This window comes from Lentzea indica (assembly GCF_012184385.1).
Lineage (GTDB): Bacteria > Actinomycetota > Actinomycetes > Mycobacteriales > Pseudonocardiaceae > Lentzea > Lentzea indica.
This window is the reverse complement of record NZ_VSRL01000008.1, coordinates 1-55,564: the sequence shown is the minus strand read 5'-3', so window position 1 is coordinate 55,564 and position 55,564 is coordinate 1. Positions and strand designations below refer to the sequence as shown.

52 protein-coding genes and 7 pseudogenes (1 of these 59 cut by a window edge) are annotated in these 55,564 nt (G+C 68.8%); 33 read left to right on the top strand and 26 right to left on the bottom strand.

The window, feature by feature from the left end; genetic code table 11:
• Window positions 1-61 carry the 5' end (the start) of a BNR-4 repeat-containing protein gene (locus tag FXN61_RS04080; RefSeq protein ID WP_167970356.1) on the bottom strand. The gene continues 1,202 nt to the left of window position 1, outside the view, so the window shows 61 of its 1,263 coding nt (coding positions 1-61); the start codon lies at window positions 59-61; its stop codon lies off the left edge, out of view.
• Between the two features lie 51 nt (window positions 62-112).
• Here FXN61_RS04080 and FXN61_RS04075 point away from each other — a divergent pair, with 51 nt between their 5' ends.
• Both FXN61_RS04075 and FXN61_RS04070 read left to right on the top strand, forming a co-directional pair.
• Window positions 113-3,307 carry a GH92 family glycosyl hydrolase gene (locus FXN61_RS04075; RefSeq protein ID WP_167970354.1) on the top strand — a complete coding sequence of 1,065 codons (3,195 nt, stop codon included), beginning with the start codon at window positions 113-115 and terminating at the stop codon, window positions 3,305-3,307.
• On the top strand, window positions 3,307-4,200 hold the full coding sequence (locus tag FXN61_RS04070; RefSeq protein WP_167970352.1) for a phosphotransferase family protein: 894 nt from the start codon (window positions 3,307-3,309) through the stop codon (window positions 4,198-4,200). Before FXN61_RS04075 ends, FXN61_RS04070 begins: the two co-directional genes overlap by 1 nt.
• Here the strand turns inward: FXN61_RS04070 and FXN61_RS04065 are convergent.
• Entirely contained in the window at window positions 4,195-5,103 is a 909-nt protein-coding gene (locus tag FXN61_RS04065; protein WP_167970349.1) for an RluA family pseudouridine synthase, read from the bottom strand. The genes FXN61_RS04070 and FXN61_RS04065 overlap by 6 nt on opposite strands.
• Window positions 5,104-5,196: 93 nt before the next feature.
• Here FXN61_RS04065 and FXN61_RS04060 point away from each other — a divergent pair, with 93 nt between their 5' ends.
• Window positions 5,197-6,060, top strand: a complete 864-nt coding sequence (locus FXN61_RS04060; RefSeq protein ID WP_167970347.1) for an EamA family transporter — start codon at window positions 5,197-5,199, stop codon at window positions 6,058-6,060.
• Here FXN61_RS04060 and FXN61_RS04055 read toward each other — a convergent pair.
• Window positions 5,963-6,850, bottom strand: a complete 888-nt coding sequence (locus FXN61_RS04055; protein ID WP_167970345.1) for a LysR family transcriptional regulator — start codon at window positions 6,848-6,850, stop codon at window positions 5,963-5,965. The genes FXN61_RS04060 and FXN61_RS04055 overlap by 98 nt on opposite strands.
• Before the next feature lie 81 nt (window positions 6,851-6,931).
• Here FXN61_RS04055 and FXN61_RS04050 point away from each other — a divergent pair, with 81 nt between their 5' ends.
• A complete protein-coding gene (locus FXN61_RS04050; protein ID WP_167970343.1) occupies window positions 6,932-7,534 on the top strand; it encodes a polysaccharide lyase family 7 protein in 603 nt (200 codons plus the stop codon).
• A 10-nt stretch (window positions 7,535-7,544) separates the two neighbouring features.
• Window positions 7,545-8,216 carry a fibronectin type III domain-containing protein gene (locus FXN61_RS04045; protein ID WP_223165303.1) on the top strand — a complete coding sequence of 224 codons (672 nt, stop codon included), beginning with the start codon at window positions 7,545-7,547 and terminating at the stop codon, window positions 8,214-8,216.
• A 178-nt stretch (window positions 8,217-8,394) separates the two neighbouring features.
• Here the strand turns inward: FXN61_RS04045 and FXN61_RS04040 are convergent, their stop codons facing one another.
• Window positions 8,395-9,051 (bottom strand): methyl-accepting chemotaxis protein, encoded by a 657-nt coding sequence (locus FXN61_RS04040; protein ID WP_167970341.1) that lies wholly within the window; start codon window positions 9,049-9,051, stop codon window positions 8,395-8,397.
• 185 nt (window positions 9,052-9,236) lie between these two features.
• Between FXN61_RS04040 and FXN61_RS51495 the strand changes: the two genes are divergently transcribed.
• From FXN61_RS51495 to FXN61_RS04010, 6 genes and pseudogenes are all read left to right on the top strand, one after another.
• A complete protein-coding gene (locus FXN61_RS51495; RefSeq protein ID WP_167970269.1) occupies window positions 9,237-11,393 on the top strand; it encodes an NHL repeat-containing protein in 2,157 nt (718 codons plus the stop codon).
• Window positions 11,390-12,355, top strand: coding sequence for an AAA family ATPase (locus FXN61_RS04030; protein WP_167970339.1), 966 nt, complete (start codon window positions 11,390-11,392; stop codon window positions 12,353-12,355). Before FXN61_RS51495 ends, FXN61_RS04030 begins: the two co-directional genes overlap by 4 nt.
• Window positions 12,356-12,366: 11 nt before the next feature.
• Complete coding sequence (locus tag FXN61_RS04025) at window positions 12,367-12,711, top strand: hypothetical protein (RefSeq protein ID WP_167970337.1); 345 nt, start codon at window positions 12,367-12,369, stop codon at window positions 12,709-12,711.
• On the top strand, window positions 12,708-13,472 hold the full coding sequence (locus tag FXN61_RS04020) for a DUF58 domain-containing protein (protein WP_167970335.1): 765 nt from the start codon (window positions 12,708-12,710) through the stop codon (window positions 13,470-13,472). Before FXN61_RS04025 ends, FXN61_RS04020 begins: the two co-directional genes overlap by 4 nt.
• Window positions 13,469-14,868, top strand: a pseudogene (locus FXN61_RS04015) (transglutaminase TgpA family protein); the annotation flags it as partial. The gene FXN61_RS04020 and the pseudogene FXN61_RS04015, both read left to right, overlap by 4 nt.
• Window positions 14,869-14,928: 60 nt before the next feature.
• The gene (locus tag FXN61_RS04010) at window positions 14,929-15,510 is read left to right on the top strand and encodes a hypothetical protein (protein WP_167970267.1); all 582 of its coding nucleotides are present in this window, start codon (window positions 14,929-14,931) and stop codon (window positions 15,508-15,510) included.
• Window positions 15,511-15,512: 2 nt separating this feature from the next.
• On the opposite strand, the gene FXN61_RS04005 is transcribed toward FXN61_RS04010, so the two are convergent.
• Window positions 15,513-17,129, bottom strand: coding sequence for a serine/threonine-protein kinase (locus tag FXN61_RS04005; protein ID WP_167970332.1), 1,617 nt, complete (start codon window positions 17,127-17,129; stop codon window positions 15,513-15,515).
• A 71-nt stretch (window positions 17,130-17,200) separates the two neighbouring features.
• The gene (locus FXN61_RS04000; protein WP_312877538.1) at window positions 17,201-17,797 is read right to left on the bottom strand and encodes a DUF4230 domain-containing protein; all 597 of its coding nucleotides are present in this window, start codon (window positions 17,795-17,797) and stop codon (window positions 17,201-17,203) included.
• Window positions 17,798-17,941: 144 nt separating this feature from the next.
• On the opposite strand from FXN61_RS04000, the gene FXN61_RS03995 reads away from it, so the two are divergent.
• The 3 genes from FXN61_RS03995 to FXN61_RS03985 are packed head-to-tail and all read left to right on the top strand — an operon-like array spanning window position 17,942 to window position 19,733.
• Window positions 17,942-18,829 carry a proteasome assembly chaperone family protein gene (locus FXN61_RS03995; protein WP_312877537.1) on the top strand — a complete coding sequence of 296 codons (888 nt, stop codon included), beginning with the start codon at window positions 17,942-17,944 and terminating at the stop codon, window positions 18,827-18,829.
• Window positions 18,830-18,838: 9 nt separating this feature from the next.
• Entirely contained in the window at window positions 18,839-19,198 is a 360-nt protein-coding gene (locus tag FXN61_RS03990) for an MmcQ/YjbR family DNA-binding protein (RefSeq protein ID WP_167970331.1), read from the top strand.
• Between the two features lie 13 nt (window positions 19,199-19,211).
• Complete coding sequence (locus FXN61_RS03985; RefSeq protein WP_167970329.1) at window positions 19,212-19,733, top strand: YciI family protein; 522 nt, start codon at window positions 19,212-19,214, stop codon at window positions 19,731-19,733.
• Here FXN61_RS03985 and FXN61_RS03980 read toward each other — a convergent pair.
• The 4 genes from FXN61_RS03980 to FXN61_RS03965 all read right to left on the bottom strand — a co-directional run bounded on the left by FXN61_RS03980 (window position 19,730) and on the right by FXN61_RS03965 (window position 22,708).
• Window positions 19,730-20,185: a dihydrofolate reductase gene (locus FXN61_RS03980; protein WP_167970327.1), complete on the bottom strand. Its 456-nt coding sequence runs from the start codon at window positions 20,183-20,185 to the stop codon at window positions 19,730-19,732. The genes FXN61_RS03985 and FXN61_RS03980 overlap by 4 nt on opposite strands.
• On the bottom strand, window positions 20,182-20,979 hold the full coding sequence (locus FXN61_RS03975) for a thymidylate synthase (RefSeq protein WP_167970325.1): 798 nt from the start codon (window positions 20,977-20,979) through the stop codon (window positions 20,182-20,184). The genes FXN61_RS03980 and FXN61_RS03975 overlap by 4 nt, the downstream gene beginning before the upstream one ends.
• A 177-nt stretch (window positions 20,980-21,156) precedes the next feature.
• The gene (locus tag FXN61_RS03970) at window positions 21,157-22,248 is read right to left on the bottom strand and encodes an acyl-CoA dehydrogenase family protein (protein WP_167970323.1); all 1,092 of its coding nucleotides are present in this window, start codon (window positions 22,246-22,248) and stop codon (window positions 21,157-21,159) included.
• A gap of 22 nt (window positions 22,249-22,270) precedes the next feature.
• Complete coding sequence (locus tag FXN61_RS03965; protein ID WP_167970321.1) at window positions 22,271-22,708, bottom strand: MarR family winged helix-turn-helix transcriptional regulator; 438 nt, start codon at window positions 22,706-22,708, stop codon at window positions 22,271-22,273.
• 83 nt (window positions 22,709-22,791) lie between these two features.
• On the opposite strand from FXN61_RS03965, the gene FXN61_RS03960 reads away from it, so the two are divergent.
• Window positions 22,792-23,550, top strand: a complete 759-nt coding sequence (locus FXN61_RS03960) for an SDR family NAD(P)-dependent oxidoreductase (RefSeq protein WP_167970319.1) — start codon at window positions 22,792-22,794, stop codon at window positions 23,548-23,550.
• Window positions 23,551-23,603: 53 nt separating this feature from the next.
• Complete coding sequence (locus FXN61_RS03955) at window positions 23,604-24,389, top strand: aldo/keto reductase (protein ID WP_167970412.1); 786 nt, start codon at window positions 23,604-23,606, stop codon at window positions 24,387-24,389.
• 76 nt (window positions 24,390-24,465) lie between these two features.
• Here FXN61_RS03955 and FXN61_RS03950 read toward each other — a convergent pair whose 3' ends face one another.
• The 3 genes from FXN61_RS03950 to FXN61_RS03940 are packed head-to-tail and all read right to left on the bottom strand — an operon-like array spanning window position 24,466 to window position 27,487.
• Entirely contained in the window at window positions 24,466-25,794 is a 1,329-nt protein-coding gene (locus tag FXN61_RS03950; protein ID WP_167970318.1) for an ABC transporter permease, read from the bottom strand.
• Entirely contained in the window at window positions 25,794-26,492 is a 699-nt protein-coding gene (locus FXN61_RS03945; protein WP_167970316.1) for an ABC transporter ATP-binding protein, read from the bottom strand. The genes FXN61_RS03950 and FXN61_RS03945 overlap by 1 nt, the downstream gene beginning before the upstream one ends.
• Window positions 26,492-27,487 carry an efflux RND transporter periplasmic adaptor subunit gene (locus FXN61_RS03940; protein ID WP_167970314.1) on the bottom strand — a complete coding sequence of 332 codons (996 nt, stop codon included), beginning with the start codon at window positions 27,485-27,487 and terminating at the stop codon, window positions 26,492-26,494. The genes FXN61_RS03945 and FXN61_RS03940 overlap by 1 nt, the downstream gene beginning before the upstream one ends.
• Before the next feature lie 140 nt (window positions 27,488-27,627).
• Between FXN61_RS03940 and FXN61_RS03935 the strand changes: the two genes are divergently transcribed.
• The 5 genes and pseudogenes from FXN61_RS03935 to FXN61_RS03915 all read left to right on the top strand — a co-directional run bounded on the left by FXN61_RS03935 (window position 27,628) and on the right by FXN61_RS03915 (window position 30,058).
• Complete coding sequence (locus tag FXN61_RS03935; RefSeq protein ID WP_312877536.1) at window positions 27,628-28,422, top strand: SDR family NAD(P)-dependent oxidoreductase; 795 nt, start codon at window positions 27,628-27,630, stop codon at window positions 28,420-28,422.
• Window positions 28,423-28,438: 16 nt separating this feature from the next.
• Window positions 28,439-28,630 carry a DUF2795 domain-containing protein gene (locus FXN61_RS03930; protein ID WP_167970310.1) on the top strand — a complete coding sequence of 64 codons (192 nt, stop codon included), beginning with the start codon at window positions 28,439-28,441 and terminating at the stop codon, window positions 28,628-28,630.
• Entirely contained in the window at window positions 28,627-29,103 is a 477-nt protein-coding gene (locus FXN61_RS03925) for a DUF1360 domain-containing protein (protein ID WP_167970308.1), read from the top strand. The genes FXN61_RS03930 and FXN61_RS03925 overlap by 4 nt, the downstream gene beginning before the upstream one ends.
• A 91-nt stretch (window positions 29,104-29,194) precedes the next feature.
• Window positions 29,195-29,889, top strand: a pseudogene (locus tag FXN61_RS03920) (HemK2/MTQ2 family protein methyltransferase).
• Entirely contained in the window at window positions 29,828-30,058 is a 231-nt protein-coding gene (locus FXN61_RS03915) for a CDGSH iron-sulfur domain-containing protein (RefSeq protein ID WP_167970306.1), read from the top strand. The pseudogene FXN61_RS03920 and the gene FXN61_RS03915 overlap by 62 nt, the downstream one beginning before the upstream one ends.
• Here the strand turns inward: FXN61_RS03915 and FXN61_RS50495 are convergent.
• Window positions 29,980-30,381: pseudogene (locus FXN61_RS50495) on the bottom strand (iron-containing redox enzyme family protein); the annotation flags it as partial. The gene FXN61_RS03915 and the pseudogene FXN61_RS50495 overlap by 79 nt on opposite strands.
• Window positions 30,382-30,399: 18 nt before the next feature.
• Between FXN61_RS50495 and FXN61_RS03905 the strand changes: the two are divergent.
• Window positions 30,400-31,320 (top strand): aldo/keto reductase, encoded by a 921-nt coding sequence (locus FXN61_RS03905; protein ID WP_223165302.1) that lies wholly within the window; start codon window positions 30,400-30,402, stop codon window positions 31,318-31,320.
• 70 nt (window positions 31,321-31,390) lie between these two features.
• Here FXN61_RS03905 and FXN61_RS03900 read toward each other — a convergent pair whose 3' ends face one another.
• Together FXN61_RS03900 and FXN61_RS03895 are read right to left on the bottom strand one after the other, a co-directional pair.
• A complete protein-coding gene (locus FXN61_RS03900; RefSeq protein WP_167970300.1) occupies window positions 31,391-31,843 on the bottom strand; it encodes a flavodoxin family protein in 453 nt (150 codons plus the stop codon).
• A complete protein-coding gene (locus FXN61_RS03895) occupies window positions 31,843-32,313 on the bottom strand; it encodes a hypothetical protein (protein WP_167970298.1) in 471 nt (156 codons plus the stop codon). Before FXN61_RS03895 ends, FXN61_RS03900 begins: the two co-directional genes overlap by 1 nt.
• Window positions 32,314-32,333: 20 nt before the next feature.
• Between FXN61_RS03895 and FXN61_RS03890 the strand changes: the two genes are divergently transcribed.
• On the top strand, window positions 32,334-32,960 hold the full coding sequence (locus tag FXN61_RS03890; protein ID WP_167970296.1) for a class I SAM-dependent methyltransferase: 627 nt from the start codon (window positions 32,334-32,336) through the stop codon (window positions 32,958-32,960).
• A gap of 21 nt (window positions 32,961-32,981) precedes the next feature.
• On the top strand, window positions 32,982-33,317 hold the full coding sequence (locus FXN61_RS03885; protein ID WP_246290639.1) for a hypothetical protein: 336 nt from the start codon (window positions 32,982-32,984) through the stop codon (window positions 33,315-33,317).
• Here FXN61_RS03885 and FXN61_RS03880 read toward each other — a convergent pair.
• From FXN61_RS03880 to FXN61_RS03870, 3 genes and pseudogenes are all read right to left on the bottom strand, one after another.
• A complete protein-coding gene (locus FXN61_RS03880) occupies window positions 33,298-34,911 on the bottom strand; it encodes a phospho-sugar mutase (RefSeq protein WP_167970295.1) in 1,614 nt (537 codons plus the stop codon). The genes FXN61_RS03885 and FXN61_RS03880 overlap by 20 nt on opposite strands.
• Complete coding sequence (locus FXN61_RS03875; protein ID WP_167970293.1) at window positions 34,908-35,699, bottom strand: purine-nucleoside phosphorylase; 792 nt, start codon at window positions 35,697-35,699, stop codon at window positions 34,908-34,910. Before FXN61_RS03875 ends, FXN61_RS03880 begins: the two co-directional genes overlap by 4 nt.
• Before the next feature lie 9 nt (window positions 35,700-35,708).
• Window positions 35,709-37,273: pseudogene (locus FXN61_RS03870) on the bottom strand (serine/threonine-protein kinase).
• A gap of 162 nt (window positions 37,274-37,435) precedes the next feature.
• On the opposite strand from FXN61_RS03870, the gene FXN61_RS03865 reads away from it, so the two are divergent.
• From FXN61_RS03865 to FXN61_RS03840, 6 genes are all read left to right on the top strand, one after another.
• Window positions 37,436-39,205 (top strand): methylmalonyl-CoA mutase family protein, encoded by a 1,770-nt coding sequence (locus tag FXN61_RS03865; protein ID WP_167970291.1) that lies wholly within the window; start codon window positions 37,436-37,438, stop codon window positions 39,203-39,205.
• The gene (gene scpA / locus FXN61_RS03860; protein ID WP_167970289.1) at window positions 39,202-41,337 is read left to right on the top strand and encodes a methylmalonyl-CoA mutase; all 2,136 of its coding nucleotides are present in this window, start codon (window positions 39,202-39,204) and stop codon (window positions 41,335-41,337) included. The genes FXN61_RS03865 and scpA overlap by 4 nt, the downstream gene beginning before the upstream one ends.
• On the top strand, window positions 41,330-42,322 hold the full coding sequence (gene meaB, locus FXN61_RS03855; RefSeq protein WP_167970287.1) for a methylmalonyl Co-A mutase-associated GTPase MeaB: 993 nt from the start codon (window positions 41,330-41,332) through the stop codon (window positions 42,320-42,322). Before scpA ends, meaB begins: the two co-directional genes overlap by 8 nt.
• A 56-nt stretch (window positions 42,323-42,378) precedes the next feature.
• Window positions 42,379-42,672 carry a hypothetical protein gene (locus tag FXN61_RS03850; protein ID WP_167970285.1) on the top strand — a complete coding sequence of 98 codons (294 nt, stop codon included), beginning with the start codon at window positions 42,379-42,381 and terminating at the stop codon, window positions 42,670-42,672.
• A 183-nt stretch (window positions 42,673-42,855) separates the two neighbouring features.
• Window positions 42,856-44,028 (top strand): M20 family metallopeptidase, encoded by a 1,173-nt coding sequence (locus FXN61_RS03845; RefSeq protein WP_167970283.1) that lies wholly within the window; start codon window positions 42,856-42,858, stop codon window positions 44,026-44,028.
• The gene (locus FXN61_RS03840) at window positions 44,025-45,302 is read left to right on the top strand and encodes a M20 family metallopeptidase (protein WP_167970281.1); all 1,278 of its coding nucleotides are present in this window, start codon (window positions 44,025-44,027) and stop codon (window positions 45,300-45,302) included. The genes FXN61_RS03845 and FXN61_RS03840 overlap by 4 nt, the downstream gene beginning before the upstream one ends.
• 4 nt (window positions 45,303-45,306) lie before the next feature.
• Here FXN61_RS03840 and FXN61_RS03835 read toward each other — a convergent pair whose 3' ends face one another.
• Entirely contained in the window at window positions 45,307-46,719 is a 1,413-nt protein-coding gene (locus FXN61_RS03835; protein ID WP_167970279.1) for an alkaline phosphatase D family protein, read from the bottom strand.
• A gap of 21 nt (window positions 46,720-46,740) precedes the next feature.
• Complete coding sequence (gene glpD / locus FXN61_RS03830; RefSeq protein ID WP_167970408.1) at window positions 46,741-48,450, bottom strand: glycerol-3-phosphate dehydrogenase; 1,710 nt, start codon at window positions 48,448-48,450, stop codon at window positions 46,741-46,743.
• 284 nt (window positions 48,451-48,734) lie between these two features.
• Here glpD and FXN61_RS03825 point away from each other — a divergent pair, with 284 nt between their 5' ends.
• Together FXN61_RS03825 and glpK are read left to right on the top strand one after the other, a co-directional pair.
• Entirely contained in the window at window positions 48,735-49,478 is a 744-nt protein-coding gene (locus tag FXN61_RS03825; RefSeq protein WP_167970277.1) for an MIP/aquaporin family protein, read from the top strand.
• A gap of 13 nt (window positions 49,479-49,491) precedes the next feature.
• Window positions 49,492-50,999 (top strand): annotated as a pseudogene (gene glpK / locus FXN61_RS03820) (glycerol kinase GlpK).
• A 134-nt stretch (window positions 51,000-51,133) separates the two neighbouring features.
• Here glpK and FXN61_RS55060 read toward each other — a convergent pair.
• The 4 genes and pseudogenes from FXN61_RS55060 to FXN61_RS03800 form a co-directional block, all read right to left on the bottom strand.
• A complete protein-coding gene (locus FXN61_RS55060) occupies window positions 51,134-51,670 on the bottom strand; it encodes a sortase domain-containing protein (RefSeq protein WP_167970275.1) in 537 nt (178 codons plus the stop codon).
• 71 nt (window positions 51,671-51,741) lie between these two features.
• A complete protein-coding gene (locus FXN61_RS03810; protein WP_312877533.1) occupies window positions 51,742-52,341 on the bottom strand; it encodes a class F sortase in 600 nt (199 codons plus the stop codon).
• A complete protein-coding gene (locus tag FXN61_RS03805; protein ID WP_167970273.1) occupies window positions 52,338-53,015 on the bottom strand; it encodes a hypothetical protein in 678 nt (225 codons plus the stop codon). Before FXN61_RS03805 ends, FXN61_RS03810 begins: the two co-directional genes overlap by 4 nt.
• 64 nt (window positions 53,016-53,079) lie before the next feature.
• Window positions 53,080-54,484 (bottom strand): annotated as a pseudogene (locus FXN61_RS03800) (NAD(P)H-quinone dehydrogenase).
• A 109-nt stretch (window positions 54,485-54,593) separates the two neighbouring features.
• Between FXN61_RS03800 and FXN61_RS03795 the strand changes: the two are divergent.
• Window positions 54,594-55,043: a gamma-glutamylcyclotransferase family protein gene (locus FXN61_RS03795; protein WP_045317832.1), complete on the top strand. Its 450-nt coding sequence runs from the start codon at window positions 54,594-54,596 to the stop codon at window positions 55,041-55,043.
• Between the two features lie 168 nt (window positions 55,044-55,211).
• On the opposite strand, the pseudogene FXN61_RS51485 reads toward FXN61_RS03795, so the two are convergent.
• A pseudogene (locus FXN61_RS51485) lies at window positions 55,212-55,415 on the bottom strand (ESX secretion-associated protein EspG); the annotation flags it as partial.
• Window positions 55,416-55,564 lie beyond the last annotated feature (149 nt).

Genomic DNA, 55,564 nt, shown 5'->3' with positions numbered 1-55,564 from the left:
CGGCGCGTGCCGGTTGACAAAATGCGACAAGAATCAGCAACGCCGCGGCTAATGCGCGCATCGCCGACCTCCATGGGTGTCGGGGCGGCGACGATCCGACAATACTGCCCCCATGCGGACACTGGTTGTAGTCGGGCTGTTACTGGGTCTAACAGTTCCCGCTCATGCCGCTCAGGCGGACGAAGACCCCTCGTCGCTGGTGAACCCCTTCGTGGGTACGCAGAACTTCGGCAACACCTTCCCCGGCGCCTCGGTGCCGTTCGGAATGGTGCAGGTCAGCCCTGACACAGGAGGACAGGGCGGGTACGACTACAAAGCCGACTCCATCTACGGCTTCTCGCAGACACATCTGTCGGGCGTGGGCTGCGGCGTCATGGGCGAGCTGCCGGTGATGCCGACAGTCGGGTCCGTTGACAACGTTGACATCAACGCCTACAAGTCGGCTTTCAGCCATTCGGACGAGGCCGCCCAGCCCGGCTACTACCGGGTCGGACTGTCGCGCTACGGGGTGAACGCCGAGCTCACGGCCACTCCGCGGACCGGGTGGCAGCGCTACACGTTCCCTTCCAGCGCGGCTGCCAACGTCCTGTTCAACACCGGGCGCTCCAACCAGACGGTGCTGGACTCCGAGATCCACGTCGTCGGTGACCGGACCATCGAGGGACGGGTGCGCAACGGCCGGTTCTGCGCGGGCAAGGACGAGCACACCGTGTACTTCACGGCTTCGTTCGACCGTCCGTTCGCGGCCTTCGGTTCGTGGCGGGGGAGCGTTCCCACGCCGGGCAGCCGTGACGCGGCCGGTACGGGTGGGAACGGCGCCTGGGTCACGTTCGACGCTTCCGCCGATCGTGACGTGGTGCTGAAGATCGGCCTGTCGTACACCGGGCTGGAGGGCGCACGGAAGAACCTCGCGGCGGAGGCTCCTTCCCACGACTTCGACGGTGTCGTCGCCGGTGCCAGGGACGTGTGGAAGAAGCAGCTGGACGCCGTGCGGGTGTCCGGTGGGCCGCGGGACCGTCAGGTCGCCTTCTACACCGCGCTGTACCACTCGGTGCTGCACCCGAACCTCGCCGGTGACGTCGACGGCAAGTACATGGGCTTCGACGGAAAGGTGCGGACCGCTTCGGGCTACACGCCGTACCAGAACTTCTCGTTGTGGGACACGTACAGACCGCAGAACCAGCTGTTGCAGATTCTGGAACCACGCGTCGCCCGTGACGTCGCACTGTCCGTTGTGGCCAGTGGCCGGGACGGAGGGTGGTTGCCACGCTGGGCTTTGGCGTCCTCCGAGACCAACATCATGACCGGTGACCCCGTCACGCCGTTCCTCGTCGAGGCCTGGTCCAAGGGGTTGCTGCATGGATACGAAGAGGAGACGTACAAGCTGTTGCGCGCCAACGCCTTGTCGCTACCTCCCGCAGATTCGCCTTACAACGGACGTTCGGGCGTGGAGTACTACTCGGATCGCGGGTACGTCCCGTCGGGCCTGAAGCTCGGAACCGACTGCGCCCACAAGGGCGGCGACAACGACTGCGTGCACCCGGCCTCGGCCACGCTGGAGTACTCGGCGGCCGACGCGTCGCTGGCGTTGATGGCTCGCGGTCTGGGCCACCGGTCGGACGCACGGCTCTTCGCGGATCGCGGCCAGTGGTACCGCAATCTCTGGGACGCTTCCAGCGGTCACTTCCGGCCGCGCACGGTCGCCGGCACGTGGCTGACGCCGTACAACCCTGTGGACGCCTCGCACCAGTTCCACGAGGGCGGCGCCTACCAGTACCAGTGGCTCGTGCCGCAGGATCCGGCAGGCCTGGTGTCGCTGATGGGTGGCCGTCGTGAGGCCGAGAAGCGTTTGGACGCCTTCTTCGCGTACGAGAAGCTGCTCGTCGATCCCGCCGGCACCGCACGGCACGACTGGATCACCGAACCGTACGACTACTACGGCAAACCGACCTACAACCCGAACAACGAGCCCGACTTGCTCGCGCCGTACATGTACCTGTGGACGGGCACGCCGTCGAAGGCCGCAACGGTCGTGCGGGCGGCCATGACGTTGTTCACGACCGGTCCCGACGGCATGACCGGCAACGATGACCTGGGCACGATGTCGGCCTGGTACGTCTTCTCGTCGCTGGGCATGTACCCGACGTTCAACGGGTCCGGCTTCCTCGCCCTGTCGTCGCCGCAGTTCCCGTCCGCGACCGTCCGAATCGGACAGCACGGTTCGCAGGGCGGCACCCTGGTCGTGTCCGCGCCCAACGTCTCCGACTCGGTGCGGTACGTCAAGAGCGCGTCGTTGAACGGGCGCGACGTCCGCAAGACCTGGCTGAACTGGTCTTCGCTGGAGCGCGGCGGCAAGCTGTCGTACGAGGTGTCCTCGAAGCCTTCGTCGTGGGGCACCGGGCGTTCGGACGAGCCGCCGTCGTTGAACGACGGCAACGTCGACTCGCGGCGTGCCCTGTCCGCTTCGTTGCGCAACTCCGAGATCGTGCTGCCGACCTCGGACTCCGCGCAGTCGCTGACCTTGCAGCTCGACGTGCTGGCGCAGTCGCCTTCCGGGATGACCGTCCGGCCTTCTGTTGGTGCGCCTCCTGGCTGGAAGGTGAGTGGCGCCAAGCCGTTCGTGATCGTGTCGCGGCATCTGCCGACGCAGAAGACGGTGCCGTTGACGGTGTCGGTGCCTGCCGGTGTGGCTCCGGGCTCGTACGAGGTCTCCGTGAAGGTCGAGTCCGTGACCGTGAAGGCCGTGGTGGAGGTGAAACCGGCCGCGGTGTGCGCGTTCTCGACGTGTTCGGTGGACATCGCTCCTGAACGCAACCACGACGGCACGGCGACGGTCGCCGACTCCACCTCCGGCAACTTCGACGGCGGTGGCTGGAGCTACGACGCGGCACTGCTGCCTCCGGCGGGACCCGTGACGTGGGGCGGCATCACCTACCAGGCACCTGATCCTTCCGGCACCGCGCCCAACTTCGTGGAGGCTCGGGGTCAGGGACTGCTGCTGCCCGCCGGTCAGTTCTCCTGGCTGCACGTGGTGGGCGCGTCGCACAACGGTCCGGTGTCCACGGCCTTCACCGTCTGGTACACCGACGGCACCTCGGCCGAGGTGGCCGCCACGGTGCCGGACTGGGCGGCGGGTGGCCCGGTGGTGCTGGAGATGCCGCACCGGATCAAGGCGGGCCAGGGCGTCGACGGGCCACCGGTCCGGCTGTTCGGGCAGTCGCTGCGGCTGCACGCGACCAAGACGGTCCGTTCGGTCACGTTGCCGAACGACCCGCGAGTGGAGCTGTACGCGCTCACACTTGCCTGATGGAACGACTGAAAAGCGGAGTGCGGTCCCGCGTGTGGGCCGACGGCGACCGCATCGTCAAGCAGGTCATCGGCGATGCGGCCGCCTTCACCCGCGAGATCACCGCCCTTCGGCTGGCAGAGCACACCGGCGTGGTGCCGCGCGTCCTCGACGTCGACTTCGACGCGCGGACCGTGGTGCTGGAACGGCTCCGCTCCGAGCCCCCGCGCGAGGACTGGGTGATCGACTACGCCCGCGGCCTGGCCAGGTTGCATTCGGCCACGGGCCCGGAACACGCAGGTGCGCTGCCACGTCAGGAGATCCCGGACCCGGCGCCGTTCCTGAGGTTCGTGCGGGCGCTGGACGTGGAGATCGGGGACGCCGAAGACGAGCTGGCGTTCGAGGACACCGGGAAGTTCGACCTGCTGCACGGAGACCCGTGTCCTGGCAACGACCTGTACACGGAGCGGGGCGCGCGGTTCGTCGACCTGGAGGGTGCGGCGCTCGGCGACGGGCTGACCGAGCTGGTGTACCTGAGGATCGCGTTTCCGACCTGTGCGCTCGTCAACGAGACGCCTCAGGAGCTGCGGAAAGCCGCCGAGCAGGCCTACTTCGAGGAACGCGGCTTCGTCTCACCCCTGGAGGACGCGTGTGTTCGGTGGCTGGTGCAAGGGGATGCGCTGGTCGAGCGGGCCAACCGAGACGAGACGGACCGTCTCGCTCAGGTCGTGGGCCAGGATTGGAGGTGGGGCAACGCGACGGCACGCGGCAGGTTGATGTACCGGACGCGCGTGGTGGCGGAGTTCACCGAGACGCATCCTCGGGTGAGCCGGCTGGCGCGGCGGCTGCACGACAGGATGGCGAAGCTCTGGGGCGGGTACGCGATTCCGGCCTGGCGCACACACCGGTCATGACCAGGCGGACAGCTTCAGCCGCGACGTGAACGAGTGCTCGACGCCGGAAACCGGGTCCACAAAGGACAACGTGCGAGCCAGTAGCTGCAGCGGAGAAGAGAAGTCGTCCAACGGGCGGTCTCGCAGCACCGGATAGAAGTCGTCGTTCACGATCGGCACCCCGAGCCCGGACATGTGCAGGCGCAGCTGGTGGGTGCGGCCGGTCAACGGCTTGAGGTGGTAGCGGCCCAAGCCGTTGCGATGCTCCACAAGGGACACGTGGGTCTCGGCGTTCGGCTCGCCGTCGACCTCGAACGCGGTGATGATGCCGCGCTCCTTGATGATCCGCGAGCGCACCACACGGGGCAGTTCCAGTGCGGGGTCGTGGCCGGCGATCGCTTCGTATTCCTTCTGCACCAACCGGTCGCGGAACATCGTCTGGTACTTGCCGCGCACCTCGCGGCGCACCACGAACAGAACGAGCCCGGCGGTCACGCGGTCCAGGCGATGGGCGGGGGAGAGGTCGGGCAGCCCCAGCGAGTTGCGCAGCTTCACCAGAGCGGTCTGCATGATGTGCTGGCCGCGCGGGATCGTGGCCAGGAAGTGCGGTTTGTCGGCGACCACGATGTCGTCGTCCTGGTACACGACGCCCACCTCGAACGGCACCGGGACCTCGACGGGCAGGTCGCGGTGGAACCAGATGTAGCTGTCCGGGACGAACGGCGCGTCGATGCCCAACGGCCCGGAAACGTCCCAGATCCGTTCCTCGCGCAGCATCTCCTCGATGCGTTCCGAGGCCACCCGTGGCAGTCGTTCCACGAGATGGTCGCGCAAGGACAGCCACGTGCCGAACGGGGGCAGCTTCAGCCGAGCCGCGTCCAGGCCGTTGCGCTGGGGGAGAGGGGAGGAAGGTTTGCGTCTCATCGCAGGAGTCAGTCTAAAGGTTCGGAAAAACCGAACGATATCGCTCGCAAACATTCGCTGTACCGATGAGAGCTGGTCAACAAGGCTGTCGGCATGGCGGTCTTCCTGGTCCTCGGTTCGGTCATCTCCCTGCAGTTCGGCGCGGCGTTCGCGAGCCAGCTCTTCGGCCAGATCGGCGCACCCGGTGCGACGGCGCTCAGGCTCGGCATCGCGGCGCTGATGCTGGTCGTCGTCGCCAGGCCGAAGTTCCGCCAGGAGACGCTCGTGCTCGGGATGACCATGGCGGGCATGAACGGCACGTTCTACCTGGCGCTCGACCGGATCCCGCTCGGGGTGGCGGTGACGATCGAGTTCCTGGGGCCGCTGGGGCTCGCGGCGGTTCTGAGCAGGAGAGCCAGGGACTTCGTGTGGGTCGGGCTGGCGCTCGTGGGCGTCGTCGTCCTGGGCGTGCGGGAGTACACCGGCGCGAAGCTCGACCTGATCGGTGTGGCGCTCGCGTTGTTCGCGGCCGTGTTCTGGGCCTGCTACGTCCTGGCAGGCCGCAAGCTCGCGACGGCGGGGCTCGGCACCGGCGGTCTCGCGGGCGCCAGCCTGATCGCGGCGGCGCTCACGCTGCCGTACGGGCTCTCGACGGCCGGTGCCGGGTTGTTCGAGCCCAAGATCCTCCTGCTCGGCACGCTGGTGGCGCTGCTGGCGTCCGCGATTCCGTACACGCTGGAGATCAAGGCGCTCAAGACCTTGCAGGCCAGCACGTTCGGGGTCGTGCTGGCACTGGAGCCCGCCGCGGCCGCGCTGGCAGGCGCGGTGCTGCTGAGCCAGCACCTGAGCGTGGTCTCGTTGTGCGGCATGGCGTTGGTGATCACGGCCGGGGTTGGAGCGGCGCTACGGAAAGCGCCAGCGCCTCGCGAAACGCCCGCACAGCGGGATGCTGACCTCGTCCTGCCCGTGCCGCAGTGAACAGCAGCCGGGACTGGGGGACCGGCAGCTCGTGCAGGTCGACGGTGATCTCGCGGTCGTACCAGACCAGGTCCGGCAGCAGCGCGACCGCGAGTCCCCGCTCGACGAACCGCAGCTTCACCAGCACGTCGGTCGAGGAGAAGCGCACGTCCGGCTCGAAGCCGTTGTGCCGGCACCAGTTCACGTTGAAGGTCCGCTGCGGCATGCCGGTCGGCTCCATGATCCACGGATAGGTGCCGGCCTGGGTGGTCGACAGTCCACGTGGGACGGCCAGCCGGATCGGGTCCCGGCACACTTCCCGGTACTCCAGGCCGGCGAACCGGGCCTCCGGCTGGTCGGGCCACTCCTCCAGGAAGACGAGGTCGAAGTCCCGTGCGTTCAAGGCGGAAAGCGCTTCCGCCGGGTCGAGGACCTGGAACTCGATCCGCAGTGACGGATGCTCGTCCCGCATGCGCGCCAGCGTCGCCGGGATCAACGCCAGTGCCGCGGTCTGGAACGTCGCGACCCGCAGCGTCCCGGTGATCTCGTGCAGCGACGCGGCGACCTCCGACTCGGCCTGCTCCAGCCTGGCCAGCACCTCTTCGGTGTGCCGCACCAGGATCTCGGCCTGCGGGGTGAGCTTCACCCGCCTTCCGACGGGCTCCAGCAGCGGCACGCCGACCTCCGTCTCGAGCAACGACAGCTGCTGCGACACCGACGAGGGGCTGTAGTTCAGCGCCTGGGCGACGGCGGCGAGCGTGCCCCGCTGGGAAAGTTCGCGCAGCAGTCGCAGACGATGGAGGTCGAACATCGGATCATTATCGGCTACGCTGCCGTTACCGCCCCCTGAGAAAAACGCGCTGTCTTCAGCGCGTCTTGAGGAGGTTTCGGTATGTCCAAACGACTCCGCATCGCCGCGGGGTTCGCGCTGGCAACCGGTCTGCTCGTGTCGGGCTCGCCCGCACAGGCTCAGGTCGAATCCGGTCCGTGGACCAGCTACTCGCCGTCGTTCAAAGTCCAGGAACGCGGCTGTGGCGACGTCAGCGACCTCACGTTCAAGCTCACCTGCTCGACCGGTTCCGGTGACCAGCGTGCCGAGCGCCGGTACGCCACTTACACGGGCGGCACGCGACAGTTCGAGGGCAGCTTCCGGATCACGAGTCTCGGTGGCACCCGCATCAGTCTCAAGCAGACGTTCAAGGACGACCCCGGCGCGGGTCCGTACTTCATGCTCGCCGTGGAACGCGGCGGCAGGCTGTACGCGGTGCACGGTGGCAACACCATCGCCACCGGGGCAACCGTCGGCACGACCGTGCGCGTGAACACCGTGCACGTCGTGGGCAGCGCGCATCGGACCTACATCAACGGGTCGCAGAAGCACTCGGTCTCGAGCTCCGGCGGGAACTTCTACGACAAGTTCGGCGCGTACCGAACCGGCAGCGGTCAGGGCCCGGCGACGGTCGTGTGGAGCGGCATCAAGTTCTGGCGCAAGTGAGCTGCCTTCCTTGACCACACGCGCAATCCTGGTGGGACTGCTGTTCTTGGCTGCCTGCGGCCAAGAGCAGCAGGACCCGGTGCTGACGTCCGAGCTGACCTCGCCGACCGACGTGACGCTGCACTGGCGTGCGGAGGCGGGGGCGGCAGGGCAGGTCGTCGAGTACGCGAACGCCGCCGACGGCGACTACACGATCCTGGAGTTCAGCCCACCGGCCAAGAACTCCTACAAGCACCCGGACCTGATCCCGGAAACGCAGTTCTACTACCGGGTCCGTCCGTTCTCCGGGCCAGCGTCCGCCACGGTCGATGTCACGCTGCCGCCGGGTGATGCGGTGCCGGAGGCCGACGGGCACGAGTGGGCGGAACCGCGCAAGGACGGCCGGGGCACGAAGCCCGTTGCCTCACCCGAGGCGACGCCGGGCAACCTGAAGGCGGAGGTGAAGCACGCCAACGGGATCCTGTTGACCTGGGAGGACCACGCCTCCGACGAGGAGGGGTACCTGATCGAGCTCAAGCCAGCGGGCGCGGCCGACTACCGCGTCGCGGCGCAGCTCGATCCGGACGTCACCTCGTTCGGGCTGATCACACTTCCAGACGAGAAAACCGCGACCTGTCGCGTGCGGCCGTTCCGGTTCGGATCACCGTCGAACCTGACACATCAGAAGACGGGGAAGGTCTGAGCGCGTGTCTGCCGCTCCACGTGCTCGCGGCGAGCAGTAACGCCGCGAGCACGTAGGGCCAGGTCGTGCGTTCTGTGAGGGCGAGGCCGATGTTGATCACGGACAGCAGTCCGAAAACGGCGCTGAGCAGCCACCACGTCAGTTGATCTTCGCGTGCGTCGGGGGTCATGCGGGTGGGCTACCCGTTTTCGATCGGCTTCACACCTTCGTCCCCTTCTTTTTTCTCGCCGCGCCGGCGCATGAACGAGAAGCCGGGGATGCCGAGGATGGCCTGGCGCATGTCGCTCGTGACCTCGAGCAGCTGGTGCACCTCGGGGCCCACCCGGTCCAGCGTCGCCAGGATCGGCAGGATGTCGCTGATCAGGTGCTCGGTCAACACCGGCAGCTCGTCCACGAGCTTGATCGCGGCCTCGACCTCGTGCGGCGAGAGCTCGTCCACGAACCGCTTCGCGAGCGGCTGGGCCTGCTTGGCGATCGGCTCGTAGATCCCGATCAGCTCGTTGGCCGTGTGCGCGGTCTGGCCGGCTGTCGTGACGATCTGCGCGGCCCGTTCCGCGACGTCGCCCGCGCTCGCCGTGATCGCGCGGACCTCGTCGACTGCCTTCTCCGCGTCCGCCACCACCTGTCCGGTGCGGTCGACCAGCGCGTCGGCCTTCTTCACGATGCCGTCGACCGCGTCGATCGTGCCGTTGACCTTGCGGACGAGCTGCTCGACCTCGCCGATCAGGTTCAGCACGCGGCCGGGAACGGCGGCCACTGTCGTGGTCGTCTCGACGGCCGTGTTGATCGCGCTGCCGAGCGCCTGCTTGGCAAGTCCCATGCCGGGGATCTCCATACGACCACTTTGCCCTATGTGTTGATCGGTTCGGGGTAGCGCCATTCGGGATCCAAAAGTGTCAGACCCCGTCATTACTGTTCCTGATGTCGGCCAGTCGGCTGACGGGGCGATCCGGGAACCGTCCGCCGTCCGAAGTTGTCATAGCCGAGGGTTAGCATCCCCGGCGGGCGAGGGAGGCGCAGATGGCTTGGTGGCACCGGATCAGACGCATCATCTCCGGTGGAGGGCGGGAGTCGGCGAGTTTCGTCGCGGCACTGCTGGGTGTTCTGGTGCTCGCGGGCGCCGCGCTCGGGCAGGGGATCTCCCGCACGTCGGTCGCGGTGTCGGACGGGCTGACCTGGCTGGGTGACGACCAGCGCGGTGAGGTCGTCCAGGTCAACCCCGTGTCGGGCAGGCCGCAGACGCGGCTGCAGATCAGCGGGCCCGACTCGCAGCTGGAGATCGCGCAGGAGGACGGCAGGCTGATCGTCCTGAACCGGCGGACCGGCGAGATCACCGTCATCGACCTGGCGACCCTGCTCGCGTCCGGACGCCGGCAGGCGCCGCCGGGCGCGTCGAGCAAGGTGCTGGTGGCGAACGGGATGGTGTTCGTCGTCGACCGCGCGGCCGGCACCGTGCACACCGCGGACCCGTTGACGCTGGCCGATGTCGGGCAGAAGTGGGAGGCGGGGCAACCACTCGCGGACGCGGTCGTGGACGAGCGCGGCGTGCTGTGGCTGGTCGATCACGGCGGCACTCTCAGGTCGCTCGACTGGTCGGACGACGAGGAGCGGTTCCAGGAACGCTCGCAGCGCCAGGTAGCCGGTGCAGGGCCTCGCACGGTTCTGGTGCCGCACGACCAGGGCGTCACGCTGATCGGACTGGACGGCGGTGTCGTGGTTCGTGACGGCACGGGTGAGGACGTGTCGCGGTCGACCGACCGCACCGATGCCGAGGTGATCGCCGCGCAGACCTCGCCGACGGACCTGGTGCCCGCGTCGGTGCCGGACTCGTCCGTGGTCGTGCTCGTCGTCGACGGGCAGGTGCTGCGCGTCGACGTCGGCGCGATGGGCTGTCCGAAGCCAGGCAGGCCCGCGGTGTTCCGGGACAAGGTGTACGTGCCGTGCAAGGGATCCGGCAAGGTCATCGTCCTCGACCGCGGCGGTAAGCGCGGTGGCGACGACGTGCGCACGTCCGGTGGTTCCGACCCCGAGCTGGTGTTCGACGACGGCCGGTTGTTCGTGAACGTGCCGGGTTCCTCGACGGGCGTGCTGGTCGACGCCGACGGCGGGACGCGGTCGCTGACGATCCGCAGCCCCGAGCTGCCGGTGAAGGACCCTGACCGCTCGCCGCCGCCCTCGGTGCCGCCGCCTCCGCCGCCGAACCCGAACGAGCCGGTGAAGCCGCCGCGCAACCCCGGCGAACAACGGCAACGAACGGTCAGAACGCGGAGTGCTCCGCCGCCGTCGGTGCCGTCCTCGACGCCGCCCTCCAATTCGGGTGGCTCGGCTCCGGCCGCTCCCGCCGGCGTGACGGTACGGGAGAAGTCGCGCACCGCCTCGGCCGTCGTCGTGACGGTGAGCTGGACCGCGGCCGCGTCGGCCGAGCCGGTCGTCGGCTACACCGTGACGGGTTCCGGCTCGTTCAGCGGTGGTTCGGTGTCGGCTCAGTCGGCCGGTACGTCTGCCGATTTGTCGTTGCCGTGCACGGGTTCCACGTTCTGCACGAGCGGCAGGCTGGACGTGACGGTGCGCGCGTCGACGGCGACGCAGGCCGGTGCCGCGGGCATGGCGGCGTTCACGGTGACGGCGCCAAACCCGCCTCCGAACAACCCGCCGCCCAACAACCCTCCCCCGAATCCGCCGCCTCCACCACCACCGCCGCCACCGACCACGACGACCACGCCTCCACCACCGCCTCCACCGCCTCCACCGTCGTTGCCGACCGCGGGTGCCACGGTGATCACGGGGCTCACCGGTGGTGCTCGGGTGCCGACGAAGCGGCTCACCCTGGCTCCGCCGGCGGACTGGGCGAGCCACAACGGTCGCTGCGAGGTCGTGAACACGACGTGGGACTACGCGGTCGGCATCGCCTGCAACGCGACCTCCGCCCAGATCACGGTGGAGGAGGGGTCGAACCGCATCGTCGTGCGCGCCTACGCGGCGTCCGGTGCCGGTCAGGTCGACTCGGCCTCCAGGTCCGCGAACTTCGTCATGGACGAGTGCAACGGCAAGCCGACGTGTGTGCCGCGGATGGCGCCAGCCGGAGCGGAGACCGCGCCGATGGGCGCGGGTGGCCTGGGTCTGCTGGCGTGCGCGTTCCTGTTGCGCATCGGTGTTCGCAGAGAAGAGGAAAAGTGATCGACACCGGTGAGGTTTCCGCCTTCCGCGACCTGCACACCCGGCTCGGCGACGCGGTGGAAAGCGCCGTGCGCGGCAAGCGCGACGTGGTCGACCTGGTGCTGGTGGCGATGTTCGCGGGCGGCCACGTGCTGCTGGAAGACGTTCCCGGTACGGGAAAGACGACGCTGGCGCGGGCCGTGGCGGGCGCTCTGGGCGGCATCTCCCGGCGTGTGCAGTTCACGCCGGACCTGCTGCCGTCCGACGTCACGGGCACCTCGGTCTACGACCCTCAGACGGGGCAGATCCGGTTCCGGCCGGGTCCGGTGTTCGCGAACATCGTGCTGGCGGACGAGATCAACCGCGCGGCGGCCAAGACGCAGTCCGCGCTGTTGGAGGTCATGGAGGAGCGGACGGTCACGATCGATGGTGTCGGGCACGCGGTTCCCGACCCGTTCCTCGTGGTGGCGACGCAGAACCCGATCGACCTCGACGGCACGTACCGGTTGCCGGAGGCGCAGCTGGACCGGTTCATGCTGCGGATCTCGATCGGCTATCCGTCGGTGGAGGACGAGCTGGACGTGCTGCGGCCCGGCAGTGGCGCGGGCCGGATCGCCGACGTGCGGACGGTGACGTCGCCGCGCGAGGTGAGCGCGTTCAGCGGGCGTTTGTCGTTGCTGCACGTGGCTGATCCGATCCTGCAGTACATCTCCGCCTTGGGAGTGGGCACTCGTTCCGACGAGCGTCTGCGGCTCGGCACCTCGACGCGCGGGTTGCGGACGCTGGTGCGGTGCTCGCAGGTGTACGCGGCGTCGAAGGGGCGGCATTTCGTCGTGCCGCAGGACGTTCAGGACATCGCGGACCCGGTGCTGGCCCACCGCCTGGTGCTGACGCGGGAGAGCGTGCTGGCTGGCGTCACGACGTCCGAGGTGCTGGCCGACGTGCTCTCGCGGGTGCCGGTGCCCAAGCCCGCCTCTCAATGATCTGGGGCGCGATGAGACTCACCGTGCGCGGCACCGGAACCGCGGTGCTGGGCCTGCTGATGCTCGGTGTCGGCCTGTGGTGGCGGTACGCGGGCATGGCGGCGTTCGGTCTTGCCTTGGTCGCGCTGGTCGTCGCTTCGATCGTGTCGGTGCTGATCGCGTCGCCGCTGTCCGTGTCGCGGACCGTCCGGCCTCGCACCGTGCCGCGGCTCGCGCGGTGCAACGGGCGGCTGGAGCTGTCGGCGACAGGCCGGTGGCCGGTGGCGTTGGACGCGGTGGACATGGTGGCGGGCTCGCCCATGTCCGTGGACGTGCCGTTGCTCAAGCCGGGGTCGGTCGAGGCGTCGACTACGTGATCCCGACCGAGCGGCGCGGCGTGTTCGACGTCGGGCCGTTGACGTTGCGGCGCAAAGGACTGGCCGGTCTGGCGCAGGCGCGGACCGTGCTCGGCGAGGTCGTCCAGGTGCGGGTCGTTCCGCGCGTGCTGCCGGTCCGCGGGTTGCCGTCCGGTGCGCGCCGAGGCCAGGTCGGCGCCGACGAACGCGTCGAGCGCGGCGGCACGGACCTGGTGGGACTGCGGGAGTACGTGCCGGGCGACGACCTGAGGCGCCTGCACTGGGCGACGTCCGCGCGCACCGGCACGCTGATGATCCGTGAGGACGCCGACCCGGCACGGCCGCACCTGGCCGTGCTGCTGGACGACAGCTCTTCGTCGTACGCCGAGGAGCAGAGGTTCGAGGAGGCGGTCGAGGTGGCGGCGTCGCTGATCACCTCGGCGCTGGAGCAGGGGCATCCGGTGCGGCTGCTGACGTCGTCCGGAGGCACCGACATCGAGGAGACGCAGGACTCCGCGCCGATCCTGGCCGCGCTGGCGGACCTGGAGCTGCGGGACGTCGACGGCCGGCCGACCGTGCCGGTGCGCGACCTCGACGTGGTGGCCGTGGTCAGCGGCACCACGGTTCCCGCTTTGGTGCTGGAGGCGGGGCGAGCGGCGTTCGGCACCGTGCTCGTGGTGGACGAGCAGCGGCCGGTGGGGGCGGCGGGGTCGGTGCTGGTGATCAGCGGTGCCAGGGCGGAGGACCTGGTCGACTCGTGGAACGCGGTGGTGGCCCGATGAAGTTCGCGTGGGTGGCCGCGGTTCTGCTCGTGGGTTCTCTCCAGCTGGCTCAGGCGTGGGACGGCGCGTTCGTCCACTTCGGACTGGCGGCGTTCGCCGGATTCCTCGCACTGCTGCTGAAACGGCTCGTGCCTGCCGGTCTCGCCGGCCTGGCGATCATGGTGCTCGCGATGGCGGGCGGGTTCTTCGCGGCACGCGGCGCGTCCCCGGACCGGGACCCGGCGTGGGTGCTGCTCGACACCGTGCCCCGGCTGCTGACAGCTGCCCGTCCCGCTCCCGCGACGCCTGAGCTGCTGGTGCCGGGGCTTTTGCTGATCATCGGTGTCTCCACGGCGACGGTGCTGTCGGTGACCAAGCGCGGGACGGCTTTGTTCGTGCCGGCCTTGGGCGCGGCGACCCTCTACGTGTCGGCGGCGCTGCTCACCACGGGCAAAGCGGACCGCTACGGCCTGGTCGCACTGGTGCTGGTCGTCGTGCTGGCGCTGGGGTGGCTGATCATCGACCGGCGCGGGCCGGTGGTGCCTCCCGCGGTGCTCGCCACGGCGCTGGCCGCGCTGACGTTGCTGACGTTCGTGTTGCCCACCAACGGTTTCGAGCCGCGCAAGCTCGTCACGCCGCCGATCACCGACATCGCCATCGCGAACCCGCTGCCGCAGCTCGCCGCCTGGGCCGCGCAGGGGGAGGCGGAGCTGTTCCGGATGCGCGGGCCAGAGGTGCCGGTGCGGCTGGTGACGCTGAGCCGGTATTCGGGCGCGTCGTGGGAGGCGGCCTCTACGTACGGGCCGCTCGGTGTGGTCGACGCGCCGGACCTGCCCACGGGCGGGAAGTTCCAGGACACCAGCGTTGATCTGCGGATCACTGGGCTGCAGGGCGAGTGGCTGCCGGGCGTGGGCAAACCGCAGGCGGTGTCGCTGAGCAACGCCATGGTGGATCCCGACACCGGGTCGCTCGTGGTCGCCGAGGGCCTCAGGACAGGGCTCAGCTACACGGTTCGCGGTGTGCTGGAGACGCCGGCCGACGCCGATCTCGCCGAGGCTTCCGTGCCCGCGGACGCGACCCGGTACACGGCTCTCCCACGGTTGCCTTTCACGTTGGCGGAGTACGCGCGGCAGGCGACGTCGAACGCGCGCACGCCGTACGAGAAGGCCGTGGCACTGGAACAGGTCGTGCGGCTCAACCGCCGGCCTGACGCCGAGGCACCGGTCGGGTCGTCCTACGCGCGGCTGGAGACGTTCCTGTTCGGGGCGGCCGGCGAGGCAGGGGCAGGGGCGGGGACGGCCGAGCAGTTCGCGTCGGCGTACGCGGTGCTCGCGCGGGCGTCGGGTTGCCGACGCGGGTGGTCGTCGGGTTCCAGCCGGTGCCGGAGCAGGACGGCGAGCGGATCGTGCGGGCCGCGGACGCCACGGCCTGGCCGGAGGTGTACTTCAGCGGCTGGGGCTGGGTGGCGTTCGATCCGGTGTCTGGCAACGGAAGCGGACCCAGCGCCGCCTCGAAGCGCGAGGTGCTGAACCGGCTCGCGTCGACCACCGCGAAGCCCACGCCGACCTCGTTGCCGTCCGTGCCGCCGCTGGTGCAGCCGACCGCGGTGCAGCCTGACGCCGTGGCCGCTCCTGAAGCGCCGAAGGGTTTTCCGCTCTGGGCGTTCGCGCCGGTGTTGCTCCTGATCGGGGTGTACTTGGCGCGGACTTCGCGGCGGATGCGGTGGAGGGCGGCCGGTCCGGTGGGAGCGTGGAACGAGGTGCTGGACTCCCTGGTGCTCGCCGGCCTGAAGCCGAAGCCGAGCCGCACCGTGCCGGATGTGGGACGTGAGTGGGGCGAGGCAGGGGCGCGACTGGCGGTGATGGTGGACCAGGCCGCGTTCGGGCCGAGGGCGGGCCGGGCCGGAGAGACGCAGAGGGCCGCGTCAGCCTCGCGGCCGGTGCAGCCCGAGAACAGCTGGCGGCTCGCTCGCCAGGTGCGCAAAGCGGTGCGGCGCAAGGCTTCCTGGTGGCGCAAGGTGGTGTGGGCGATCGACCCGCGGCCGTTGTTCCGGCGCTGAGCTCAGTTCTTGGCGGCGCAGACCTTGGCGGAGCTGCCGCGTTCGCCGTTGTAGCCGAACGCCGCGATCTGGAAGCAACGGCGCTGGCCGCCGCCGTCCTCGATGACGTACTTGGTGCCGCCACCGGTCACCCTGGTCACGGCGAGCGGCTTGGCACCGGTCACGTCGACGACCACGAACTCGGCCCTGCCGTCGCTCGGGTCGCTCCACTCCAGCTCGATCGCCTTGCCCTGGTACTCGGCGCGCTTGAGCACCGGGATGAACTTCGGGTCGGCGTTCGGGGGCGGACCGGCGTCGGTGGACTCCGAGGTCGGCACAGGCAGTGTCGTCTGCGTGGTCGGCCCCGGCTGGGCTTGCCGGTCGTCCGTGCGGTTGAGGAGCATGCCCGCGACGATGCCGCCCGTCACCGCGACCACGGCCAGCAGCGCGAGCACACCGCCGCGCTTGCTCTTGCGGACGGGAGCGGTCATCGGTTCGGCCGGAGGCAGGTCGACGTTCGGCAGCACCGCGACGGGGCGTGGCATCGGTGGCGGCGGCACGAGGTCCTGCTGACGGTAGGTCAGATCCGCGAGCTGGCCCTGCCAGGAGTCGTCCGGTTCCTCCCGCGGTTCTTCCTCCGAAGGCTTCTCCTCCGCCGCGGGCCGCCTCGGGCCGAAGCCGGGCGCCTCGGTCGGGCCGTCCGGGAAGACCGTGGTGCGCTCGCCCAGCATCATCGTCGAGTCGGGGTCCACAATGGACACCGCGGGCGCGGTGGACGCGCCGGCGCTCACCGCCATCAGCGCGTCGCGCAGCTCCAAGGCCGAGGCGAAGCGTTCCGCGCGGTCCTTGCGCAGGCACCGGTTGATCACCGCGACGAGCGAGGCCGGCACGTCGAACCGGGTCAGGGAACGGGGTTCCGCGTTGCTCACGCGGCCGACGTAGGAGAGCAGCGTGTCCTCGTCGGGGTTGTCCGAGGCGAACGGCGGCTTGCCTTCCAGCAACGTGAACAGGGTCGAGCCGAGCGACCAGATGTCGTCGGCGAACGACGGGGTGGCGCCCTCCAGCATCTGCGGGGCCGCGTGCCGGTAGCTGACCATCTGCAGCGACGCGGAGTGGCCGGCGTCGGCGCCGCGGGCGATGCCGAAGTCGGCCAGCACGTAGGAAGTGGGGAGCACGAGGACGTTCTGCGGCTTCACGTCGCGGTGCAGGATGCTCTGGCCGTGCGCGAACGCCAGCGCGTCCGCCACCGCGATGCCCGCCGCCACAACATCAGGCACGGGCAACGGGCCCATGGCGCGCAGACGGTCGTGCAGCGAACCGCGTTCGTAGAACTCCATGACGATGCACGGGCGGCCGTCGGGCAACGTTCCCGTGTCCAGCACCGTGACGATGTGGGGGTGCTGGCGGCCGAGCTCGACGGTGATCGCCAGCTCGCGGCGGAAACGGGTCAGCGTCGCCGGGTCCGTCACCTGCAGCACCTTGACCGCGACGTCGCGGCCCAGACCGTCCTGGCGGGCCCGGTAGATCGTGCCCTCGCCGCCCTGTGCGATCACGCGGAAACCGCTGTAGCCGGGCAACGCGATCTCCGGCGCCCGCGCAGCGCCCTGCGCGGGTGCCCAGGCCATCAGATCGTCTTCCACCAACGGATCCTATCCCGGTGCGGTCGGGTCACCGCTGAACCTTCGTCGCGGACGCCGGTGGTGGTTCGAAATTAGTCCGTGCGCACCTTCACCTGGAATCCCAACGACTGCAGCATTCCCGTCAGCATCACACGGGTGTTGTCCTCGGCGCGCTTGAGCAGCTCCGACTGCTTCGCCGCCTCCGCGAGCTTGGCTTCGGCGGCGACGTAGAACCGTTGCACGTCAGGGGGTCCCGCCAACGCCTGCAGATCGTTGATCAGGCCGCGTTCCTGGCTGAAGACGTACGACCGGTCGTGGTGGAGGTTCGGCTTGTCCAGCTGAGGTTTCGGCAGCCGCAGCTCGACCGTCTTCCCGTCCGGCGACAGGATCAGACCGTCGTCCTTCAAGGTGCCGAGGTCGACGTAGGCGTTGACCGACCCGGCGGCGACGAACAGCGTGCGTTCCCCTGCCAGCGCCGCGGGCACCCACTTCACGTCGTTCTCGATGTCCAGCACGACCTGGAACTCGCCGGCCGCGGCGTGGTACTGGCTCAGATCCCGCACCGACTTGAGCATCGCGGGCTGGCTGCGATCGATCGATTCGTCACCGAACGGCTTGAACTGCCCGAAGACGTACACCGCCGCGCCGAGGAAGATGAAGACGGCCGCGACCACAGCTCCACGCGTCACCCAGCGCCTGTACACCGCGTTGGAATACCCGTGAGGTGATGCGCGTACACGGTCCGTATGGGCTAATCGACCCGTGCGGAATCAGTTCCGTGTCCACATGGTTGGCTTGGACGAGACAGGGACGAGTGCTCAGGAGGCGTTGCGGTGGACCCGGAGAACCTGTACGAGGTGGACTCGGAGGTGCCGGACCTGACAGGTGCGGTGCTGCTGCACCACTTCGAGGGCTTCATGGACGCCGGCGCGGCGGGTCGCCTGCTTTCGGAGCACCTGCTGGAGACCCTCGAGAGCCGCGTCGTCGCGCGCTTCGACGTCGACGGCCTGATCGACTACCGCTCGCGCCGCCCGCTGATGACCTACGCGACCGACCACTGGGAGGACTACGCCGCCCCGGAACTGGTCGTGCACCTGCTGTGGGACAGCGCGGGACACCCGTTCCTCCTGCTCACCGGTCCCGAGCCGGATCGCAGCTGGGAGGCGTTCGTGCAGGCGGTGCGCTCGCTGATCGACCGCTGGGGCGTGCGCCTGACCGTCGGTTTCCACGGCATCCCGATGGGTGTGCCGCACACCCGTCCGTTGAACGTCATCGGCCACGCGACGCGCGCCGAGCTGGTGTCCGACTACCAGCCGTTCTTCAACCGCGTGCAGGTGCCGGGCAACGTGTCAGGGCTGCTCGAGTTCCGCCTCGGCAAGTCGGGTCACGACGCGATGGGCTTCGCCGCGCAGGTGCCGCACTACCTCGCGCAGTCCTCGTACCCGACCGCGGCCGTCACCTTGCTGGACGCCGTCGCCCGCGCGACCGGCCTCGCGTTGCCGATCGGGTCGCTGATCGACGCGGCCCAGGCCGCCGACGCCGAGATCCACCGCCAGGTCGCGGAGTCGGAGGAGGTCGCCCAGGTGGTGGAAGCGCTCGAGCGGCAGTACGACGCTTTCATCCAGACTGTCGGGAACACCGATCTCCCCAGCGCGGACGAACTGGGTGCCGAGTTCGAACGGTTCCTGGCCGAGCAGCAGCGTCCGCCGGACCACCTGTAGGAGCTTGCGATGGCCACCTGGGACGACGTGCGCAGGATCGCCACCTCCATGCCCGACGTGACGGAGCGGGTGCGGGAAGGCGTCGTCGACTGGAGGGTCAAGGAGAAGCTCTTCGTGTGGGAACGGCCGCTGCGCAAGACCGACCTGACGGCCTTGGGGGCGTCCGCGCCTTCCGGGCCCATCCTGGCCGCGCGGGTGCCGGACCTGGGGGCCAAGGAGGCGTTGCTGGCCTCCGACGAGTCGGTCTACTTCACCACGCCGCACTTCACCGGGTATCCCGCGATCCTGGTGCGGCTGGAGCACATCGAGGTGGGGGAGCTGGAAGAGTTGATCGTCGAGGCCTGGCACGCACGTGCCCGTCGTCGTTAGAGATGGGCCGTTAGTGGAGTTCTTCTGCTACCACCGGGACCGGCCCGGTTCGTTGCCGTTGCGCGAGCGGCTGACCGAGGAGCACTGGTCCTACATGGACCGGTTCGAGCTGATCGCCCGCGGACCCACCTTCTCCGGTGACGTGCTCACCGGCAGCGTGCACGTCGTCGACCTGCCGTCTCCTGCGGCCGCTCGCGCGTTCGCGTTCGAAGAGCCGAACTACCAGGCCGGCGCGTATCGGGACGTGCTGGTGCGCAGGTGGCGCAACGTGCTCGGACGAACGATGTGGGACTTCCCGGGAGGCCGTGAAGGCGGCGGCCATCTGGTTCTCGGATTCGGGTCGGGTGCTGCCGTGGACCTCGTTCCCGAACGTCCGGAGGAGTTGATCGCCTACGGGCCGTTGCTGTCCGACGACGGCGCTGCCTGGCTGGGCACGGCGGCGCTGGTCAGGTCCGCTCACCCGGAATCGGTGCTGACCGCCGGCCGGTACGACGCCGTCGAGGTCCACGAGTGGGAGTTCGGTGGCCGCCGCTAGTAGCGGACGAACCGGTAGTGCAGCCCTGAGCTGGACTCCTGCCACTCACCGACGCTGACCGGCTCACGGTCGATCGTGGGCGCGTACGTGTCGCCCTCGAACGCCTCACGGATCTCGGTCACCTCGACGCGGTCCGCGATCGGCAGCGTCGCCGCGTACACCGCCGACCCGCCCATCACCCACAGGTCACCGGTGACGTCCGCGAGCGCCTTCTCCAGGCTGTCGAACGTCTCGGCGCCTTCCTGGGGCGTGCGTGACAGCACCAGGTTGCGGCGGCCCGGCAGGGGACGGAAGCGCGGGGGCAGCGACTCCCAGGTGCGGCGGCCCATCAGGACGGCCGAGCCCGCGGTGACCTCCCGGAAGTGCTTCATGTCCTCGGGGATGCGCCACGGGATGGCGTTGTCGCGGCCGATCACGCCGTTCGAGGCCTGGGCCCAGATCAGGCCGATCACACCGCCACCGGGGCCTTGATGCCGGGGTGCGGGTCGTAGCCCTCGATCGTGAAGTGCTCGTAGGTGTAGTCGAACAGGCTGTCGGCGGGAGCCAGCCGCAGCGTCGGGAACGGCCGGGCCTCGCGGCCCAGCTGCAGCTCGACCTGCTCGACGTGGTTGTCGTAGATGTGGCAGTCGCCGCCCGTCCAGATGAAGTCGCCGACGCCGAGGCCGGTCTGGGCGGCGATCATGTGCGTCAGCAGGGCGTAGGAGGCGATGTTGAACGGCACGCCCAGGAACAGGTCCGCGCTGCGCTGGTAGAGCTGGCAGGAGAGCTTGCCGTCGGCGACGTGGAACTGGAAGAACGCGTGGCACGGCGGCAGGGCCATCTGCGCGATCTCGCCGACGTTCCAGGCGGAGACGATGATGCGGCGCGAGTCCGGGTTCGTCCTCAACGTCGTGAGCACGTCGGCGATCTGGTCGACGTGACCGCCGTCCGGGGTCGGCCACGAGCGCCACTGCACGCCGTAGATCGGACCGAGCTCGCCTTCGGGAGAGGCCCACTCGTCCCAGATTGTCACGCCGTGCTCCTGGAGCCACTTCACGTTGCTGTCGCCGCGGAGGAACCACAGCAGCTCGTAGGCGATCGACTTGAAGTGGACCTTCTTGGTCGTGATCAGCGGGAAGCCCGCGGCGAGCGGGTAGCGCAGTTGGTGGCCGAAGATCGACCGCGTACCGGTGCCGGTGCGGTCTTCCTTGCGCACGCCCTCTTTCAGGACGTGCCGAAGCAGGTCTTCGTACTGCGTGTCGGCCATACGGGTGAGCCTACCTAGTGGCGTGGCTCGACACGTCGGCGGTGAATTCACGCTCAGCAGGACGCCTCGCGGCACCGCCCCCGCGCCCCCATACGGTCCAGTATGAGGACGCGGGGGCGGCACCACGATGCGCCCGTCTGACCGCGAATTCGCTCGGCAACGTTTCGAGCCACGCCACTAGAACCTCGCCGTGTCCGGGCCGAGGCCGAGACGGACCATGGAGTAGGTCTCCAGCAGACGGCGCGACACGATCGTGTGCTGGTTCGCGGCGTGGGCGTCGCGCAGGCAGCGTTGCAGGGCCGAGGCCTCGAACACCGAGGTGCCACCGCCCAGCGCGAACGCCTTCTGCGTCACCTCCGTGGCCTCGGCGGAGGCGAACGTGCACGCGAGGCGCAACCGGCCCTTGACCGCGTCCGGCACGGGGGAACCGGCCTCCGCCAGCTCCCACACCGCCCGCAGCTCGTCGTCCAGGAACGCGCGGGCGGCCGAGAGCCTGGCCTCCATCAGGGCGATCTCGATCTGGGCACCGGTCTGCTCGGCGAGGCGCTTCGTCGTGTGCTGCGGGGTCTTCTCGACGGCCAGGTCCTCGATCTCGTCCACGGAACGACGCGCGGTGCCCAGACCGACCGAGGCGACACCGGCGGCCAGCAAGCAGAAGAACGGGAAACGAACGAGCGGGCCGTTGGTGCCGGGAGGGGTCACTCCCGGCAGGGCAGTGCGGCCGGCGGGGACGAAGGCGTCGGAGACCGAGAACTCGTGCGAGGCGGTGGCGCGCAGACCGGCGACGTGCCAGGTGTCGTGGACGGTGACGTCGGAGCGCGGGTACACGGCGAGACGCGGGCCGTCCGGTGTCACGCACCCGCCGATGACCCACTGGCTGTACGGCACGGCGCTGCCCCAGCCCCAGTGGCCGGACACGCGGTAGCCGCCGTCCGCGGACACACCCGTGCCGATCGCGGCGGCCGTGCCCGCGACCACCGAACGCCGGTCGCCGAAGATCTCGTCGGCGGAGTCTGCGGGCAGGTACCAGGCGAGCGATGACGAGATGGTGGTCGTCATCACGGTCCAGCCCGTCGAGGCGTCCGCGCGCGAAAGCTCCTGCACCTGGGAGCTCCACTCGGGCAAGCCGAGCTCCAGGCCGCCGTGGCGCCGCGGGACGAGCATTCGGTGCAGGCCGTGGTCGGCCAGCGCGGTCAGCACCGGCGAGGTGAGGCCGCGGTCCCGTTCGGCGGCAGGGGCTTCGGTGCGGATCAGCGCATGGAGATCCATGCGTGCGATCCTGCCGACCGCGCTACAGCTTGGCGAGCGCCTCAACGAGTGGCTTGAGCTCCGGGATGCCCTCGGCCTCTTCCAGCGACTCGGACAAGGCCTGGTCGTGCGTGGGGCGGGCGAGGGCAAGCAGTTCGTGGCCCTTCTCGGTGACCTCGGTGTAGATGCCGCGGCGGTCGGTGGGGCAGAGGTAGCGCGCGAGCAGGCCGCGGTCTTCGAGTCGCGTGACCAGGCGTGTCGTGGCCGACTGGCTCAGCACCACGGCGTTGGAGAGCTGGTTCATCCGCAGGTGGAAGCCGTCCTGGCGGTTGAGGACGTCCAGAACGGTGTACTCGCTGACGGAGAGTTCGTGCGCCTTCTGCAGTGCTCTCTCGAGGCGGTCCTCGATGCGCGCGTGCAACGCCGCGAGCGTGCGCCAGCCCTGCGCGCGCGCCTGGACGGCGTCGTCGTCCAGTGACATGGGTCAATCCCTCTCGAATAGACAGCGTGTGCAACTATTGCGTACGCTTGTAATCGTCTTCAACAAGTCTACCGGGGAGAGACATGGATCTGTCGGGACGTACTGCCCTTGTCACCGGCTCGACCTCCGGCATCGGCTTCGCCACCGCGGAGGCGCTGCTCAAGGCGGGTGCGACGGTGGTCATCAGCGGTCGCAGCGAGGAGCGCGTCGCCGAGGCGGCCGGCAAGCTGAACGGTGACGTGCGCGGTATCGCGGCCGACATCGCGACTGCCGAGGGCGTGGCCGAGCTGGTGAACCAGCTGCCCGACGTGGACGTGCTCGTCAACAACATGGGGATCTACGGCGCGCAGCCGGTGTTCGAGATCGAGGACGCCGAGTGGCAGCGGTACTTCGACACCAACGTCATGTCCGGTGTGCGGCTCGCGCGGCACTACACGCCCCGCATGGTCGAGCGCGGCTGGGGCCGGGTGATCTTCGTGAGCAGCGAGTCGTCCGTCTTCACGCCGACCGAGATGGTCCATTACGGCATGACGAAGACCGCGCAGCTCGCCATCTCGCGCGGCATGGCCCAGGCGGTGAAGGGCACCGGCGTCACCGTCAACTCGGTGCTGCCGGGCCCGACGCTCACACCGGGCGTGGAGGAGTTCATCCGCGACCGCGTGGGGGAGGGCGGCGAGGAGGAGTTCGTTCGCACCGAACGTCCCACGTTGTTGCTGGGCCGCCTGATCCGTCCCCACGAGGTCGCGAACCTCATCACCTACGTCGCGTCGGACCTGTCGTCCGCGACGACCGGAGCCGCGTTGCGCGTCGACGGCGGCACCGCTCCGACGCTCATTCCGTAGCAAGAAAAGGAAGATTGTCTGTGAACACCGTGAAGCTCAACAACGGCGTCACCATGCCCCAGCTCGGTTTCGGCGTCTGGCAGGTGCCGGACGAAGAGGCCGCATCCGTCGTCGCGGAGGCGTTGAAGGCCGGTTATCGCAGCATCGACACCGCCGCTGCCTACGGTAACGAGAGCGGCGTTGGTGAGGCCATCGCGAACGTCGACCGTGACGAGCTCTTCGTCACGACGAAGCTGTGGAACACCGACCACGGCTACGACGCGACGCTGCGCGCGTTCGACGAGTCTGCGAAGAAGCTCAAGCTCGACGTGCTCGACCTGTACCTGATCCACTGGCCGATGCCCGCCCGCGACCTCTACGTCGACACCTGGAAGGCGTTCGTGGAGTTGCAGAAGGACGGCCGGATCCGTGCCATCGGCGTCTCGAACTTCCAGCCCGCGCACCTGCGGCGGCTGATCGACGAGACCGGTGTGGTGCCGGCGGTCAACCAGGTCGAGCTGCACCCGTACCTGCAGCAGGCCGACCTGCGCGCCTTCCACGCCGAGCACGGCGTCCAGACCGAGGCGTGGTCGCCGCTGGGTCAGGGCGGCGAGCTGCTCTCCGACCCGGTGGTCACGGAGATCGCGGCGCGCCACAACCGTTCCGCGGCGCAGGTCGTGCTGCGCTGGCACGTGCAGCTCGGCAACGTCGTGATCCCGAAGTCCGTGACGCCGTCGCGGATCCGGGAGAACATCGCGGTGTTCGACTTCGAGCTGTCCGGCGAGGAGATGGCCGCACTGTCCACTCTGGACCGTGGCGACCGCATCGGCCCGAACCCGGACGAGTTCAACGGAGCGTGAGAAATACCCCGAGAAAATACGAAGCCCCGGCCCGCACGATCGCGGTCCGGGGCTTCGCCGGCAACGGGCCTGCCTCCTAGGCCCGCATGACTGTGGCGATCGGGATCCGCGCCGCCCTGATGGCCGGGATGAGACCACCCAGCACACCGGCGACGAGACCCGCGATCACGCCGGCAACGCCCGCCTCCCACGGGAAAGCGGTGCCCTGCAACGACGGGAAGCGGCTGCCGAACATCGCCAGCGCGATCTGCAGGCCCGCCGCGCCCGCGCCGATCGCCAGCGCGGCGGTCAGCAGGCCCGTCAGCAACGTCTCAGCGAGCACGATGCCCGCGAGCAGCATCCGGGACATGCCCACCGCACGGCGCAGCGCGAACTCCTCTACGCGCTCGCCGACCGTGGCGAGGCCGACGTTCAGGATGCCCGCGACGCCGATCAGCAGCACCAGGAACGCCATGCCGAGGAAGATCAGGCGCATGATCTTCAGCTCGGACTGCATGCGCTCCTTGGAGTTCACCACCTGGAACTGCAGCTGCTGCTGGTCGACGCCGGCGCCGATGAGCTTGGCCTTCAGCAGCTGCTGAAGGTCGTCGGAGCCCGGCTGCAGGTAGACCTCGAGGCCGGTGCCTCCGCCGCGGAACTTGTCGAGGTCGTTGGTCGCCGCCGCGGCCGGCATCCACGTGCGCAGCTCGTCGAGACGCAGGTAGATCCGGGGCTGCATGTAGCCGTCTTGCACGACGCCGACGATCTGCGGCGTCACGTGGTGGGTGGCGCCGTCGATCATCATCTCGCCGGGGATGCGGTACTGCCTGAGGCCCTTCGCGGCCTCCTCGTTCAGCACGATTCGCGGGGCGAGCGACGGGCCCGAGATGAAGTCGAGCCAGCTGCCGGAGACCGGCCGGAACGGCTTGAACGGACGGATGTCGCCGGTCAGCGCGACCATGCTGACCTCGATCGCCTGGCCGTCCGGCTTCTTCTCCTGTGGCTTCTGCTCATGGCACACACCGCCGGCGTCGCAATACACCATCGGGCCGCCGTAGTCGCCGCCCCGGTTCGCGTACTCGAACGGCATGCCGCCCTCGTTGATCGGCCGCACGCCCGGCTCGCCGATGATCGCCTTCGAGCTGATCATCGCGACCGCGTCAGGGCGGCCCTTCAGCGTGGACTCCACGATCCCCGGCGCGCCCTTGTCACCGGGGATGTAACCCATGATCGTGCCGTCCTTGCCGGCCTGGAGCTCGACGTCGGTGAGCATCGCGCGTTCGGCGATCTCTGAGCCCGCCTGCACCGCCACGACCGCGAGCACGCCGAGGAACAGCGACACCATCGACAGGAACGTGCGCAGTTTTCGGGCGCGGATGCCCTGTCCGCCGATCACCAGGGCGGACCGGAACTTGCCGGAAAGCATCAGTTGAACCGCCCGTCGCGCAGCTCCATCACGCGGCCCATCTTGCGCGCGTGGTCGTGGTCGTGCGTCACCAGCACGAGGCCGCAGCCCTGCCTGGTGGTGTTGAGCAGCACCTCGATGACGAGGTTGCCCGTCTCGGTGTCGAGCGCGCCCGTGGGCTCGTCGGCGAGGATCACGCGCGGCTGCCTGACGAGCGCGCGGGCGATCGCGACGCGCTGCTGCTCACCGCCGGAAAGCCTGGAGGGCTTGGACTTCGCGAGATGCGCGATGCCGACGGTCTCGAGCGCCTCCATCACCTGCTGCTTGCGCTTGCGGCGCGCCGACCAGCCCTGGCCGTTCACCAGTGCCATCGCCACGTTCTGCGCCGCGGTGAGATGCTTGAGCAGGAAGAAGCGCTGGAACACGAACCCGAACTCCGCGCTGCGCAACGCCGCGGCCTTGCGCTCGGGCAGCTTCGTGATGTCGTTGCCGTGCAGGAAGTACTGGCCTTCGTCGGCGCGGTCGAAGAGCCCGATGAGGCTCAGCAGCGTCGACTTGCCGGAGCCGGAGCGGCCGAGGATCGCGACGCTCTGTCCAGGATGGACGGTGAGGTCCACACCGGACAGGATCGTGCGCGGTTCCTCCTGCCCCTTCAGCACTTTCGTGATGCCGTTCAGCTGCAGCAGCGGCGCGGCGACGGTGACAGGGGGCTGGGTCATCACGGTCCCGTCGGCTTGGTCTGGTCGCCGCCCTGCTGCTGACCCTCTGGCAGGTTCGGGCCTGGCACGGCGAGCTCCTCGTCACCGGTGAGACCCGACTTGACCTCGATGACCTTGCCGTCGGTGAGGCCCAGCGTCACGTCCGTCGTGCGGCGCGAGCCGTCGGGCTGGATCACGTCGACCTTGCCCTTGCCCTGCTGACCGGCGACGGCCTCTACCGGAACCGCCAGTGCCTGAGCGGACTTGCCGGTGGTGACCTCGATCGACGCGCTGGCGCCGTTGATCATCTGCACGTCGCCTGGCGCGGTGCACACGATGCGCAGGCCCGTCGAGGCGCTCGGCTGCTGCGGCTGCTCCGGCGTCTTGGGCTGCTGCGGCGGTTGCGGCTGGCCCGTCGGCTGGTTCTTGGTGTCCGGCGTCTGCGTGGGCTTCTCCGGGATGGTGCCCTGCGGCAGCGCGGCGATCGTGCCGAGCACCGTGCACGGGAACGGGCCGGGCCCGTTCTTGATCTGCACCGTCACGTCGGTGAGCGCACCGCTGATCTTGTAGGCCTGCGCGCCGTCGATGTCGCCGACGATCGCGTACCCGACGTGCTTGGCCGAGGCGATCGGCATACCCGCCGTCACCGTCGCCTTGTCGTCGACCAGCCTGCCGCCGAACACGGCGCCCGCAGGGGCCTCCACGTAGTTCGGCGCGCCGTCCTTCCACACCGTCGCGACCCTGATGGGCTTGGTCGGCGTGCCGTTGGGCGGCTGGACGTCGAAGTACCGCACCTGACCCGCGACCGGCGCGACGAGCCCGAACGTCGGGTTCATCTCGACCTTGCCCGAGATGCTCAGCTTGGTCGTCAGGTCCTGCCTGGTCGGCTTGACCTTCGTCATCGTCGTGCCGCGCGGTGCCAGCTCCGGATTGGTCTGGTCCGGACCTGACGGACTGCACGCCGCCACGGCGACCGTGACCAGCGCGCACAGCGGCGCGAGAACAATTTTGCGCACGAATGTCCCCCATGTCGTTTCGACCAACCTACCGATAAGGACACCGCAGGAGACGGGGAGGTTGCATCGGACTTTCGGCCGATGTCGCATCGACCTGGTGGCCACGGGTATCCGGGATGTTGACCGGAAGGAGAACACCTGTGAATGCGCTTGCCGTGGTGACCGGTGCTTCGAGTGGAATAGGGTACGAACTCGCGAAAGTCCTCGCGGACAACGGGTTCGACGTCGTCATCGCCGCGGAGAACGAGAAGATCGAGGACGCGGCCGCGCAGCTGAGCCTGCGCAGCGGTGGCGTGCGCGTGGAACCCGTGCGCGTCGACCTGAGGAGCTACGACGGGGTGGAGTCGCTCGTCGCCCACGTGCGCGCGACGGGACGCCCGGTGGACGTGCTCGCGGTGAACGCGGGCGTCGGGGTCGGCGGTGACTTCGTGCGCGACACGTCGCTCGGCGACAACCTGGAGATCGTGGACCTCAACGTCCGCTCGGCCGTGCACCTCTCGCACCGCCTGATCAGCGACATGGTGGACCGCAAGGAGGGCAAGGTGCTCTTCACGTCGTCGGTCGCCGCGACCGCGCCGGGGCCGTTCCACTCGGTCTACGCCGCCTCCAAGGCGTTTCTGGCGTCGTTCGGCCAGGGGCTGCGCGAGGAGCTGCGCGACACCGGCGTCAGCGTCACCACGTTGATGCCGGGGCCGACCGACACCGAGTTCTTCGACCGCGCCGGCATGCAGGACACCAAGGTCGCCACGGGGGAGAAGGACGACCCGACACAGGTCGCCCAGCAGGGCTTCGAGGCGTTGATGAAGGGCGACGACCACGTGGTCGCGGGCTCGCTGAAGAACAAGGTCCACGCCGTCGCCGCGAAGGTCGCGCCGGATCCGGTGAAGGCGAAGATGATGCGGACGATGACGGAGCCCGGTTCAGCGGACTCCTGACGGGTACTCGCGCCCCATGAGCCAATCGAATCCCATCCAGGTGCAGAAGTATCTCTCCGGCGTGGACTACCCGGTGACCAAGCGGCAGCTGCTGGACAAGGCCCGTGACAACGGTGCCGGCGAGGACGTCCTGGCAGCACTGGAAAAGCTGCCCGAGCGTGACTACAACGGCCCGAACGCCGTCAGCGCGGAGGTCTCGAACGCGTGAGGCGGATCTGGCAGGCGTACGGCGAGGACAGGCCGCTGCCCGGCTACCTCCTGGCCATCGGCGGCTACGCGGCACTCGCCGGCGCCGTCTCGGCGGCCGGGCGCCTCACCGGCGCCCGGCTGCCAGAAAGGTTCTCGCTCGGCGACACCGCCCTCGTGTCCGTGGCGACGCACAAGGCGAGCCGGTTGCTCACCAAGGAAGCGGTGACGAGCCCGCTGCGGGCTCCGTTCACCCGTTACGAGGAACCGGCTGGGCACGCGGAGCTCAAGGAGTCCGCCCGGTCGGACCACCCGGCACGGCACGCGATCGGCGAGCTGCTCACGTGCCCGTTCTGCGCGGGGGTGTGGATCGCGAGCGGGCTCACCGCGGGCTTGGTGTTCGCGCCCCGCCTCACCCGGCTCGTGTCGACCGCGCTCGCGGCCGTCGCGGCGTCCGACGCGCTGAACGTTGTGTACGACAAGCTGAAGTCATGACTCCTGGCGGCCGCGCCTGCTCCCCGTGTACCCGTGGAAAACGTGGGAAAACGCGGTGTTTCAAGGTCTTCCGGCGGGGGATTCTCCGGTGGTGAGGCTGCTCAGAGCTCCGGGCGTGTACGCGCCTCAAGACGACACGGCACTTCTTGTCGAAGCCATGCACGCGGCGGCGATTCCGGTGGGTGCCCGCGTGCTGGACATCGGCACCGGCACCGGAGCACTGGCCATCGCGGCGATCCGCGCCGGCGCCGCCGAGGTGACCGGCGTGGACGTGTCCCGGCGCGCGGTGTGGACCGCGCGGGTCAACGCGGCCTGCGGCGGATACCTCTGCGAGTCAGGCTCGGCAACGCGCTGGAGGTCGTGGCCGACGAGCGTTTCGACCTCGTGCTCGCCAATCCGCCGTACGTGCCCGCCGTGAGCTCCTGTGCGGCGCGCGGTGCGGCTCGGGCGTGGGACGCTGGGCTGGACGGCCGTCAGCTGCTGGACCCGTTGTGCACCAGGATGTTCGACCTTCTGGTGCCAGGAGGTGTGCTCCTGATGGTCCACTCCGCACTGTGCGGAGTGGACACGACGCTGCGGCAGTTGCGGGACAAGGGCTTGAAAGCGTCGGTCGTGCACCGTCTCCGGGTGCCGTTCGGGCCGGTCATGCACGGCAGGATCGGCTTTCTGGAGCACCACGGCCTGATCGAGCCCGGCCAGCGGCACGAGGAACTGGTGGTGATTCGTGGTGACCGGCCAGAACGCCCGCAGGGTGACGGTGGTTCCGAACGGGCCGGTGCTCGTTGAGGGACCGGTCGAGCTCGTCACCGACGACGGCGTCACGCACACCAGCGACCGGTTCGTGGTCGCGGTGTGCGCGTGCCGCCGCAGCAAGCGCTACCCGTTTTGCGACACCAGCCACCGCAAGCGTGTCCGCAGTGACGATTCACCGGCGGCCCACGACGACAGCAGGTGATCGGCGAGGCGTGCTTCGAGCAGTTCCGTGGCCTGGATGCCGAACACCACGTCTGCCAGAAGATCGGGTTCCTGCTCCAGCAGCGATCCGATGACGTCGCGCCGCATGATCTGCTCGTGCACCGCGTCTGCCTCGATGTGCTCGGTGAAGAACTCGACGCATCGCGGATCGGCGTCCAGACGGACCAACGCCTGGGCCATGCGCTGGGCGCTCGGTGCCGTGGTGATCTCGGCGGCGGCGAAGTGGCCGACCAGCGCGCCGCGCAACGACCGGGACTTGGAGGCGACGGCGTGAGCCGTTTGTTGGGTGAGCTGGAGGTCGGGCCGCAGGGGCTCGGCTGCATGGGAATGTCGGAGTTCTACGGCGTCGGCGACGAGTCGGAGTCGATCGCGGTGATCCACCGGGCACTGGAGCTCGGCGTGACGCTGCTCGACACGGCCGACATGTACGGCCCGTACACGAACGAGGAGCTGGTCGGCCGCGCGATCGCCGGCCGCCGCTCGGACGTCGTGCTGGCCACCAAGTTCGGCATCGTGCGGGAACCGGGCGGGTCTCGTGGCATCCGCGGGGACCGTGAGTACGTGCGGTCGTCCGTCGAGGGTTCGCTGAAGCGGCTCGGGACCGACGTGATCGACCTCTATTACCTGCATCGAGTGCCGGCGGACACGCCCATCGAGGAGACCGTCGGGGCGATGGCCGAGCTGGTGACCGAGGGCAAGGTGCGTTTCCTCGGCCTGTCCGAGGCGGGAGCGTCCACGTTGCGTCGCGCCCACGCCGTGCACCCGATCACGGCTCTGCAGAGCGAGTGGTCGCTGTGGTCGCGGGACATCGAGGCCGAGATCGTGCCCACCGCCCGTGAGCTGGGCATCGGTCTGGTGCCGTACTCGCCTTTGGGCCGTGGCGTGCTGACCGGCCGGTTCACCTCGGCCAAGGACTTCGGTGAGGGCGACTTCCGTGTCGTCGCGCAGCCGCGGTTCTCCGGTTCGAACCTCGACGCGAACCTGAAGATGGTCGAGGACCTGCGGGCGCTGGCGGCCGAACGGGGAGTCACGGCCGGGCAGCTGGCGTTGGCCTGGGTGCAGCACCGTGGCAACGACGTGGTGCCGATTCCGGGCACCAAGCGGATCAAGTACCTGGAGGAGAACGTCGCGGCGGCTTCTTTGGAGCTGTCCGCCGACGATCTCGCCGCGATCGAGGCTGCTGTTCCGGCTTCGGCGGTGGCAGGGGACCGTTATCCGGACATGAGCACCGTGGGTCGCTAGAACATACGTTCGAGTATATCCCCAGGGTTGTCCACAGGTTGGGGACAAGAGGCTGTGGACAACCCTGGATTCATGTGGACAACTGGGCCGCCACGGTGGCGCCGAGTTCCCAGCACGCCTCCAGGTCGGCCTTCGACGGCTCGCCGATGACGAGCACGTGCTGAGCGGCCTTCTCCCAGCCCAACCCCGTGGTGGCCGCCTCCACACCTCGCACCGCGCCCGCCGTGTCGTTGTTCCCGTGCACGTACAGCCCGAACGGCCTGCCACGCGTGGAATCGAGACACGGGTAGTAGACGGTGTCGAAGAAGTGCTTCAACGCGCCGCTCATGTAGCCGAGGTTCGCGGGCGTGCCCAGCAGATAGCCGTCGGCCTCCAGCACGTCCACAGCGGTTGTGGACAACGCGGCTTTCCGCACGACCTCCACACCCTCGATCTCCGGCGTGGTGGCGCCCGCGACGACGGCCTCGAACATCGCCTGCACGGCGGGCGACGGCGTGTGGTGGACGATCAGCAGCCGCGCCATCAGTAGTCCATCTCGTAGTCGTTGACGTTCGGCGGATCGTCGTCGTCCACACCGAGCGCCTTCAGGTCCTCGGAGGTGACCACCTCGGCCGCCGGCAGCATGAGGCCCATCAACTCCTCGACGATGTCCAGGTGGATCTTCTGCGACTCGTCGTTCAGCCTGGCGATCTCCATCATCCGGTCGATGACGCCACTGCCCTCAAGCTTGCGGGCGATAGCGCTGAACTCGCCGAAGCCGCTGCCCGGTGAGGTGATCGCGGAGTTCGAGTCGACGGTGCTCTTCAGCATCATCTTCAGCGCCATGTGCGCGTTGAGGTCGATGCCGAACGCCTTCAGCAGGCCGTCTCTCATCTTGACCTGGTGCTTTTTCATGTCATCGCTGAACGCGCCGTAGAACATGTTGAGGCCGCGGTTGCTGTCCGGGTGCGCGTCCAGCACCGCCTGCGCCAGATCACGCCGCGTGTATTCCATGGGCGGCAACATAGAGGACCATGACCCGTGCCTCCTACGACATTGTTGCCGCCAGCTACGCGAAGCTCATTCCGGACGCGCACGACGGACGCCCGCTCGACGCCGCGATCATGCGTGCGTTCGCCGAGCTCACCGAGGGCCCGGTCGGCGACCTCGGCTGCGGCACCGGTCGCATCACCCAGTACCTGCACGAACTCGGCCTGGACGCGTTCGGTGTCGACCTGTCCGAAGGCATGATCGAACAGGCCGGGCAGCTCTACCCGCACCTCGACTTCGCAACCGGCGACATCACGAACCTGGAGCTCGAGGACGACAGCCTCGGTGGCGCGGTCGTCTGGTACTCGACGGTCCACCTGCCGGCGGAATCCGTGCCGTGGCGGGAGTTCCACCGGGTCGTCAAGCCTGGCGGACATCTGTTGCACGCCTTCAAGCTGGGTAACCAGAAGTGGCACTTGGACCACGCATACGGTCACGACGTGGATCTGGACGTGTACTGGCACGACATTGACGAGACCGTGAGCAACGCGACCAAAGCCGGGTTCAACGAAGTGGCCAGGCTCGTGCGTCAGAAGGACGTGCACGAGAAGGGGCCGCAGGCGTTCTTGTTGCTTCAGAAACGGAACCCCGCGGCCGGAAAGACGTCCTAGAGGGTGTACACAGGAGGGACCATGAAGACCACCGCCCTTATGACCACCAGTCCTCGTCAGCGTCGCATCACCTGGGGTTTCGGCCTTGCGGTCGGCATCGGGATGATCGGGATCGGGCCCCTCTTCGCGTCGGTGTGGCCGGGGTTCGACCACAGCCCGTGGGACGTCAACACGATGTTGCTCGGACTCGGCGTGGGGCTCTGCACGATCTCGTACATCTTCGGGCGGATCGCCGTCGCGGCGGTCACCGAGGGGCGTCGCAACGCGATCGCCCCGCCGACCAGAAGGGCCTACTGGGTGGCCGGCGGGGGCTTCGCTCTTGCCGGGCTCTGCCTGGCTATCGCGCTGTCCAGCTGACCAGCTCGGTCACCCGTTCACGCAGCTCGGCCAATCGAGCCTTACCAGCCGCACGGGCGGACTCCAGTCCGTCCGTGACCGGCTCGACGACTTCCAGGTACGCCTTGAGCTTCGGTTCGGTGCCGGACGGCCGTACGATCACGCGCACGCCGTCAGCCGTCCACCGCAGCACGTCCGCGCCGGGAAGCAGGTCCTCGGACGCGAAATCGGCAGGCGGCGACGAGCGCAACCGGGCCATGGTCGCGCCGATCAGGCTCAAATCGGTGTACCGCAAGGAAACCTGATCGGTCAGGTGCAGGCCGTGGTCCAACGCGAGCTGGTCCAGCGCGTCCAGCAGCGTGCGGCCTGAGGCCTTCAGCCCAGCGGCCAGATCGGCGGCGACGACCGCGGCCGAAATGCCGTCCTTGTCGGCCACGAAAGCAGGGTCGACGCAGTTGCCGAGCGCTTCCTCGTAGGCGAACACCAGGCCTTCGCCCGCGCGGGCCAGCCACTTGAAGCCGGTCAACGTCTCCGCGTAGCGAGCCCCGTGCGCGGCAGCGATCGACTTGAGCAGTGACGAGGACACGATCGTCGTTGCCACCAAAGGATCCGTCGACTCGGTGGTGGACAACACGAGCGAGCCGAGCAGCACGCCCGTCTCGTCACCGCGCAGCATCCGCCAGGACGAGCCGTCCTTCACCCCCAGCGCGCACCGGTCCGCGTCCGGGTCCAGCGCGATGGCCAGATCCGCGTTCACCGACTCCGCAAGGGAAAGCAGCTCGTCCGAGGCGCCGGGCTCCTCCGGGTTCGGGAACGCCACGGTCGGGAAGTCCGGATCCGGCACCGCCTGCGACCGCACGACGTACACGTCCGTGAAACCCGTGCGCCGCAACGCTTCCACGGCGAACGCGCCGCCAACGCCGTGCATGGGCGTCAGCGCGATCTTCAACGAGCGGGAGTTTCCGCTCGGCAGCGAGGAAACCCGTTCCAGGTACGCGTCGATCTCGGCGTCCGTGACGACCGAGTAGGTGGCGGACCGAGGCACCGACACAGCCGCGGGAACGGCCTCGATCGCCTTCTCGATCTCCCCGTCCGACGGCGGCACGATCTGCGAACCACCGGCCAGGTAGAGCTTGTAGCCGTTGTCCGCGGGCGGGTTGTGCGACGCGGTGATCTGGATCCCCGCCACCGCACCGTGTTTGCGCACCAGGAACGCGAGCACCGGCGTCGGCAACGGCCCCGGCAGCATCCGCACGTCGAAGCCCGTCGCCGCCATCACCTCGGCGGCAGCGTTGGCGAACTCCTCCGAGCCGTGCCGGGCGTCGCGCCCGACGAAGACCAGGCCGGAAGTTCCGAGCCACGACGCGAGACCGGCGGTCGTGCGGACGACGGTGGCGACGTTCATGCCGTTCGTGCCCGCACGCACCGGCCCGCGCAGTCCGGCGGTGCCGAACGTCAGCGGCCCGGCCATGCGGTCGGCCAGCTCCTCCACCGCGGCGGCGTCTCCGCCCATCGCCCGCGCCAGCACTCCTTGCAGCTCCTCGCGAGCAGCTGCGGAAGGGTCGTCAGCGATCCACCGGAACGTCGCGTCACGCAGTGCCGGCGTCAGGCTCATGCCCGGTCCACCAGCTCACGCAGGAGCGTGCCCATGCGCTGGGCGGCCGCGGCGCCGGCCTCCAGCACCTCCTCGTGGTTCAGCGGCTCACCGGTGATGCCGGCCGCGAGGTTCGTGACCAGCGACAGACCGAACACCTCGACGCCCTCGGCGCGCGCGGCGATCGCCTCGTGCACGGTCGACATGCCGACCAGGTCAGCGCCCAGCGTGCGCAGCATCCGGATCTCGGCGGGCGTCTCGAAGTGCGGGCCGGGCAGACCGGCGTACACGCCCTCCTCGAGCGACGGGTCGATCTCCTGCGCGACCTTGCGCAGTCGTGGCGAGTACAGGTCCGTGAGGTCCACGAACCGCGCGCCCACCAGCGGGGACAGCGAAGTGAGGTTCAGGTGGTCGGAGATCAGCACCGGCTGTCCGACGGACATGCCCTGCCGCAGGCCGCCGGCTGCGTTGGTCAGCACGATCGTCGACACGCCGGCAGCGGCGGCGGTGCGCACGCCGTGGACGACCTTCTGGGCGCCCTTGCCCTCGTAGCCGTGGGTGCGGCCGAGGACGATGAGCACCTTCTTGCCGCCCACCTCGACGGAACGGATGGTGCCGCCGTGGCCGAGCGCGGTCGGCGCCTCGAAGCCCGTCAGCTCACCAACACCGATCTCGACGACGGCTTCACCGATCACGTCGGCGGCGGGCCGCCAGCCGGAGCCGAGCACGATCGCGATGTCGTGCTTCGCCACGCCGGTGCGGCTCTGGATCTCTTCCGCGGCCTTGCCGGCCAGCTCTTCTGGAGTCACCGCGAGAGCTTAAACCGGGGCGAAGGTGGAGGCGATCGCGTCGAACAGCCTCGCGCGCGCCTCGTCCTCCTGCTCGGTCGGCACCACGACCTCGACCACCCACAGGTCGTTGCCGTAAGGGAGCAGGCGGGAGAAGTGCGACCTCCTCAACGCGTTGGATTCGTCACCCTCGACCGTCTTGTAGACGAACTGGATGCTGTCCTCGCTGTGCGCCCCCGCGAGGTTCGGCGTCGGCACCTTCTCGCCGCCGAAGAACCGGCCCGGCCACCGCGCCTGCACTCCCGACACGTACGTCTTGATGTCGCGCTTCGGGTAGTAGTCGGGGAACCGCTGCACCGTCACCTCGTACGCGCCGCTCCCCGACACGAAGTGCACCACCGCCGAGGCCGGAAACCGCTGGTCAGAGGCACGTTGCTCGGCGTACATCGTCCAGCTCTGCTCGACGCTCAGCGTGAACTCCCCTCCCTGGTCGCCGATCGCCGTCACGGCCGACGCGGTGCGGCGCTCCAGTGCCGCCGACGTGGGCAAGGTCGGCAGCGTCTGCAACGTCTGCTCGGTCGGCGGCAGCAGCGACGCGCCCGCGGCGAGCCGGGTCAGCGCGAACCCGCCACCCGAGCCCGCCACGAACAGCAGGACGGCGGCGACCAGCACGAACGTGGACGCAACCCGTCCACGCGGGCGCTGGGGTGCCATCGGCTTCGTGACCACGAACGGCAACGGGCCCGGGTCGTCTGCCAGCGGCGCGTCCGGCTCGATCTTCGGCTTCGGCCGCACGATCACCGGCGGCGGCACCGACTCGCGGACCTCGAACGCGTCGGTGCCCGGCTCCGGCAGCAGCGGGTAGACCTGCTTGCGCACGTCGACCAGCGACAGCCGCTCGCTCGGCTCCTTCTGCATCAAACCGCTGATCACCGGCGCCAGGCGACCGGCGCCAGCCGGCACCGGCACGTCACCGTTGATCACCGCGTTGATCGTCTGCATGACGTTCTTGCCCACGTACGGCGGCTCGCCGGACATCGCGGCCCACATCGTCGCGCCCAGCGACCACCGGTCCGCGGCTTCCGACACGTCACCGCCCTGAGCCACCTCCGGCGCGATGTAAGCGGGGGTGCCCAGCGTGATGCCGCGTGCGGTCATGGTGGCCTCGGCGACGTTGCGCGCGATGCCGAAGTCCGTGAGCTTCACCCGGCCGTCGTCCGCGATCAGCACGTTGCCCGGTTTCACGTCGCGGTGCGTGATGCCGGCACGGTGCGCGGACGCCAGCGCGGCCGCGATCGCGTCCAGCACCGCGGCGCCCTGCTTCTCGGTGAGGCAGCCCTGCTCCTGCAGCACCTCGCCGAGACTGCGCGACGGCACCAGCTCCATCACCACGTACGGGTCGCCGTCGTGCTGCACGCGTCGTAGAGCGTCACGAGGTTCGGGTGCGAGAGCGCGGCGATGGCACGCGCCTCGCGCATGGTCCGTTCGCGCAGCTGAGCGGCCTCGACATCGGGCATGCCCGGCGTGTGCAGGATGCCCTTCACGGCGACCTGCCTGCCCAGCACCTCGTCGTGCGCGGCCCACACGGTGCCCATCGAGCCCTGACCGAGCACGTGCAGCAGCCGGTACCGATCCGCGATCAGGCGCTTCAGGTCACCTTTGTCCACGACTCGATTCTTCCTGAGACACTGACTGCATCGTTAACGGCGGTGAACCTCACATAGCCGAGTCGGTACTGGTCGGTAACACTGCAACGCATGATGGAGTTGGCCTTGCCCGCCGAATTCCGCACGAACGAGTTTCCCCCGGCGTCGCGGGAACAGTGGCGTGAGCTGGTCGACGCCGTCCTCAGCAAGACCGGCGCGAGCTTCGACTCGCTGGTCACGAAGACGTACGACGGCATCGAGCTCCAGCCGCTCTACACCCTCGACGACGCGCTGCCCGCCTATGCCCTCGTGCCGGCGAAGCAGGGCTGGGACGTGCGCCAGCGCCACGCCGTGCCCGATCCCGTCGCGCTGATGAACGACCTGGAGGGCGGCGTCACCTCGCTGTGGCTCGCCATCCCTCCCGACTCGCTCGAACGCGTCCTGGACGGCGTCTACCTCGACCTCGCGCCGATCGTGCTCGACGGTGACGTCGACGCGGCGCGCACGATGCTGCGGATCTACGACCAGTCGCCGCTGCTGGCCGAGCAGGTGCGGGGCAACCTCGCTCTGGTGCCTCACGGCGAAGCCCTCGACGTCATCAAGCAGGCGAACTCGCTGTTCCCCAACTTGCGCACGGTGGTCGTGGACGCACTGCCGTTCCACGACGCGGGCGGATCGGACGCCGAGGAGCTCGGTGCGTCGATCGCGCTGGCCGTGGCGCATCTGCGGGCGCTGACAGGTGCGGGACTCGGTGTCGAGCAGGCTTTCGCGCAGCTGGAGTTCCGCTACGCCGCGACCGCCGACCAGTTCATGACCATCGCGAAGCTGCGGGCAGCGCGCCGGCTGTGGGCGCGCGTGGCCGAGGTGTCCGGTGTGTCCTGTGTGGATGTGCCGCAGCTGCAGCACGCGGTGACGTCGTCCGCGATGATGACCCGCCGCGACCCGTGGGTGAACATGCTGCGCACCACGGTGGCGACTTTGGCCGCTGGTCTTGGTGGCGCCGACTCCGTGACGGTGCAGCCGTTCGACGCGGCCATCGGGCTGCCGGACGAGTTCGCGCGCCGGGTCGCCCGCAACACGCAGAACCTGCTGCTGGAGGAGTCGCACCTCGGTGAGGTGATCGACCCCGCCGCCGGGTCCTGGTACGTCGAGAAGCTCACCGACGACCTCGCCGTGCAGGCCTGGTCGTGGTTCCAGGAGATCGAACGCGCCGGCGGGTTGCCTCAGGCACGCGACCTGGTTGCCTCGCGGATCGCGGAGACCTGGGCCAAGCGGTCGGCACGGCTCGCGGATCGCAGTGATCCGATCACCGGTGTCAGCGAGTTCCCGAACCTCACTGAGAAGCCCGTCATTCGCGACTCCACCGTCGGAATCGATCCCGATTCGCGGGCCCCCTGGGGGGATCCACCCCCCATCCCAAGTGTCTCAGGCAGGTCTGACAGTTTCGGGCTGCCGAGGGTTCGTTATGCACAGGCCTTCGAAGAGCTGCGGGACCTGGCCGACGCCCAGCCTGAACGTCCGCAGGTCTTCCTGGCCACCCTTGGCCCCGTGGCGGCGCACACCGCGCGCGCCACGTTCGCCGCGAACCTCTTCAACGCGGGCGGTTTCGCGACCCCGAACGCAGGGCCGACGAAGACGGCCGAGGACGTGGCGGAAAGGTTCACGGCGTCCGGTGCCAAGGTCGCGGTGCTGTGCGGCAGCGACTCCAGCTACGCCGACCTGGCTGTCCCGGTCGTCGAGGCGTTGCGTGCGGCCGGCGCGGAACGGGTACTCCTGGCCGGGCGCAAGAGCGACGCCAAGGTCGACGGGTACGTCTACACGGGTTGCCCCGCGCTCGAAATCCTGAACAACACCTTCGAGTTCTTGGGAGTAAGGCGATGATCCCCAACTTCGCGGACATCGACCTCGGCCCGCTCCCGTCGGCGAAGTACGAGACCGACCTGCCGGTGTGGGAGACGCCGGAGGGCATCGCGGTCAAGCCGGTCTACGGGCCGTCCGATGTGGACGGTCTGGACTTCCTGGAGACGTACCCCGGCATCGCGCCGTTCCTGCGCGGGCCGTACCCGACGATGTACGTCAACCAGCCGTGGACCGTGCGCCAGTACGCGGGTTTCTCGACGGCAGAAGAGTCGAACGCCTTCTACCGCCGCAACCTCGCGGCCGGTCAGAAGGGGCTCTCCGTGGCGTTCGACCTCGCCACGCACCGCGGCTACGACTCGGACCACCCGCGCGTGGCCGGTGACGTCGGCATGGCGGGCGTCGCGATCGACTCGATCTACGACATGCGCACGCTGTTCCACGGCATCCCGCTGGACAAGATGTCCGTGTCGATGACGATGAACGGCGCTGTGCTGCCGATCCTGGCCCTGTTCGTGGTCGCGGCGGAGGAGCAGGGGGTGAAGCCGGAGCAGCTCATGGGGACCATCCAGAACGACATCCTCAAGGAGTTCATGGTCCGCAACACCTACATCTATCCGCCGCAGCCGTCGATGCGGATCATCTCCGACATCTTCAGCTACACCAGCTCGCACATGCCGAAGTTCAACTCCATCTCGATCTCCGGCTACCACATGCAGGAGGCCGGAGCGACCGCCGACCTGGAGCTGGCCTACACGCTCGCGGACGGCGTCGAATACCTCCGCGCGGGCCAAGAAGCCGGCCTGGGCGTGGACGCTTTCGCGCCGCGACTGTCGTTCTTCTGGGCGGTCGGCATGAACTTCTTCATGGAGATCGCCAAGATGCGGGCCGCGCGCCTGCTGTGGGCGAAGCTGGTCAAGGGCTTCGACCCGAAGTCGCCCAAGTCGCTGAGTCTGCGCACGCACTGCCAGACGTCCGGCTGGTCGCTGACCGCGCAGGACGTGTTCAACAACGTTGCGCGCACGTGCGTCGAGGCGATGGCCGCGACCCAGGGCCACACGCAGTCGTTGCACACGAACGCGCTCGACGAAGCGCTGGCACTGCCGACGGACTTCTCCGCGCGCATCGCCCGCAACACGCAGCTGCTGCTCCAGCAGGAGTCCGGCACGACGCGCGTGATCGACCCGTGGGGAGGCAGCGCGTACGTCGAGAAACTCACGGCCGAGCTCGCCGCCAAGGCGTGGGAGCACATCAGCGAGGTCGAGAAGGCGGGCGGCATGGCCCGCGCGATCGACGAGGGCATCCCCAAGCTGCGCATCGAGGAGGCCGCCGCCCGCACGCAGGCGCGCATCGACTCCGGCCGGCAGCCCGTCATCGGCGTCAACAAGTACCTGGTGGACAACGACGAGAAGATCGAGGTCCTCAAGGTCGACAACGCCGGCGTGCGCACCCAGCAGCTGGAAAAGCTCCGCAGGCTCAGGGAAGAACGCGACCAGTCCGCAGTGGACAGTGCGCTCGACGCGCTCACGAAAGCCGCGTCCGGCGGCGGCAACCTGTTGGAGCTGGCCATCAACGCGGCCCGCGCCAAGGCCACGGTCGGCGAGATCTCCGAGTCGCTCGGCAAGGTGTGGGGCAGGCACTCGGCGCAGATCCGCACCATTTCCGGCGTCTACCGGCAGGAGGTCGGCCAAGTGTCCAACGTGGACGCCTGCCGCGAGGTCGTCGAGGCGTTCGCGCAGGAAGAGGGCCGCCGGCCGCGCATCCTGGTCGCCAAGATGGGCCAGGACGGCCATGACCGCGGTCAGAAGGTGATCGCGACGGCGTTCGCGGACCTCGGCTTCGACGTCGACGTCGGCCCGCTGTTCCAGACGCCGGAGGAGGTCGCGCGCCAGGCCGTCGAGGCCGACGTGCACATCGTTGGCGTGTCCTCGCTCGCCGCAGGCCACCTCACGCTGGTGCCGGCGCTCAGAGAGGAGCTCGCCAAGCTCGGCCGCGAGGACATCATGATCGTCGTCGGTGGCGTGATCCCGCCACAGGACTTCGACGAGCTGTACGCGGCTGGCGCGGCGGCGATCTTCCCGCCCGGCACGGTGATCGCGGACGCGGCCAAGGATTTGCTGGTGAAACTCGCAGATCAACTCGGCCACCATGGCTAGGGTGATCGACGTCGCCGAGCTCACCAAGGGCGTCCTCGACGGCAATCGAGGTGTGCTGGCCAGGGCCATCACGCTGGTCGAGTCGACGCGAGCCGACCACAGGGCCAAGGCGCAGGAGCTGCTGATCGAGCTGTTGCCCAAGTCGGGCAACGCGATCCGGGTCGGCATCACCGGTGTGCCGGGTGTGGGCAAGTCGACGTTCATCGACGCGCTCGGCACCATGCTGACCGACAAGGGCCACCGGGTGGCGGTGCTCGCCGTCGATCCGTCGTCGACCCGCACCGGCGGCAGCATTCTGGGCGACAAGACGCGCATGGCACGGCTTTCGGTGAACCAGGACGCGTTCATCAGGCCGTCTCCGACGAGCGGCACGCTGGGCGGCGTCGCGCAGGCCACGCGCGAGACGATCGTGCTGGTCGAGGCCGCGGGCTTCGACGTGGTGCTGGTCGAGACCGTCGGTGTCGGGCAGTCGGAGGTGGCCGTCGCGAACATGACGGACTGCTCGCTGTTCCTGACCCTGGCGCGCACTGGCGACCAGCTGCAGGGCATCAAGAAGGGCGTTCTGGAGCTCGCGGACGTCATCGCGGTCAACAAGGCCGACGGTGAGCACGAGCTGGACGCCCGCAAGGCCGCTCGTGAGCTGGCCGGCGCGTTGAAGATGCTGCGTCCGCCGGACGCGTTGTGGCACCCGCCGGTGCTCACGTGTTCGGGCCTCACCGGGACCGGTCTCGAAGAGCTCTGGTCCCGAGTGCTGGAACACCGGACCACCTTGACCGACGCAGGAGAGCTGGACGAACGGCGGCGCCGCCAGCAGGTCGAATGGACCTGGATGATGGTCCACGACGAATTGTGGCGGCAGTTGCGCGAGAGCACCGCAGTGCGCGCGTTGGCGCCCTCTCTCGAGGAGAAAGTCCGCTCCGGAGAGCTCACCGCAACGCTTGCCGCCGAGCAGATTCTGAAGGCGTTCCAATCGGACTCTCGGTAGGCGCTTAACTAGTTTGGGTGACCTTCGATCGTGGTATTCGAGGTAGAGTTCAGGCCATGTCGAGGTTGCTGCTGGCCTGCGTGTTCGCGCTGATGGGTGTCTTCGGGATCGCCGGAACGTCGATGGCGGAAGAGACCGCGAACGCCCCTGTCGTAGTGGCCCAGCAGACGACCGTCAACCCGGGTCCGAGCGTGAACGCACCGCAGGAGCCGTCGCCTGAAGTCAGGCAGGAGACCAAGCGCAAGCTGTGGATCGGTGGCATCGCCGTGCTGCTGTTCGTGCTGGTCTACTACCGCAACAAGAAGCGGTGGGCGAAGTGGCGCAAGGAGCGCGCGGCCAAGAAGGGCTGAGGCGTGCGTCCCACATGATGGGACGTAATAGTCAAAATTAAGCGTGCTTGCCGACCATTTGCGTCATCGTTGATCGGTCAGACCGAAACTCGCTCGCCGCTTGGCGCAGCGCTGCGACCGGCCAGCCGGTTGATCATCATCAGCGCACTGCGGTTTACAGGCGGTGATGCAGGATGGTGGCAAATGAGTACCGACTTGAAGATCAGCACACGCTCGACCGTCGAGCGGTACTCCGACGCGCTGCTGGACCTGTCGCACTCGATCCACGCCGAGCCTGAGCTGGCATTCTCCGAACACCGCAGCGTCGAGAAGATCACCTCCCTGCTGGCCCGCGAGGGTTTCAAGATTGATCGCGGTGTGGCCGGCCTCGACACCGCGTTCGTCGCGACGTTCGGCGACGGCGAGTTGGTGCTGGGGCTTTGTGCCGAATACGACGCTTTGCCCGAGGTCGGGCACGCGTGCGGGCACAACGTCATCGCCGCCGCTTCCGTCGGCGCGGCGCTTGCGCTGCGTGACCTCGCCGACCGGCTGGGTATCACCGTGAAGGTGATCGGGACTCCGGCGGAAGAGGTCGGCGGCGGCAAGGTGCTCATGCCGGAACGGGGCGTGTTCGACGACGTCTCGTTCTCGATGATGGTGCACCCGGCGCCGTACGAGTCGTGCGCCGCGAGGTCGCTGGCCATCACCGACCTCGAGGTGCACTACACGGGCAAGCCGTCACACGCGGCCGCCGCCCCGCACCTGGGCATCAACGCCGCGGACGCGGTGACCGTCGCGCAGATCTCGATCAGCCTGCTGCGGCAGCACCTCGAGCCGGGCCAGATGGTGACGGGCATCGTCACCCACGGCGGCACGGTGCCGAACGTAATACCCGCCCACGCATCGGCGATGTTCGATGTGAGGGCGGAGAACTTGGAATCGTTGCAGCGCCTGGAGAACCGGATCCGGAACTGCTTCAGTGCCGGCGCGCTCGCGACCGGCTGCACCCATGAGGTCGTGCAGGTCTCGCCGATCTACGCAGAGCTGACTCCCGACCCGTGGCTCGCGGACGCCTACCGGCGTGCGGCCACTGACCTGGGACGACGGCCGCTCTCGCCAGAGCAGGAACAGCGAGAGAAGATCGGGAGCACCGACATGGGCAACGTCACCAGAGTGTTGCCCGCCATCCATCCGACCATTGCCATCGACTGCGGAGACGCGGTGAACCACCAACAAGAGTTCGCGACCGCTTGTGCCTCGGCGTCGGCCGACCGTGCGCTGCTCGAAGGAGCACTTGCCATGGCCTGGACGACGATCGCGACAGCCACCGATTCCCAGCAGCGCGCACGGCTGCTGGCCCGCGGAGGAGCGGCATGACGGTCCTGGACTCCCGACCTTCGGGCTCCTCAACTGTGAAGACGTCCACCAAGATGCTCGTCGACCCCACCGGGGTGAGCATGTCTCCTGTGGATGATCTCGGAGAGGGCCGCGGCCCCGCGTGGCTCGACGACTGGCTGAAGGCACACGCCTCAGACATCGTCGCCTGGCGCCGCCACATCCACGCCAACCCCGAGCTGTCCCGCCGCGAGTACAGCACCACCGAACTGGTGGCCAAGCTGCTGCGCGAGGTCGGCCTCAAGCCGCGCGTGCTTCCCGGCGGCACCGGCCTGATCTGCGACGTCGGCAACGGCCCTCGCTGCGTGGCTCTTCGCGCGGACATGGACGCCCTGCCGTTGCCGGAGAACACCGACCTGCCGTTCTCGTCCACTGTGGACGGTGTGTCGCACGCGTGCGGTCACGACGCCCACACGACGGTGCTGATCGGCACCGCGCTGGCTCTCGCTTCGGCGACCGAGCTTCCTGGCCGCGTCCGTCTGGTGTTCCAGCCGGCAGAGGAGGTCATGCCGGGTGGTGCGCTCGACGTGCTGGCCGCGGGTGGTCTCGACGGCGTGGAGCGGATCTTCGGCCTGCACTGCGACCCGCGTCTGCAGGTCGGCCGCATCGGCACGCGCATCGGCGCCATCACGTCGGCCTCCGACCTGCTGGAGCTGCGCCTGTCCTCGCCGGGCGGCCACACCTCGCGCCCGCACCTGACGGCGGACCTGGTCCACGCGCTCGGCACGGTCATCACCGGCCTGCCGACGATGCTGTCCCGCCGCGTCGATCCCCGCTCCGGCACCGTCCTGGTGTGGGGCGCGGTTCACGCGGGTGAGGCGCCCAACGCGGTGCCGCAGGACGGACTGCTGCGCGGCACGCTGCGCACCGGCGACCGCGACATCTGGGCCGAGCTGGAGCCGCTGGTCAAGGACCTGGTCACGGGCCTGCTGGCCCCGACGGGCGTCGGCTTCGACCTGCACCACCGCCGCGGCGTGCCGCCGGTGGTGAACGAGCGCGAGTCCACCCAGATCCTGCGCGCCGGCATCGAGGCCGCACTGGGCGACGACGCACTTGCAGGCACCGAGCAGTCGTCCGGTGGCGAGGACTTCGGCTGGTACCTGGAGCACGTGCCCGGCTCGTTCGCGCGCCTCGGCGTGTGGAACGGCCAGGAAAAGCAGCGCGACCTGCACCAGCCGACGTTCGACCTGGACGAGCGTGCGCTGCTCGTGGGTGTCCGTGTCATGGTGCACACCGCGCTGGCCGCCCTCGCCTAGTCGCTTAGAAGAGAACCCTCTCGGTTCGTGCTGTGTTGTGGCGCGTGCGGAACGAATGCGCACGCGCCACAGCGCTGTCCGGGTTCTTCTTGTCCGCGACGTAGTGCCAGTCCATCCGGACCTCGTCCTTCGTGACCTTGAGCGTCGAGACGCCGTGCGAGTCCAGCTCCACGAACCGCACGTGCGGGTTGAGCACCTGGATCTGTGCTTCGAGCTGCAACGATCCGGTCCGCGGCGGCACCTTCAGCAGCTCGTCGAAGTTGTCCGAGGTCAGCGACGTGACGACGTACTCGGTCGCCGCCGAGTTGTCGTTCAGCGGCACGTCGCACGCCCACGAGCTGTGGATGTCACCGGTGAGGAACACGGTGTTCTTCCTGTCGCCCAACGACCTCAGCACCAGCTCCCGGTCGATGGGAAACCCGTCCCACTGGTCGGGGTTCGACGGCGGGAAGCCCGGCAGCGGCGGGATCTTGAACGGGCTGATCATCACCGAGTTGCCGACGAGCTGCCAGCGCGCACGGTCGGTCGTGAGGGTCTTGATCAGCCAGGCGCGCTGGGCGGCACCGAGGATCGTGGTGTCGGTGCGGTAGGAGCGCAGGTCCAGCATGGTCACGGTGGCGAGGTCGCCGAAGCGGAACGTCCGGTCGAGTTTGCCCTCCCGGACAGGCATCCACTCGTGGTAGGCCTGCGTCGCGGCGGCCATGCGCGCGGCCCACGGGCCTTCGGTGGCGGGATCGTGCTGCGGCGAACCGATGCTCGACGAGTTGTCAGCCGACTCGTGATCGTCCCAGGTCGCGATCATGGGATGGGCCGCGTGCAGTGCTTGGACGTGCCGATCGGTCTTGTACTGCGCGTGCCGGCGCCGATAGTCGTCGAGCGTGACGCACCTGTGCGGCGGGTCGGGCGCTCGGAAGTCGGCGTTGAAGTACTCGTAGATGTAGTCGCCGAGATGGATCACGGCGTCGAGGTCCTGCTGGCGAGCGAGGTGGCCGTAGCCGGCGAAGTGCCCAGCCATCCAGTTCGAACACGACACGACGCCGAAGTTCAGCTCGGACACGCACCCGGCGGTCTTGGTCCGGCCGACCGGCGACAGGACGTCGCCGACGCGGAACCGGTACCAGTACCTGGTGTCCGGCCGCAGGCCGTGGACCTCCACCTTCACCGTGTGGTCCCGCGCAGGAGAAGTTCGGGTGGTGCCGCGCTTCACGACCCGGTGGAAGTCCTCGTCGCGAGCGATCTCCCACCGGATCGGCTCGGACGTGACCACACGAGTCCACAGCAGCACACCGTCCGGTAACGGGTCACCTGACGCGACGCCGTGCTCGAAGGACGTGGTGGCGGCATGGGCGGTACCGGTCGAGATCGCACCGGCCGCGGCCGCGCCGATCAGGAAAGTTCTTCTGTCGACCCCAGTCATGCCTCCAGCATGCCCAAAAGATCAGCTCACCGGTTCCGTCAGTTGCGCACGAGCTTCCGGAGCGGCGGCACGAACGGCGTCGGCTGCCTGGTCGTCCGGTTGGGCCTGCGACGCGCGTTCGGCCTCGACGCGGGCGCAGTAGACCTCGACCTCGCGTTTGATCGCGTCCTCGTCCCAGCCGAGGACCAGCGCGACGAGCCGTGCCACCGCCTCCGCCGAGTCGACGCCGCGGTGGGCGTACTCGATGGAGATGCGGGTGCGCCGCGTCAGCACGTCCTCCAGGTGCATCGCTCCCTCGTGCGAGGCCGCGTACACCGCCTCGACCTGCAGGTAGTCGGGGGAGGCCGGAATCGGCTTGAGCAGCTCGGAGTTGTCGGCGGCCAGCGACAGCACCTCGTGCACCAGGGAGCCGTAGCGGTCCAGCAGGTGCCGCACGCGGTACGGGTGCAGCCCGTGCTTGGCCGCCAGCTGGTCGGCCTGGTTCACCAGCGCGTGGTAGCCGTCGGCACCGACCAGCGGCACCTTGTCCGTGATGGACGGCTGGATGCGTCCCGGCAGGTCCACGTGCGCCGCGTCGACGGCGTCCGCGCCCATCACCCGGTACGTCGTGTACTTGCCGCCCGCGATCGCCACCAGTCCGGGAGCGACCCGTGCCACCGCGTGCTCACGCGAAAGCTTTGACGTCGAATCGGATTCGCCGGCCAGCAGCGGCCGCAGTCCCGCGTAGACGCCCTCGATGTCGTCGTGCGTCAACGGCGTCGCGAGCACCGAGTTGACGTGTTCGAGGATGTAGTCGATGTCGTGCTTGGTCGCCGCGGGGTGCGCCAGGTCGAGGTTCCAGTCGGTGTCCGTGGTGCCGACGATCCAGTGGTTGCGCCACGGGATCACGAACAGCACCGACTTCTCGGTGCGCAGGATCATCCCGGACTCGGCGACGATCCGGTCGCGCGGCACGACGATGTGCACGCCCTTCGACGCCCGCACCCGGAACCGTCCGCGCGAGCCGGAGAGCCGCTGCAGCTCGTCCGTCCACACGCCGGTCGCGTTGATCACCGCGTGCGCCCGCACGTCGACCTCGCGACCGTCTTCGACGTCACGCACGCGCACACCGGAGACGCGGTCGGCCTCGCGCAGGAACCCGACCACCTGGGTCGACGTGCGCACCACGGCGCCGTAGTGGGCGGCGGTGCGGCCGACCATCATCGTGTGCCTGGCGTCGTCGGCCTGGGCGTCGTAGTAACGGATGCCGCCGATCAACGCGTCGCGCTTCAAAGCGGGGACCAGCCGGAGCGCACCTGCTCGGGTGAGATGTTTCTGCCCCGGCACGGACCGGGCGCCGCCCATCGTGTCGTAGAGGAACAGACCGGCCGCTGTGTACGGCCGCTCCCACATGCGGTTGGTGAGCGGGTAGAGGAAGCTGACCGGCTTCACGAGATGCGGTGCGATGCGCGTCAGCATCAGCTCGCGCTCGCGCAGTGCTTCGCGGACCAGGCCGAACTCCAGCTGTTCCAGGTAGCGAAGGCCGCCGTGGAAGAGCTTGGAGGACCGGCTGGACGTGCCGGAGGCGAGGTCACGGGCCTCGACGAGCGCCACCCGCAGGCCGCGCGTGGCCGCGTCCAGTGCCGCACCGACACCGACGACACCACCGCCGATCACGACGACGTCGAACGTCTCCGCCTCCAGCCGTTGCCACGACTCCTCGCGCTCCGCAGGCCCGAGTCTGCCGGTGATCGGAGGTGCTACATGGGTTTGCGGTGGTGCAGCTGCGTTCTTGCGCGTGGCCACGACAGACGCCTCCCTGTGACGGCTTCGCCTCACGCTACCTTCAGCCACCCCTTCCCGCCCATGGGCGGGAAGTCCGCAACCTTATGGCCCAAAAATGGCCTGACCGCACGTACTTGGCGTAGACAACTGATCAGCACGGTAATAGCGTCCGAGCACGTTGTGGGCGGGCGGCGCGGCCTGACCTCCGGGTTTTGCGCTCCCTCCTTGCCGCGAACAAGAGAGGGTCGACGATGAGTGCAGGCTCGATCTTCGTTTGGGAGACGCTGGGGACCGCGGTCCTCATCCTCCTGGGCACCGGTGTCGTCGCGAACCAGGTGCTCAAGAACACGCTCGGCAACAGCACCGGGTTCCTGTTCGTCAACGTCGGCTGGGCCTTCGCCGTCTTCACCGGTGCGAGCATCGCGGACCCCAGCGGTGCGCACCTCAACCCCGCCGTGACCCTCGGTCTCGCCATCGCGGACAAGACGCCGTGGGGCGATGTTCCCGTCTACATCCTCGGACAGATGGTCGGCGCGATCATCGGTGCGATGCTGTGCTGGGCGACGTACAAGCTCCAGTTCGACACCCACGACCAGCCGCAGAACACGCTCGGCATCTTCTCCACCGGCCCGACCGTCCCGAACAAGCCGTGGAACCTCGTCTCCGAGATCATCGGCACGTTCGTGCTCGTCGCATGGATCCTGCTGTCCCCGACCGTGAAGGTCGCCGACGGAGGGGTTCCGACGTTCGGCAACTCGGCGCTCGGCTACGCGGGTGTCGCGTTCGTCGTGCTGGTGATCGGTACGTCGCTCGGTGGCCCGACGGGCTACGCCATCAACCCGGCGCGCGACCTCGGTCCGCGCATCGCCTATGCGTTCCTCATGCCGATCCACAACAAGGGCAACGCGAACTGGGGTTACTCGTGGGTCCCTGTCCTGGGCCCGCTCGTGGGTGGCGCGCTCGCCGCGTTGCTCTACCTGGTTCTCCCGGTCTGAAAGGACTTCTCGCATGACCCAGTACGTGGCCGCGATCGACCAGGGCACCACGTCGACGCGTTGCATGATCTTCGACCACTCTGGTCGGGTGGTGTCGTCGACCAGAAGGAGCACGAGCAGATCTTCCCGAAGGCGGGCTGGGTCGAGCACGACCCGATGGAGGTCTGGCAGAACACCCGCCAGGTCGCCGCGGGCGCGCTCGCGAAGGCCGATCTGTCCACTTCGGACATCGCAGCCGTCGGCATCACCAACCAGCGCGAGACCGCGGTGGTGTGGGACAAGAACACCGGCGCACCCGTCTACAACGCCATCGTGTGGCAGGACACGCGCACCGACAAGATCGTGCAGGAGCTGGGCGCGCTCGGCGGCGGGCAGGAGCGCTACCGGCCCAAGGTCGGCCTGCCGCTCGCGACCTACTTCTCCGGGCCCAAGGTCCGCTGGATCCTCGACAACGTCGAGGGTGCGCGGGAACGCGCTGAGGCCGGTGACCTGCTGTTTGGCAACATGGACACGTGGGTGCTGTGGAACATGACGGGCGGCACCGACGGCGGCGTGCACGTCACCGACCCGACCAACGCGTCGCGCACCATGCTCATGGACCTCGACACGCTGCAGTGGGACTCGTCGATCGCCGCCGACATGGGCATCCCGATGTCGATGCTGCCGGAGATCCGGTCGTCGTCCGAGGTCTACGGCCAGGTGCGCGAGCGCGGGGCGCTGGCGGGCGTGCCGATCGCCGGCATCCTCGGCGACCAGCAGGCGGCGACGTTCGGCCAGGCCTGCCTGTCGCCCGGTGAAGCCAAGAACACCTACGGCACCGGCAACTTCATGCTGCTCAACACCGGCACCGAGAAGGTGATGAGCGAGAACGGGTTGCTCACCACCGTCTGCTACAAGATCGGCGAGGCCGCCCCGGTCTACGCGCTGGAGGGCTCGATCGCGGTCACCGGCTCGCTGGTGCAGTGGCTGCGCGACAACCTCGGCATGATCAGCAGCGCGGCCGAGATCGAGGAGCACGCGCGTTCCGTCGAGGACAACGGCGGCGCGTACTTCGTGCCCGCGTTCTCCGGCCTGTTCGCGCCGTACTGGCGTTCCGACGCCCGTGGCGCGATCGTCGGCCTGACCCGGTTCGTCAACAAGGGCCACCTCGCACGGGCCGTCCTGGAGGCGACGGCCTTCCAGACCCGTGAGGTGCTCGACGCGATGAACGCCGACTCGGGCGTCGACCTGACGGCGCTGAAGGTCGACGGCGGCATGGTCGTGAACGAGCTGCTGATGCAGTTCCAGGCGGACATCCTCGGCGTGCCGGTGATCAGGCCGGTGGTGGCCGAGACGACCGCGCTCGGTGCGGCCTACGCGGCCGGTCTCGCGGTCGGGTTCTGGAAGACCGAGGACGACATCCGCGAGAACTGGGCGATGGACAAGCAGTGGGAGCCGCAGATGGACGACGCCCGCCGCACGTCCGAGTACGCGAACTGGAAGAAGGCAGTCACAAAGACCTTCGACTGGGTCGAGGACTGAGTTTGATGGCCGCTGCTCCGCAGACGGCGGCGAGTTCGCCTTTGAGTCGGTCTCCGGCCGACTCGCTCGCACCGAAATGGGCTCCGCCGATTTCGGTGCGAGCGGGTGACCGGACGACCGACGCGAACTCGCGGTTATTGGGCAGGGGTTGCGTGCACGATCACGTTGTCGCGAGTGCCGCACGTGATCAGGCGCAGCCCCTGCTCGTCCGCGTCTCTGGCGACCGCCTCCGCGAAGAAGTCGTCGCGGATGATCCTCTCCGTGCGCGCCACGGTGAAACGGGCGACCGAACCGTCCTTCTTGGACACTTCGAGGACGTCACCCTGCTGCAGGTCGTTCAGCCGGTAGAAGACGCCTCTGGCCTTGTTGCTCTCGATCCGCCCGACGATGATCCACTGCTGGGGATGCGTTTGGTGCCAACCGGCCTGCATGCCTTCGTTGACCGGCGGCATCTGGACCACGCCCTGCGGGTCGAGGCCGAGCGCGACCAACGACGACCGCACGCCGATGCGGTCGATCCGCAGTTCCATCGGATCGGAGTTGCCCAGCGGTGAGACCACCGGCGGCGGTGCGCTGTCGCTCGTCACCGCCGACGGCTTCGGCGCCGGCCCCTGCGAACAGGCTGTGGCCAGCGCCACGCTCAGCACCGCGATCAAGACACGAGTCCCCACGGGTTCATTGACGCACATCCGGTGGGTTAGTTGCTCGTCCAATCAAGACGGGGCCGAACCGTGATCATCGGTCAGGTCAGCCGTGCGTAGACGATGATGTTGTCCCGGTAGCTGCGGGCGGCCTCGTCGAAGCTTCCGCCGCAGGTGATGAGGCGGAGCTCCGGCTCGGCGGTGTCGCCGTAGACGGCTTCGGTGGGGAAGCTGTCCTTGGCGATCTGCTCGGTCCTGGTCACGCGGAACCGGGCCGTGGTGCCGTCCTTCCTGGACACCTCGACCTCGTCGCCAGCGGCGAGTTCCTTGAGCCGGAAGAAGATGCCCGGCTGCCTGTTGCCGTCGACGTGACCCAGCAGAACGGCGGGGCCAGCCTCACCCGGCGTGCGGGCGAGGCGGTACCAGCCGGCCTGCATCGGCTGCTCGACCGGCGGCACCTCGATCGTCTCGTCCGGGTTCAGCCCGAGCGGGACGAGCGACGACTTCGCGCCGATCTTCGGGATGCGCACCTCGGTCGGTTCCGACGGCGGCATGCCCGTGGCGGCAGTGGTGTCCGAAGTGGACACCACAGTCGAGGTGGACGGTGCCGGTCCGGTGGGCATGACGAGCTCGGGTGACGCGGCGCAGCCGGTCAGCAGCGCCAGCGTCACCAGTCCCGCGAAGATCGTCTTCGGTGTCACGCGGTACCGCCACCGCCGGTGTTCGCCGCACCCTTCGGCTTGACGATGGGCGGCTTGGGTTTGCCGGGCGGTGGTGTCGTGGTGGAAGGGGCCTTGATCGTGAACTGCTGAGTGGTGGGCGCCGCGCCGTTCGAGCAGCGGAAGGTGGCGGTGTAGGTACCCGGCGTCGTGATCACCGTGGTGCTGCCCTGGAAAGTGCTCGGAGGCACGATGCTCAGATAGATCGGCTTGGTGAAGCCGGGCGAGGTGACGGGCTCGGGAAGACAGGTCATCTTGTTGGTCGAGGCGGTGACCGTTCCGCCCGGCTCGACCTCCAGCGGCCCGAAGCCCCAGCTGGGCTGTGGCCGGTTCACCACCGAGAACTGGGCCGTGTAGGACTTGCCGTCGCACTCCGCCGTTGCCACGTAGTCACCGGCCTTCTCGACCACGTTCGTGAAGCCGTTCATCGCGTTCTCCCCGCGCCGCTCCAGCTTTGCGGGCGCCTGGAAGCCGGGTGACGTGGCGACGGTCGGCGTCTTGCAGCCGTCCAGCGACACCATCACCCCAGCGCCGGCCGTCGGCGAAAATGGTGCGACCACGAGCTTGAGATCGGTCTGTGCCTGTGCGGTGACCGGGACGACCGCGAGCAGGCCGAGCGCGGTCAGCAGTGCGATGGATCTTCTGGTTCCTCCCATGACATCCTCCCCAGTGTCAGCGTTTTCTCACCACACGCTCGAGCACTGGGAAAGGTTGCCCCGGTCAGTCCAGGTCGTCGTGCCGCATCAGCTGACGACCCGCCTCGGTGATCGAACCCGACAGCGACGGGTAGACGGAGAAGGTCGTGGCGAGGTGCTCGACGGTGAGCTGGTTCTGCACGGCCAGCGCGATCGGCAGGATGAGCTCGCTCGCGTTCGGAGCGACGACGACACCGCCGATGACCACGCCCGTCGCCGGGCGGCAGAACAGCTTCACGAAGCCGCGGCGCAGACCCTCCATCTTGGCGCGGGGGTTCGTGGCGAGCGGCAGCATGATCGTGCGCGCGGGCACCTCGCCCGAGTCGATCGCCTGCTGGCTGATGCCGACGCTCGCGATCTCGGGGTTGGTGAAGACGTTCGCGGCGACGGTCTTGAGCTTGATCGGGCTGACACCCTCGCCCAGCGCGTGCCACATCGCGATGCGGCCCTGCATGGCGGCCACGGACGCGAGCAGCAGCACACCGGTGCAGTCGCCGGCCGCGTAGACGCCGCTGACGTTGGTTCGGCTGACCCGGTCGACGGGGATGTACCCGCCGCGGCCGAGCTCGATGCCGATCTTGTCCAGGCCGATGTCGTTCGTGTTCGGCACGGAGCCGACGGTCATCAGCGCGTGGGATGCCTCGATCGTGCGACCGTCTTCCAGGTGGATCAGCACACCGTCGCCGGTGTTCTCGACCCGGTCAGCGCGGGCGTGCTTGACGACGGCCGTGCCGCGCTCGGCGAACACGTCTTCCAGCACCGCGGCCGCGTCGGCGTCCTCGTGAGGGAGCACCCGGTCCCGGCTGGAGACCATCGTCACCTTCACGCCCATCTCGGTGTAGGCGCTGGCGAACTCGACACCGGTCACACCGGAGCCGATGACCGCGAGGTGCTCTGGCAGTTCTGGCAGGTCGTAGATCTGCCGCCAGGTGAGGACCCGCTTGCCGTCCGGCTCAGCGCCCTGCAGGACACGCGGCGTGGCGCCCGTTGCGATGAGCACCACATCGGCGTTGAGGATCTCCTCCCCGCCGTCCGCGCTGATCGCGAACGACCTGGTGCTGCGCGAGCCCCCTGGTGTCGTCCGCGAACTTCGCGCGTCCGTTGATCAGCCGCACGCCTTCGCGCTGCAGCCGCGCCCGCACGTCCGCGGACTGCGCCAGTGCGAGGCCCTTCACCCGTCCGTGGACGACCGGGAGGTCGACGGCCGCCAGGTCGTTGTTGGTCTGAATGCCCAGCTCACCGGCGTTGCGGAAGGCGCTGCGAGCCCCCGCCGACGCGATGAAGGTCTTCGACGGCACGCAGTCGTACAACACGCACGCGCCACCGGCTCCGTCGTTCTCCACCACGGTCACGTCGGCGCCGTGCTGCGCCGCGACCAGGGCTGCCTCGTAACCTGCGGGTCCGCCGCCCATGATGACGATGCGGGTCACGATCAGTTCCCTTCTGCGCGCTTGCTGGCCGGCACAACCGTACGCGTTGGCCGAATCGAGCGTGTCGTCAGTACCGAAAGCTGATCGTTGGGTCGCTACGCTGTCGGACGTGCCGCTCTATGCCGCGTACGGGTCGAACATGGATCCGAACCAGATGATGGAGCGAGCCCCGTACTCCCCGCTCGCGGGGACCGGCTGGCTCGTCGGTTGGCGTCTGACGTTCGGTGGCGAGGACCTCGGCTGGGAGGGCGCGCTCGCCACCATCGTCGAGGAGCCAGACCAGCAGACGTTCTGCGTGCTCTACGACGTGTCGCCACGTGACGAGTCGCGGCTCGACCGGTGGGAGGGCGCGCTCGGCCTCTACAAGAAGATCCGGTTGCGCGTGCAGACCCTCGAAGGGTCCGTGGTCGCCTGGCTCTACGTGCTGGACGCCTACGAGGGCGGGCTGCCGTCCGCGCGGTACATCGGGGTGGTCGCCGACGCGGCCGAGGCCGCCGGTGCGCCCGACGACTACGTGAACGACCTGCGGACCAGGCCCTGCCAGGGCATCGGCCCCTGATCGCTCCAGGGCCACTGAGCCCGGGCGGTCAGGAACCGGCGGCTTCCGCCAGCAGCTCCACCAGGTGGTGGTGCAGTCGCCGGTAGTCGACAGGGGCGATGGTCGACCAGGGCGGCTGTCCCTCGGTGGCCGCCGCATCTGCAGGTAGCGGCCCTTCGGCGTGTCGTAGAACGCGACCACCCGGTCCGGCCGGACGCGCTTGCCCCACTTGTCCCTGGCCGCGGCACCGAACTGACCGCGGTTCGACACGTCGCGGACCATCTCGGCCAGCGTGCGGGCGTCGTCGGCCCGCAGGCGGCCGCGCAGCGACTCCTCCAGCTCCTCGGGGGAGGCTGCTGAGGCGGCTGCTGCGTCCAGGTCCGCGGAGGGCAGGGTGATCGAGTGACCCTCGCCCGCCGGAACCGTGGGGAGGGCGGTCAGGGCGAAACCGAATGGGCATCGGTCATCGCCCGCATGCGACGCGAGGGCAACACACTCTCCGCCACACTGCGCTCCGCCTGGGAGGGCGGCAACCTGTCCAC

Excerpts from the sequence above, each read along its gene's own strand:
- FXN61_RS03955 (WP_167970412.1), top strand. The coding sequence starts at position 23,604 with ATGCCCCAGCTCGGTTTCGGCGTCTGGCAGGTGCCGGACGAAGAGGCC.
- FXN61_RS03975 (WP_167970325.1), bottom strand. The coding sequence starts at position 20,979 with ATGGCCGACACGCAGTACGAAGACCTGCTTCGGCACGTCCTGAAAGAG.
- FXN61_RS03805 (WP_167970273.1), bottom strand. The coding sequence starts at position 53,015 with ATGGGAGGAACCAGAAGATCCATCGCACTGCTGACCGCGCTCGGCCTG.
- FXN61_RS03865 (WP_167970291.1), top strand. The coding sequence starts at position 37,436 with ATGATGGAGTTGGCCTTGCCCGCCGAATTCCGCACGAACGAGTTTCCC.
- meaB (WP_167970287.1), top strand. The coding sequence starts at position 41,330 with ATGGCTAGGGTGATCGACGTCGCCGAGCTCACCAAGGGCGTCCTCGAC.
- FXN61_RS03970 (WP_167970323.1), bottom strand. The coding sequence starts at position 22,248 with ATGGATCTCCATGCGCTGATCCGCACCGAAGCCCCTGCCGCCGAACGG.
- FXN61_RS04070 (WP_167970352.1), top strand. The coding sequence starts at position 3,307 with ATGGAACGACTGAAAAGCGGAGTGCGGTCCCGCGTGTGGGCCGACGGC.
- FXN61_RS03950 (WP_167970318.1), bottom strand. The coding sequence starts at position 25,794 with ATGCTTTCCGGCAAGTTCCGGTCCGCCCTGGTGATCGGCGGACAGGGC.
- FXN61_RS03845 (WP_167970283.1), top strand. The coding sequence starts at position 42,856 with ATGAGTACCGACTTGAAGATCAGCACACGCTCGACCGTCGAGCGGTAC.
- FXN61_RS03880 (WP_167970295.1), bottom strand. The coding sequence starts at position 34,911 with ATGAGCCTGACGCCGGCACTGCGTGACGCGACGTTCCGGTGGATCGCT.
- FXN61_RS03895 (WP_167970298.1), bottom strand. The coding sequence starts at position 32,313 with ATGGAATACACGCGGCGTGATCTGGCGCAGGCGGTGCTGGACGCGCAC.
- FXN61_RS04040 (WP_167970341.1), bottom strand. The coding sequence starts at position 9,051 with ATGGAGATCCCCGGCATGGGACTTGCCAAGCAGGCGCTCGGCAGCGCG.
- FXN61_RS03965 (WP_167970321.1), bottom strand. The coding sequence starts at position 22,708 with ATGTCACTGGACGACGACGCCGTCCAGGCGCGCGCGCAGGGCTGGCGC.
- FXN61_RS04065 (WP_167970349.1), bottom strand. The coding sequence starts at position 5,103 with ATGAGACGCAAACCTTCCTCCCCTCTCCCCCAGCGCAACGGCCTGGAC.
- FXN61_RS04025 (WP_167970337.1), top strand. The coding sequence starts at position 12,367 with ATGAGACTCACCGTGCGCGGCACCGGAACCGCGGTGCTGGGCCTGCTG.
- FXN61_RS04060 (WP_167970347.1), top strand. The coding sequence starts at position 5,197 with ATGGCGGTCTTCCTGGTCCTCGGTTCGGTCATCTCCCTGCAGTTCGGC.
- FXN61_RS03960 (WP_167970319.1), top strand. The coding sequence starts at position 22,792 with ATGGATCTGTCGGGACGTACTGCCCTTGTCACCGGCTCGACCTCCGGC.
- FXN61_RS03840 (WP_167970281.1), top strand. The coding sequence starts at position 44,025 with ATGACGGTCCTGGACTCCCGACCTTCGGGCTCCTCAACTGTGAAGACG.
- FXN61_RS03945 (WP_167970316.1), bottom strand. The coding sequence starts at position 26,492 with ATGACCCAGCCCCCTGTCACCGTCGCCGCGCCGCTGCTGCAGCTGAAC.
- scpA (WP_167970289.1), top strand. The coding sequence starts at position 39,202 with ATGATCCCCAACTTCGCGGACATCGACCTCGGCCCGCTCCCGTCGGCG.
- FXN61_RS03990 (WP_167970331.1), top strand. The coding sequence starts at position 18,839 with ATGGCCACCTGGGACGACGTGCGCAGGATCGCCACCTCCATGCCCGAC.
- FXN61_RS03905 (WP_223165302.1), top strand. The coding sequence starts at position 30,400 with ATGGGAATGTCGGAGTTCTACGGCGTCGGCGACGAGTCGGAGTCGATC.
- FXN61_RS03885 (WP_246290639.1), top strand. The coding sequence starts at position 32,982 with ATGAAGACCACCGCCCTTATGACCACCAGTCCTCGTCAGCGTCGCATC.
- FXN61_RS04075 (WP_167970354.1), top strand. The coding sequence starts at position 113 with ATGCGGACACTGGTTGTAGTCGGGCTGTTACTGGGTCTAACAGTTCCC.
- FXN61_RS03900 (WP_167970300.1), bottom strand. The coding sequence starts at position 31,843 with ATGGCGCGGCTGCTGATCGTCCACCACACGCCGTCGCCCGCCGTGCAG.
- FXN61_RS03825 (WP_167970277.1), top strand. The coding sequence starts at position 48,735 with ATGAGTGCAGGCTCGATCTTCGTTTGGGAGACGCTGGGGACCGCGGTC.
- FXN61_RS03930 (WP_167970310.1), top strand. The coding sequence starts at position 28,439 with ATGAGCCAATCGAATCCCATCCAGGTGCAGAAGTATCTCTCCGGCGTG.
- FXN61_RS03835 (WP_167970279.1), bottom strand. The coding sequence starts at position 46,719 with ATGACTGGGGTCGACAGAAGAACTTTCCTGATCGGCGCGGCCGCGGCC.
- FXN61_RS04050 (WP_167970343.1), top strand. The coding sequence starts at position 6,932 with ATGTCCAAACGACTCCGCATCGCCGCGGGGTTCGCGCTGGCAACCGGT.
- FXN61_RS51495 (WP_167970269.1), top strand. The coding sequence starts at position 9,237 with ATGGCTTGGTGGCACCGGATCAGACGCATCATCTCCGGTGGAGGGCGG.
- FXN61_RS03890 (WP_167970296.1), top strand. The coding sequence starts at position 32,334 with ATGACCCGTGCCTCCTACGACATTGTTGCCGCCAGCTACGCGAAGCTC.
- FXN61_RS03850 (WP_167970285.1), top strand. The coding sequence starts at position 42,379 with ATGTCGAGGTTGCTGCTGGCCTGCGTGTTCGCGCTGATGGGTGTCTTC.
- FXN61_RS04055 (WP_167970345.1), bottom strand. The coding sequence starts at position 6,850 with ATGTTCGACCTCCATCGTCTGCGACTGCTGCGCGAACTTTCCCAGCGG.